This window comes from Microbacterium sp. KSW4-4 (assembly GCF_023091185.1).
GTDB lineage: Bacteria > Actinomycetota > Actinomycetes > Actinomycetales > Microbacteriaceae > Microbacterium > Microbacterium paraoxydans.
In genome coordinates this window covers 1,842,761-1,897,670 of record NZ_JAHWXJ010000001.1, presented here as the reverse complement: position 1 = coordinate 1,897,670, position 54,910 = coordinate 1,842,761, and the positions used below count along the sequence as shown (strand labels likewise).

61 protein-coding genes (2 of these 61 cut by a window edge) are annotated in these 54,910 nt (G+C 70.6%); 41 read left to right on the top strand and 20 right to left on the bottom strand.

The features are described from left to right. On the bottom strand, positions 1–163 hold the beginning of the coding sequence (locus KZC57_RS09465) for a YigZ family protein (RefSeq protein ID WP_247641581.1). 491 nt of this gene lie to the left of the window's left edge; the window shows 163 of its 654 coding nt (coding positions 1–163); it begins with the start codon at positions 161–163; its stop codon lies beyond the left edge, outside the window. Between the two features lie 133 nt (positions 164–296). Between KZC57_RS09465 and KZC57_RS09460 the strand changes: the two genes are divergently transcribed. The 3 genes from KZC57_RS09460 (at position 297) to KZC57_RS09450 (ending at position 2,689) form a co-directional block, all read left to right on the top strand. Continuing rightward, positions 297–1,538: a sensor histidine kinase gene (locus tag KZC57_RS09460; protein ID WP_247641580.1), complete on the top strand. Its 1,242-nt coding sequence runs from the start codon at positions 297–299 to the stop codon at positions 1,536–1,538. After that, complete coding sequence (locus KZC57_RS09455) at positions 1,535–2,158, top strand: response regulator transcription factor (protein WP_247641579.1); 624 nt, start codon at positions 1,535–1,537, stop codon at positions 2,156–2,158. The genes KZC57_RS09460 and KZC57_RS09455 overlap by 4 nt, the downstream gene beginning before the upstream one ends. Before the next feature lie 78 nt (positions 2,159–2,236). Continuing rightward, a complete protein-coding gene (locus KZC57_RS09450; protein ID WP_247641578.1) occupies positions 2,237–2,689 on the top strand; it encodes a DUF2871 domain-containing protein in 453 nt (150 codons plus the stop codon). Between the two features lie 4 nt (positions 2,690–2,693). Here KZC57_RS09450 and cycA read toward each other — a convergent pair whose 3' ends face one another. Then, the gene (gene cycA / locus KZC57_RS09445; RefSeq protein WP_281732334.1) at positions 2,694–4,163 is read right to left on the bottom strand and encodes a D-serine/D-alanine/glycine transporter; all 1,470 of its coding nucleotides are present in this window, start codon (positions 4,161–4,163) and stop codon (positions 2,694–2,696) included. Between the two features lie 170 nt (positions 4,164–4,333). Between cycA and KZC57_RS09440 the strand changes: the two genes are divergently transcribed. Continuing rightward, positions 4,334–5,806, top strand: coding sequence for an MATE family efflux transporter (locus KZC57_RS09440; protein ID WP_025102772.1), 1,473 nt, complete (start codon positions 4,334–4,336; stop codon positions 5,804–5,806). A 113-nt stretch (positions 5,807–5,919) separates the two neighbouring features. Continuing rightward, on the top strand, positions 5,920–6,321 hold the full coding sequence (locus tag KZC57_RS09435) for a hypothetical protein (RefSeq protein ID WP_144881698.1): 402 nt from the start codon (positions 5,920–5,922) through the stop codon (positions 6,319–6,321). Positions 6,322–6,324: 3 nt separating this feature from the next. Here the strand turns inward: KZC57_RS09435 and KZC57_RS09430 are convergent, their stop codons facing one another. Together KZC57_RS09430 and KZC57_RS09425 are read right to left on the bottom strand one after the other, a co-directional pair. Beyond that, positions 6,325–8,034 carry an AMP-binding protein gene (locus KZC57_RS09430; RefSeq protein WP_247641576.1) on the bottom strand — a complete coding sequence of 570 codons (1,710 nt, stop codon included), beginning with the start codon at positions 8,032–8,034 and terminating at the stop codon, positions 6,325–6,327. A 42-nt stretch (positions 8,035–8,076) separates the two neighbouring features. Continuing rightward, the gene (locus tag KZC57_RS09425) at positions 8,077–8,544 is read right to left on the bottom strand and encodes an Lrp/AsnC family transcriptional regulator (protein WP_144881702.1); all 468 of its coding nucleotides are present in this window, start codon (positions 8,542–8,544) and stop codon (positions 8,077–8,079) included. 112 nt (positions 8,545–8,656) lie between these two features. Between KZC57_RS09425 and KZC57_RS09420 the strand changes: the two genes are divergently transcribed. Then, entirely contained in the window at positions 8,657–9,895 is a 1,239-nt protein-coding gene (locus tag KZC57_RS09420) for a PLP-dependent aspartate aminotransferase family protein (RefSeq protein ID WP_247641575.1), read from the top strand. Positions 9,896–10,045: 150 nt separating this feature from the next. Next, positions 10,046–11,452, top strand: a complete 1,407-nt coding sequence (locus tag KZC57_RS09415) for a hypothetical protein (protein WP_247641574.1) — start codon at positions 10,046–10,048, stop codon at positions 11,450–11,452. A 94-nt stretch (positions 11,453–11,546) separates the two neighbouring features. Here KZC57_RS09415 and KZC57_RS09410 read toward each other — a convergent pair whose 3' ends face one another. Further along, entirely contained in the window at positions 11,547–12,017 is a 471-nt protein-coding gene (locus KZC57_RS09410) for an acyl-CoA thioesterase (protein ID WP_247641573.1), read from the bottom strand. 136 nt (positions 12,018–12,153) lie between these two features. Between KZC57_RS09410 and KZC57_RS09405 the strand changes: the two genes are divergently transcribed. Continuing rightward, on the top strand, positions 12,154–12,768 hold the full coding sequence (locus KZC57_RS09405; RefSeq protein WP_247641572.1) for a ClpP family protease: 615 nt from the start codon (positions 12,154–12,156) through the stop codon (positions 12,766–12,768). Then, on the top strand, positions 12,765–13,367 hold the full coding sequence (locus KZC57_RS09400; RefSeq protein ID WP_247641571.1) for a ClpP family protease: 603 nt from the start codon (positions 12,765–12,767) through the stop codon (positions 13,365–13,367). Before KZC57_RS09405 ends, KZC57_RS09400 begins: the two co-directional genes overlap by 4 nt. A 70-nt stretch (positions 13,368–13,437) precedes the next feature. Here the strand turns inward: KZC57_RS09400 and KZC57_RS09395 are convergent, their stop codons facing one another. The 3 genes from KZC57_RS09395 to ribA form a co-directional block, all read right to left on the bottom strand. Beyond that, the gene (locus tag KZC57_RS09395; protein ID WP_060922569.1) at positions 13,438–13,788 is read right to left on the bottom strand and encodes a helix-turn-helix domain-containing protein; all 351 of its coding nucleotides are present in this window, start codon (positions 13,786–13,788) and stop codon (positions 13,438–13,440) included. A gap of 62 nt (positions 13,789–13,850) precedes the next feature. Beyond that, positions 13,851–14,321: a MarR family winged helix-turn-helix transcriptional regulator gene (locus KZC57_RS09390; protein WP_060922585.1), complete on the bottom strand. Its 471-nt coding sequence runs from the start codon at positions 14,319–14,321 to the stop codon at positions 13,851–13,853. A gap of 17 nt (positions 14,322–14,338) precedes the next feature. After that, on the bottom strand, positions 14,339–14,989 hold the full coding sequence (gene ribA / locus KZC57_RS09385; protein ID WP_247641570.1) for a GTP cyclohydrolase II: 651 nt from the start codon (positions 14,987–14,989) through the stop codon (positions 14,339–14,341). 106 nt (positions 14,990–15,095) lie between these two features. Here ribA and KZC57_RS09380 point away from each other — a divergent pair, with 106 nt between their 5' ends. Then, on the top strand, positions 15,096–15,935 hold the full coding sequence (locus tag KZC57_RS09380) for a sulfurtransferase (RefSeq protein ID WP_105950643.1): 840 nt from the start codon (positions 15,096–15,098) through the stop codon (positions 15,933–15,935). On the opposite strand, the gene KZC57_RS09375 is transcribed toward KZC57_RS09380, so the two are convergent. Beyond that, positions 15,923–16,849 carry a hypothetical protein gene (locus KZC57_RS09375; RefSeq protein ID WP_105950642.1) on the bottom strand — a complete coding sequence of 309 codons (927 nt, stop codon included), beginning with the start codon at positions 16,847–16,849 and terminating at the stop codon, positions 15,923–15,925. The genes KZC57_RS09380 and KZC57_RS09375 overlap by 13 nt on opposite strands. 290 nt (positions 16,850–17,139) lie before the next feature. On the opposite strand from KZC57_RS09375, the gene KZC57_RS09370 reads away from it, so the two are divergent. The 3 genes from KZC57_RS09370 to KZC57_RS09360 are packed head-to-tail and all read left to right on the top strand — an operon-like array spanning position 17,140 to position 19,629. Next, complete coding sequence (locus KZC57_RS09370) at positions 17,140–17,790, top strand: acyl-CoA synthetase (protein ID WP_247641569.1); 651 nt, start codon at positions 17,140–17,142, stop codon at positions 17,788–17,790. Further along, positions 17,787–18,146: a hypothetical protein gene (locus KZC57_RS09365; RefSeq protein WP_060922574.1), complete on the top strand. Its 360-nt coding sequence runs from the start codon at positions 17,787–17,789 to the stop codon at positions 18,144–18,146. The genes KZC57_RS09370 and KZC57_RS09365 overlap by 4 nt, the downstream gene beginning before the upstream one ends. A gap of 49 nt (positions 18,147–18,195) precedes the next feature. Then, the gene (locus tag KZC57_RS09360) at positions 18,196–19,629 is read left to right on the top strand and encodes an MFS transporter (protein ID WP_217583656.1); all 1,434 of its coding nucleotides are present in this window, start codon (positions 18,196–18,198) and stop codon (positions 19,627–19,629) included. Positions 19,630–19,633: 4 nt separating this feature from the next. Here the strand turns inward: KZC57_RS09360 and purB are convergent, their stop codons facing one another. Both purB and KZC57_RS09350 read right to left on the bottom strand, forming a co-directional pair. Beyond that, positions 19,634–21,016 (bottom strand): adenylosuccinate lyase, encoded by a 1,383-nt coding sequence (purB, locus tag KZC57_RS09355; RefSeq protein WP_060922576.1) that lies wholly within the window; start codon positions 21,014–21,016, stop codon positions 19,634–19,636. Positions 21,017–21,030: 14 nt separating this feature from the next. After that, the gene (locus KZC57_RS09350; protein ID WP_174521439.1) at positions 21,031–21,552 is read right to left on the bottom strand and encodes a low molecular weight protein-tyrosine-phosphatase; all 522 of its coding nucleotides are present in this window, start codon (positions 21,550–21,552) and stop codon (positions 21,031–21,033) included. Positions 21,553–21,717: 165 nt separating this feature from the next. Here KZC57_RS09350 and KZC57_RS09345 point away from each other — a divergent pair, with 165 nt between their 5' ends. Further along, positions 21,718–21,972 (top strand): hypothetical protein, encoded by a 255-nt coding sequence (locus KZC57_RS09345; RefSeq protein ID WP_247641568.1) that lies wholly within the window; start codon positions 21,718–21,720, stop codon positions 21,970–21,972. After that, a complete protein-coding gene (locus tag KZC57_RS09340) occupies positions 21,969–23,264 on the top strand; it encodes a hypothetical protein (RefSeq protein ID WP_247641567.1) in 1,296 nt (431 codons plus the stop codon). The genes KZC57_RS09345 and KZC57_RS09340 overlap by 4 nt, the downstream gene beginning before the upstream one ends. A 25-nt stretch (positions 23,265–23,289) precedes the next feature. Here KZC57_RS09340 and KZC57_RS09335 read toward each other — a convergent pair whose 3' ends face one another. Genes KZC57_RS09335 through KZC57_RS09325 form a run of 3 tightly spaced genes read right to left on the bottom strand, consistent with a single transcriptional unit; the run spans position 23,290 to position 24,322 of the window. Next, positions 23,290–23,694, bottom strand: coding sequence for a phage holin family protein (locus KZC57_RS09335; RefSeq protein ID WP_060922580.1), 405 nt, complete (start codon positions 23,692–23,694; stop codon positions 23,290–23,292). Between the two features lie 34 nt (positions 23,695–23,728). After that, positions 23,729–24,112, bottom strand: a complete 384-nt coding sequence (locus KZC57_RS09330) for a type II toxin-antitoxin system death-on-curing family toxin (RefSeq protein ID WP_247641566.1) — start codon at positions 24,110–24,112, stop codon at positions 23,729–23,731. Between the two features lie 3 nt (positions 24,113–24,115). Then, positions 24,116–24,322, bottom strand: a complete 207-nt coding sequence (locus tag KZC57_RS09325; RefSeq protein WP_060922581.1) for a ribbon-helix-helix protein, CopG family — start codon at positions 24,320–24,322, stop codon at positions 24,116–24,118. A gap of 67 nt (positions 24,323–24,389) precedes the next feature. Here KZC57_RS09325 and KZC57_RS09320 point away from each other — a divergent pair, with 67 nt between their 5' ends. From KZC57_RS09320 to KZC57_RS09295, 6 genes are all read left to right on the top strand, one after another. Further along, complete coding sequence (locus tag KZC57_RS09320; protein WP_247641565.1) at positions 24,390–25,457, top strand: histidinol-phosphate transaminase; 1,068 nt, start codon at positions 24,390–24,392, stop codon at positions 25,455–25,457. Between the two features lie 105 nt (positions 25,458–25,562). Next, positions 25,563–26,690 carry a thiamine pyrophosphate-dependent dehydrogenase E1 component subunit alpha gene (locus KZC57_RS09315; protein ID WP_247641564.1) on the top strand — a complete coding sequence of 376 codons (1,128 nt, stop codon included), beginning with the start codon at positions 25,563–25,565 and terminating at the stop codon, positions 26,688–26,690. 11 nt (positions 26,691–26,701) lie between these two features. Then, entirely contained in the window at positions 26,702–27,667 is a 966-nt protein-coding gene (locus tag KZC57_RS09310) for an alpha-ketoacid dehydrogenase subunit beta (protein WP_105950862.1), read from the top strand. Between the two features lie 122 nt (positions 27,668–27,789). Beyond that, positions 27,790–29,154, top strand: a complete 1,365-nt coding sequence (locus tag KZC57_RS09305) for a dihydrolipoamide acetyltransferase family protein (protein WP_025102745.1) — start codon at positions 27,790–27,792, stop codon at positions 29,152–29,154. Between the two features lie 52 nt (positions 29,155–29,206). Next, positions 29,207–29,830 (top strand): flavin reductase family protein, encoded by a 624-nt coding sequence (locus tag KZC57_RS09300; RefSeq protein WP_144881732.1) that lies wholly within the window; start codon positions 29,207–29,209, stop codon positions 29,828–29,830. Between the two features lie 17 nt (positions 29,831–29,847). Further along, entirely contained in the window at positions 29,848–30,519 is a 672-nt protein-coding gene (locus tag KZC57_RS09295; protein WP_247641563.1) for a winged helix-turn-helix domain-containing protein, read from the top strand. A gap of 334 nt (positions 30,520–30,853) precedes the next feature. On the opposite strand, the gene KZC57_RS09290 is transcribed toward KZC57_RS09295, so the two are convergent. After that, complete coding sequence (locus KZC57_RS09290; protein ID WP_217583766.1) at positions 30,854–32,068, bottom strand: ROK family protein; 1,215 nt, start codon at positions 32,066–32,068, stop codon at positions 30,854–30,856. Positions 32,069–32,161: 93 nt separating this feature from the next. Between KZC57_RS09290 and KZC57_RS09285 the strand changes: the two genes are divergently transcribed. From KZC57_RS09285 to KZC57_RS09205, 17 genes are all read left to right on the top strand, one after another. Beyond that, complete coding sequence (locus tag KZC57_RS09285) at positions 32,162–33,490, top strand: ABC transporter substrate-binding protein (protein ID WP_281732333.1); 1,329 nt, start codon at positions 32,162–32,164, stop codon at positions 33,488–33,490. Next, positions 33,487–34,431, top strand: a complete 945-nt coding sequence (locus KZC57_RS09280) for a carbohydrate ABC transporter permease (protein ID WP_172400071.1) — start codon at positions 33,487–33,489, stop codon at positions 34,429–34,431. Before KZC57_RS09285 ends, KZC57_RS09280 begins: the two co-directional genes overlap by 4 nt. Continuing rightward, positions 34,431–35,309 carry a carbohydrate ABC transporter permease gene (locus KZC57_RS09275; RefSeq protein ID WP_060923493.1) on the top strand — a complete coding sequence of 293 codons (879 nt, stop codon included), beginning with the start codon at positions 34,431–34,433 and terminating at the stop codon, positions 35,307–35,309. The genes KZC57_RS09280 and KZC57_RS09275 overlap by 1 nt, the downstream gene beginning before the upstream one ends. 37 nt (positions 35,310–35,346) lie before the next feature. Beyond that, positions 35,347–37,038, top strand: a complete 1,692-nt coding sequence (locus KZC57_RS09270) for a glycoside hydrolase family 13 protein (protein WP_083370948.1) — start codon at positions 35,347–35,349, stop codon at positions 37,036–37,038. Between the two features lie 64 nt (positions 37,039–37,102). Then, on the top strand, positions 37,103–38,110 hold the full coding sequence (locus KZC57_RS09265) for a metal ABC transporter solute-binding protein, Zn/Mn family (RefSeq protein ID WP_247641562.1): 1,008 nt from the start codon (positions 37,103–37,105) through the stop codon (positions 38,108–38,110). After that, on the top strand, positions 38,107–38,958 hold the full coding sequence (locus KZC57_RS09260; protein ID WP_374206604.1) for a metal ABC transporter ATP-binding protein: 852 nt from the start codon (positions 38,107–38,109) through the stop codon (positions 38,956–38,958). The genes KZC57_RS09265 and KZC57_RS09260 overlap by 4 nt, the downstream gene beginning before the upstream one ends. After that, on the top strand, positions 38,955–39,827 hold the full coding sequence (locus KZC57_RS09255) for a metal ABC transporter permease (RefSeq protein ID WP_370670668.1): 873 nt from the start codon (positions 38,955–38,957) through the stop codon (positions 39,825–39,827). Before KZC57_RS09260 ends, KZC57_RS09255 begins: the two co-directional genes overlap by 4 nt. A 119-nt stretch (positions 39,828–39,946) precedes the next feature. After that, on the top strand, positions 39,947–40,363 hold the full coding sequence (locus tag KZC57_RS09250) for a Fur family transcriptional regulator (protein WP_025102734.1): 417 nt from the start codon (positions 39,947–39,949) through the stop codon (positions 40,361–40,363). After that, positions 40,360–41,400 carry a permease gene (locus tag KZC57_RS09245; protein ID WP_060923446.1) on the top strand — a complete coding sequence of 347 codons (1,041 nt, stop codon included), beginning with the start codon at positions 40,360–40,362 and terminating at the stop codon, positions 41,398–41,400. The genes KZC57_RS09250 and KZC57_RS09245 overlap by 4 nt, the downstream gene beginning before the upstream one ends. Continuing rightward, entirely contained in the window at positions 41,393–42,205 is an 813-nt protein-coding gene (locus KZC57_RS09240) for a TIGR03943 family protein (protein WP_217583776.1), read from the top strand. The genes KZC57_RS09245 and KZC57_RS09240 overlap by 8 nt, the downstream gene beginning before the upstream one ends. After that, on the top strand, positions 42,195–44,042 hold the full coding sequence (locus KZC57_RS09235) for a hypothetical protein (RefSeq protein ID WP_247641561.1): 1,848 nt from the start codon (positions 42,195–42,197) through the stop codon (positions 44,040–44,042). Before KZC57_RS09240 ends, KZC57_RS09235 begins: the two co-directional genes overlap by 11 nt. 1 nt (position 44,043) lies before the next feature. After that, positions 44,044–44,766 (top strand): DNA-3-methyladenine glycosylase, encoded by a 723-nt coding sequence (locus KZC57_RS09230; protein ID WP_308194415.1) that lies wholly within the window; start codon positions 44,044–44,046, stop codon positions 44,764–44,766. Between the two features lie 191 nt (positions 44,767–44,957). Next, positions 44,958–45,194 (top strand): 50S ribosomal protein L28, encoded by a 237-nt coding sequence (gene rpmB / locus KZC57_RS09225; protein WP_025102729.1) that lies wholly within the window; start codon positions 44,958–44,960, stop codon positions 45,192–45,194. After that, on the top strand, positions 45,194–45,364 hold the full coding sequence (gene rpmG, locus KZC57_RS09220; protein WP_017203558.1) for a 50S ribosomal protein L33: 171 nt from the start codon (positions 45,194–45,196) through the stop codon (positions 45,362–45,364). The genes rpmB and rpmG overlap by 1 nt, the downstream gene beginning before the upstream one ends. Positions 45,365–45,367: 3 nt before the next feature. Then, positions 45,368–45,673 carry a 30S ribosomal protein S14 gene (rpsN, locus tag KZC57_RS09215; RefSeq protein WP_017829734.1) on the top strand — a complete coding sequence of 102 codons (306 nt, stop codon included), beginning with the start codon at positions 45,368–45,370 and terminating at the stop codon, positions 45,671–45,673. 326 nt (positions 45,674–45,999) lie between these two features. After that, the gene (locus KZC57_RS09210) at positions 46,000–46,287 is read left to right on the top strand and encodes an HU family DNA-binding protein (protein WP_017203554.1); all 288 of its coding nucleotides are present in this window, start codon (positions 46,000–46,002) and stop codon (positions 46,285–46,287) included. An 82-nt stretch (positions 46,288–46,369) separates the two neighbouring features. After that, entirely contained in the window at positions 46,370–48,382 is a 2,013-nt protein-coding gene (locus tag KZC57_RS09205) for a cytochrome c oxidase assembly protein (protein WP_247641560.1), read from the top strand. A 13-nt stretch (positions 48,383–48,395) separates the two neighbouring features. Here the strand turns inward: KZC57_RS09205 and KZC57_RS09200 are convergent, their stop codons facing one another. Continuing rightward, positions 48,396–49,466, bottom strand: a complete 1,071-nt coding sequence (locus KZC57_RS09200) for a hypothetical protein (RefSeq protein WP_060922938.1) — start codon at positions 49,464–49,466, stop codon at positions 48,396–48,398. A gap of 117 nt (positions 49,467–49,583) precedes the next feature. Here KZC57_RS09200 and KZC57_RS09195 point away from each other — a divergent pair, with 117 nt between their 5' ends. Further along, positions 49,584–50,981, top strand: a complete 1,398-nt coding sequence (locus KZC57_RS09195) for an ATP-dependent RecD-like DNA helicase (protein WP_060922937.1) — start codon at positions 49,584–49,586, stop codon at positions 50,979–50,981. Between the two features lie 12 nt (positions 50,982–50,993). Here the strand turns inward: KZC57_RS09195 and KZC57_RS09190 are convergent, their stop codons facing one another. Beyond that, positions 50,994–51,641: a heme oxygenase (biliverdin-producing) gene (locus KZC57_RS09190; protein WP_060922936.1), complete on the bottom strand. Its 648-nt coding sequence runs from the start codon at positions 51,639–51,641 to the stop codon at positions 50,994–50,996. A gap of 57 nt (positions 51,642–51,698) precedes the next feature. After that, the gene (locus KZC57_RS09185; protein WP_217583782.1) at positions 51,699–52,013 is read right to left on the bottom strand and encodes a DUF2470 domain-containing protein; all 315 of its coding nucleotides are present in this window, start codon (positions 52,011–52,013) and stop codon (positions 51,699–51,701) included. 85 nt (positions 52,014–52,098) lie between these two features. Between KZC57_RS09185 and KZC57_RS09180 the strand changes: the two genes are divergently transcribed. Then, entirely contained in the window at positions 52,099–53,382 is a 1,284-nt protein-coding gene (locus KZC57_RS09180; protein ID WP_247641559.1) for a serine hydrolase, read from the top strand. 28 nt (positions 53,383–53,410) lie between these two features. Beyond that, a complete protein-coding gene (gene corA, locus KZC57_RS09175; RefSeq protein WP_144881756.1) occupies positions 53,411–54,427 on the top strand; it encodes a magnesium/cobalt transporter CorA in 1,017 nt (338 codons plus the stop codon). 16 nt (positions 54,428–54,443) lie between these two features. Here corA and KZC57_RS09170 read toward each other — a convergent pair whose 3' ends face one another. Together KZC57_RS09170 and KZC57_RS09165 are read right to left on the bottom strand one after the other, a co-directional pair. Next, positions 54,444–54,653 carry a multidrug transporter gene (locus KZC57_RS09170; protein ID WP_247641558.1) on the bottom strand — a complete coding sequence of 70 codons (210 nt, stop codon included), beginning with the start codon at positions 54,651–54,653 and terminating at the stop codon, positions 54,444–54,446. Then, on the bottom strand, positions 54,640–54,910 hold the 3' end of the coding sequence (locus tag KZC57_RS09165; RefSeq protein WP_060922932.1) for an APC family permease. Its footprint extends 1,085 nt past the window's final position; 271 of the gene's 1,356 nt are visible here — the last part of the coding sequence; its start codon lies beyond the right edge, outside the window; the stop codon is at positions 54,640–54,642. The genes KZC57_RS09170 and KZC57_RS09165 overlap by 14 nt, the downstream gene beginning before the upstream one ends.

The following is a 54,910-nucleotide window of genomic DNA, read 5'->3' as shown; positions in this document are numbered from 1 at the left end:
GGTTCGCGTCCCAGGCGCGCTTCCGGACCGTCGCGATGACGGCTTCGGCCTCGGCCACCGACGACACCGGTGCGACATGGGTGAGGAAGCGCGACTTCCGGATCACGAGCTCGTGGTCGACGGCCGCCGCGATCGTCGCCGGGAACGGGTGCGGTGTCGACATCGGCCCCACGATACCTCCGTTCGAATCGCCTGATTGGTCCCAAATCCGGGCCGGATGCCGCCAATCGGGCGATTCGAACCGGGTCGACCGAACGATGGAGGCGCACACCGGCCCGGCGGACGAGAATGTCAGCATGCCGACCGGAGACACCGCCGAGACCGACCACCCGGGAGGGCGGACGGGACGCACGCGCTCCTGGGGGCGCCTGGTCACGTCGCTCCGTATCGGCCAGGCCGTCATCACGGTCGTGCTCACCGTCGTCGGCGTCGTCCGCTCCCTCGCCGACGGGGTCCCGGTGCCGTGGCTGCTCGCGACCGCCCTCGCCTTCCTCGGCTGGTACGGCGGCGGACTCCTGCTCTCCTCCCGCACGGACGACCGGGCGCTCGCCGCGGGCTGGCTGCTGGGGCTCACGGCCATCTGGCTGGGGGCGGTGGCGCTGTCGCCGGAGTTCGTCTGGCTGGCGTTCTCGCTGTGGCTGCTCGCCGGCTTCCTGCTGCGACTGCGGTGGGCTGTGCTGCTCAGCATCCTCATCCTCGCCGTCGTCATCGTGGCGCCGCTGCTGCACACCGGGACGACCACCTACGCGAACGTGATCGGGCCGCTGGTGGGCGGCATCTTCGCCCTCGGGATCTCCCGCGGCTACCTGGAGCTCGTCCGCGACGGGCGGGAGCGGCGGCGACTCATCGCGTCCCTCGTCGCGACGCAGCAGGAGATGGCGGCCCTCCAGGACGAGCTCGCACGGACCCAGCGGGAGTCCGGCGCCGCCGCCGAGCGCACGAGGGTGTCGCGCGACATCCACGACACGGTCGCCCAGAGCCTGTCGTCCATCGTCCTGCTGGCGCGGTCGGCCGCCGAGCACGAGGACGGCCGGGAGCGGGCGCTCGGGCAGATCGGGGCCCTCGCCGCGGAAGGGCTCGCCGACGCCCGACGCATCGTCGACGACCTCATGCCCGCCGAGCTGGACGGCTCCGCGCTGAGCGACGCCCTCGCCCGGATGCTCGAGCGCCTGACCGCCGAGACCGGGATCGCGGCCACCCTCCATGCCGACGAGGATCTGCCCGCACTCGGCCTCGACGCGGAGGTCGCCCTGCTGCGGACGGCGCAGTCCGCGCTCGCCAACGTGCGCAGCCATGCCGCCGCGACCCGGGTGGTGGTGACCCTCGCGGACGCCGGCGACGCCGTGCGGCTGGACGTGGTCGACGACGGTCGCGGGTTCGACCCGTCGCGGCTGGACGCGGCGGGGCCCGGCGGCGGCTACGGCCTGCGGGCGATGCGCGCCCGACTGCGCGAGCTCGGCGGCGGTCTCGACGTGGAGAGCGCCCCCGGCGACGGCACCGCGCTGTCCGCCCACCTGCCCCTGGGAGGCCGGTCGTGACCCCCGTGCGGATCCTGCTCGTCGACGACCACCCCATCGTGCGCGCGGGCGTGCGCTCGCTGTTCGACCGCCGCGACGACGCCGAGGTCGTGGGCGAGGCCGCGTCGGGGGAGGAGGCGGTCGTGCTCGCCCGGCACCTGCGTCCCGACGTCGTCCTCTGCGATCTGCGGCTGGGGGCGGGCATGGACGGTGTGCAGACGACGGCGGCGCTCCGGGCGCTCGACCCGGCGCCGGCGGTGCTCATCCTCACGACGTTCGACCGCGACGCCCAGATCCTCGGCGCGATCGAGGCCGGGGCGGCGGGGTATCTGCTCAAGGACATCGCCCCGGAGGACATCGTCCGGGCCGTGCGACAGGCCGCATCGGGTGGGCAGGCGCTGACGCCGGAGCTCACGGCGCGCGTCGGCCGCGCCCTCCGCGCCCCGCGGGTGCAGCTCACGGGGCGCGAGCTCGACGTGCTGCGGCTGCTCGACACCGGGGCCTCGAACCGGGAGATCGCGAAGGCGCTGTTCGTCACGGAGGCGACGGTGAAGACCCACCTCGTGCACGTCTTCGAGAAGCTCGGGGCCGACAGTCGCGCGAAGGCGGTCGCGATCGCCAGGGAGTCCGGACTGCTCTGACGCCCGCGGTCTCAACCGTTCGATGGATCCGCAGCGACGGCCCCACGGCGAGGCTGGAGGCAGACAGAAAGGACTCCCATGCGCAGGCTCTTCACCGCCGCGTTCGCCTCCATGCTGGTGGGCGTCGCCTCCGGACTCTTCTACCGCGAGTTCACCAAGATCAACGGCTTCCCCGAGGGGGCGCCGACGCAGCTCGGACTCGTGCACACGCATCTGCTCGTGCTGGGCTTCGTCGTATTCCTCGTGGTGATGCTCCTGGAGAAGGCGTTCGCGCTCTCCGAGAGCCGCCTGTTCGGCTGGTTCTTCTGGACCTACACCGCCGGGCTCGTGCTGACCTCGGCGATGCTCGTCTGGCACGGCTGCCTCACGGTGCTCGGCCAGGAGTCGACGAAGATGATCGCCGGCATCGCGGGCGTGGGGCACATGCTGCTCGCCGCCGGCATGGTGCTGCTGTTCCTCGCGCTCCGCCCCCGTGTGTTCGCCCCGAAGGTCGCGGCCACACAGCCCGCGACCCTCGAGTCGGTGGCCTGACGCCTCAGTCGGCCGGGATCGTGTCGTCGCGCAGGTAGGCGATGTGGGCGGCGTGGCGCTCCAGGTGGTGCGGCGACCTCCGCACGAACAGCCAGGCGACGATGAGGATCGCGAACCAGATCGGTGTCACGAGCAGGGCGATCAGGGTGTCCGGCTGGGTGGTCAGCGCCCAGAGGATGAACAGGAAGAACGCGAGCACCACGAACACCATGAACACGCCGCCCGGCATCTTGAACGCCGAGGTCGCCGCCTTCTCCGGACGACGGCGCCGGTACACGAGGTAGCTGCAGAGGAAGATCGTCCACACGAACATGAAGCACACGGCCGACACCGTGGTGACCATCTCGAACGCCGTGCCGATGTCCTTGCCCGCGTAGAGCAGCACGACGCCGGACAGCAGCAGGATGCAGGACAGAAACAGCGCGTTCTGCGGCACGCGGCGCTTCGAGAGCCGGCCGAAGAACCGGGGGGCGTCGCCGTCCTGTGCCAGCCCGAAGACCATGCGCGAGGTGGAGTAGATGCCGGAGTTCGCGCTGGACATCGCCGAGGTCAGCACCACGAGGTTGACGACGGTGGCGGCGATGCCGAGCCCGGCGAGGGCGAACATCGCGATGAAGGGGCTCTCGCCGGCGACGTACTCGGTCCACGGCGTGACGGACATGAGGATGATGAGCGCGCCCACGTAGAACAGGAGGACCCGGATCGGGATGGCGTTGATGGCCTTCGGGAGGTTGCGCTTCGGGTCCTTGGTCTCCGCGGCGGCCGTGCCGACGAGCTCGATGCCGACGAACGCGAATACCGCGATCTGGAAGCCGGCGACGAATCCGAGGAAGCCGTGCGGGAACATGCCGCCGTGCTCCCACAGGTTCGAGAAGCTCGCGGTGCCGGCGTCGTGGGAGAACCCGGTGAAGATCATCACCAGGCCGGTCACGATGAGGGCGACGATCGCGACGATCTTGATGAGCGCGAACCAGAACTCCATCTCGCCGAACGCCGCGACGGTGGGCAGGTTGAGCGCCAGGAGGATCACGACCACGAGGAGGCCGGGGATCCACAGCGGGATGCCGGGAATGAGCGCATCGGTGTACCCGGCGATCGCGATCACGTCGGCCACGCCCGTGACCACCCAGCAGAACCAGTACGTCCAGCCGGTGAAGAAGCCCGCCCACGGGCCGAGCAGGTCGCTCGCGAAGTCGCTGAACGACTTGTACTTGAGGTTCGACAGCAGCAGCTCGCCCATCGCCCGCATGACGAAGAACAGCATGAACCCGATGATCATGTAGACGAAGATCACGGAGGGGCCGGCGACCGAGATCGTCTTGCCGCTGCCCATGAACAGGCCCGTGCCGATCGCCCCGCCGATCGCGAGGAGCTGGATGTGCCGGTTGCTGAGCGCGCGCCGCAGGTGCTCCTCGCCTCCGGCTCCGGTCTGCCCCTGGCGGATGGCCCCCGTGTCTTGCTTCGTCACGCTCATCTCCTCCGGTCGTCCTCGACTGATGCAGAGTAACCACCGGGGCCCACTCGTCCGAAATCGACGCCCCGGCGGCGGCGATCCGGTCCGGGGTGTTCCGTTCGCCCGAAACGATTCGATAAACTGGGCGCACCCCCGATCCATCCCCTCTTTCCCTGCGAGCCCCTTCCTTCATGGCCACCACCCTCACCACGGGCCGTCCGTGGCGCGTCATCCTCGCCTTCTCGATCCCGCTCCTGCTCGGCAACGTCGTGCAGCAGCTCTACCAGTTCGCCGACGCGATCGTCGTCGGACGCCACCTCGGCGTCCAGTCCCTCGCCGCCGTCGGCGCGACGGGCAGCCTGCTCTTCCTGCTCCTCGGCTTCGCCTGGGGTCTGACGAGCGGCTTCGCCATCCCCATCGCCCAGGCCTTCGGTGCGCGCGACGACGCCGCCGTGCGCCGCTCGGTCGCCACGGGTGTGCTCCTCAGCGGCATCACGAGCGTGGTCCTCACGGTGGTCGCGCCGCTCATCGCCGGGCCGATCCTCGCGCTGCTGCAGACGCCGCCCGAGCTCATGGCCGAGGCGACGGTGTTCACGCAGATCAGCTTCCTCGGCGCGGGCGCGACGATGTTCTTCAACTACCTCTCCGCCATCATCCGCGCCATCGGCGACTCGAAGACCCCGCTGGTGTTCCTCACGGTCTCCTGCGCGCTCAACGTCGGCCTCGTGGTGCTCATGGTCGGTCCGCTGGAGTGGGGCGTCGCGGGTGCCGCGCTCGCCACCGTGGTCGCACAGGCCGTCTCGGTGATCCTCTGCCTGGAATTCGTGCGCCGGCGGCTGCCCATGCTGCACCTGCGTCGCTCGGACTGGCGCATCTCCCGGACCGACATCGCCGACCACCTGCGCCTCGGTCTCCCCATGGGCTTCCAGGCCTCGATCATCGCGATCGGGACCCTCACGGTGCAGGTCGCCCTCAACACTCTCGGCGCCGACGCGGTCGCGGCCTACACGACGGCGTCCCGCGTGGACAGCCTGGCGGTCGCCCTGCTCTCCTCGCTCGGGCTCGCCGTGTCGATGTACGCGGCGCAGAACCACGGTGGTCGTCGCCCCGACCGTATCCGGCGCGGTGTGGTCGAGGCCACCTGGATGGCGGTCGCGGCGGCGATCGTCCTCGGCGGGCTGCTCATCGCGTTCGGCGCGCCGATGGTCCGGCTGTTCGTCGGGGACGGCTCGGACGACGTCGTCGACATGGCGCACCGCATGCTCATCATCAACGGCTGCGGCTACTGGGCGCTCGGCATGCTCTTCGTGCTCCGCGGCGCGCTGCAGGGACTCGGCCACACGCTGGTCCCGACGGTCACCGGCGTGATCGAGCTCGTGATGCGCGTCGTCGCCGCCGTCGTCCTCGGGGCGATGATCGGTTTCGACGGCGTGGCCCTCAGCAACCCGCTCGCCTGGGTGGGCGCGATCGTGCTCCTCGTGCCGGCCTACGTCAAGGCGCATCGCGCGCTGGCGACGCAGCCCGTGGCGCCGGCCGAGGCCACCGAGACCTCCGCGATCGCGATCGTCGGCCCCACCGACGGCTCGATGGTGGTGGACGCGGTCGTCACCCGCCCGGTCCGCGTCGTGCGGCCCCGCCGGCTGCGGTGGCCGGTCCGGCGCTGATCCGCGATATCCACCGGAAGGATGACCCGGATCGGACTTGAGACGGATGGCCTTCCGGAGAGACACTTCTAATGTCGAAGGTGCGGAGGGGTTCCGCCGGACGGGGGGTCGTCATGACGACATTGGGAGTGGCCAGAGACCTGGCCGCCATTCTGGTACCGATCGGATACGTGGGTGCGGCGCTCGCCGCGGTCTGCGCGATCGTGGCCGCGATCGCGATCATCCGCGGAGCCGGGGGGCTCGCGGGCGGCGCGGTCGGGCTGTGGATCGTGTGCGCGCTGATGAGCTTCACCGCGAGCTTCGCGAATCAGTGGCTTCCGCTGATCGCGGCGGGCGCGTCGCTCGTGGGCATGCTCGTGATCGGCGGGATCGTGCGCGCGATGCTCACGGCCGGCGGGTTCGAGTCGCGACGCCGGGCCGCACGCGTGAAGCCGGCGCCGGCGACCACGACGACGGCCACGCTCAAGACCGGCTCGACCGCGACGCCCACGGCGCCGGTCGCCGTCGTCTCCTAGCATTCAGCGGTAGTCGCGGTCGCGGTGCTGCCGCGCCTCGTCGCCCGCTGCCACGCGGGCGCTCTCGCGTGCCCGCAGCTCGACGCGGCGGATCTTCCCGGAGATCGTCTTCGGCAGCTCCGGCACGAACTCGATGATCCGCACCCACAGATGTGAGGACAGCCGTTCGTGCGCGTAGCCGAACACGGCGCGCGCGGCGGCCGCCTCGTCCGCGCCCGCGTCCGGCGTCAGGCACACGTAGGCCTTCGGCACCGCGAGGCGCGTGGGGTCGGGGCTGGGGATGACGGCCGCTTCGACCACGAGGTCGTGCTCCAGCAGCACGGACTCGAGCTCGAACGGTGAGATCTTGTAGTCGGAGGCCTTGAACACGTCGTCGGAGCGCCCGATGTAGGTCAGGTAGCCGTCGGCGTCGCGCACGGCGATGTCCCCGGTGTGGTGGAAGCCCCCGGCCCGCGACTCCGCGGTCTTCTCCGGATCGTCGTAGTACCCCGCCATGAGGCCGAGCGGCGGCTGTGCGAGGTCGAGCGCGATCTCGCCCTCGTCCTCCACGACCTCGCCCGTCGACGGATCGAGCAGCACGACCGGGTAGCCGGGCAGCGGACGGCCCATCGACCCCACCTTGACGGTCTGCCCGGGGGAGTTGCCGATGCAGGCGGTCATCTCGGTCTGCCCGAAGCCGTCGCGGATGGTGCCGCCCCACGCCTCGCGCACCCGGTCGATGACCTCGGGGTTCAGCGGCTCGCCGGCGCCGACGAGCTCCCGCGGAGGGTGCGCGAGCCGGGAGAGGTCGGCCTGGAGGAGCATGCGCCAGACCGTGGGCGGGGCGCAGAACGTCGAGACGTGGTGGGTGTCCATGACCTCCATGAGCGTGTTCGCATCGAAGCGGTCGTAGTTGTAGACGAACACCGTCGCCTCGGCCAGGAAGGGGGAGTAGAAGCTCGACCAGGCGTGCTTGGCCCATCCGGGGGAGGAGATGTTGAGGTGCACGTCGTCCGGGCGCACGCCGAGCCACCACATGGTGGAGAGGTGGCCGACCGGGTAGGAGACGTGGGTGTGCTGGACGAGCTTCGGGCGATTCGTCGTGCCGGAGGTGAAGTACAGCAGGGCCGTGTCGCCGGCGGGCGTCGGGCCGTCCGGAACGAAGGGCTCCGTGGTCGCGTCGGCATCCGCGAACCGCTTCCAGTCGGCAGGCAGCGACGCGCCGACCCCGATGCGCAGGACGTCGGGGTCGATCCCCTCGAGGCGGTCGGCCAGGGCGCCGAGGGTGACGACGGCGCCGGCGCGGCCGTGCTCGATGCGGTACGCGAGGTCGGAGGCCGACAGCAGCGTCGAGGTCGGGATCGACACCGCGCCCAGCTTCGTGATCGCGAGCATCACCTCCCACAGCTCGATCGTGTTGTTGAGCATGACGATCACGTGGTCGCCGCGGCGGATACCGAGGCTGCGCAACCAGGCGGCGACCTGGTCGGAGCGGGCGGAGAGCTCCCCGTACGTCCAGGACCGGAGGCTGAGGTCGGCCTCGACGATCTGCACGGCCGGACGGTCGGGGTTCTCTCCGGCGATGACGTCGAACCACTCGAGCGCGAAGTTGAAGGCCGTCAGGTCGGGCCAGGCGAACTCGCGGCGTGCGGCGTCGTAGTCCGTGGCGTGCGTGAAGAGGAGGTCCCTCATCCCGCGGATCGCTTCGGTGGCGGGGGTGGCACGACGGCTCATGGTGCTCCTTTGCAACGGCGTCCCTCCATCCTGCCCCCTCGTTCAGCGGGGGAGGAAGCCCGTGCCGTCGCGGAGCTCGAACACGAGCTGGGTCTCGGTGCCGCGGACGACGGGGTGGACGGTGATGTGCTCGAGCACGATGTCGCGGAGAGCGGTCGCGTCCTGTACGGCCACGTGCACGAGGAAGTCGTCGACGCCGGCGACGTGGAACACCTGGAGAACCCGGGGGATCGCGACGAGCGCGTCGAAGAGCGCCGTGACCTTGGGGCCGGTGTGGTGCGCGAGGCGGACCTTGATGATCGCCTGCAGGGGGTAGCCGAGAGCGGAGCCGTCGAGGCGGACGCGCGTGTCGCGGATGACACCCCGCTCCCGGAGTGCGCGGATCCGGTGCGCGCAGGTGGACTCCGCGAGTCCGAGGCGGTGGGCCAGAGCCTTGTTGGTGACGGCCGCATCGCGGCTCAGGGCGGCGAGCAGCTCCAGGTCGATCTCGTCGAGTTGCGCTTTCGCCAACGTGTCCTCCTCGGTACGGCCGGATGTTGCACAGAATAGCGAGGATCCCGGATTCAGTGAGGTGTTCTGTCGAAGACCAGCGAGAATCTCGCGATTCGACCAGCGTGGAGGGATGACCGCACCGCTGCATCCCGACACCGTGGCCGTCCACAGCGGCCGTGCCGACCTCGAGGCGCTCGGGGTCCACGCCCTGCCGATCGACCTCTCCACGACGAATCCGCTGCCCGACGTCGAGCGCGGCGGTGACTCGTACGAGGCGATGGCGACCGGGGGCCGCCCGCCGCAGGACGGCAGCATGGTCTACGCCCGCCTCTGGAATCCGACGGTCGCGCGCTTCGAGGATGCGCTCGCCGAGCTGGAGCACGCCGAGGCCGCCGTCGCCTTCGGCTCCGGGATGGCGGCCATGACCGCCGTGATCCTCGCGCACACGGGTGCCACGGGAGCGCGGCACGTCGTCGCGGTGCGTCCGCTCTACGGAGGGACCGACCACCTGCTCGGGTCCGGTCTGCTCGGCGTGGAGACGACGTACTGCCGTCCCGACGAGGTCTCCGCCGCGCTGCGCGCCGACACCGGACTCGTCGTCGTGGAGACGCCGGCGAACCCGACCCTCGAGGTCGCGGACATCGCCGAGGTCGTGCGGCAGGCGGGGAGCGTGCCGGTCGTGGTCGACAACACGTTCGCGACCCCCGTGCTGCAGAACCCGATCGATCACGGCGCGGCGATGTCGCTGCACAGCGCCACCAAATACCTCGGCGGCCACGGTGATGTCATCGCCGGCGTCGTCGCCTGTGACGAGACGACCGCGGAGGCGCTGCGTCGCGTGCGTGCGGTGACCGGGGGGCTCCTGCACCCGCTCGGCGCGTACCTGCTGCACCGCGGTCTCACGACCCTGCCGGTCCGCGTGCGGCACCAGCAGGAGAGCGCTCGTCGCATCGTGCAGTGGCTGGTCGATCGGCCCGAGGTCGCCGAGGTCTTCTATCCCGGGCTCGACGGGGATCCGCGCGGCATCCTGGAACGGCAGCTCCGCGGGCCGGGGGCGATGATCGCGTTGCGGCTGCGCGGCGGCTATGCAGCGGCCGCAGCGGTGGCCGGGGCGACCCGCCTTTTCACGCACGCCGTGTCGCTCGGAGGCGTGGACTCCCTCATCCAGCACCCCGCCGCGCTCACGCACCGTCCGGTCCCCGCGGAGGCGCGTCCCGCCGCCGACGTCCTGCGTCTGTCCATCGGCCTCGAGAACGTCGACGATCTCCTCGCCGACCTCGCGAACGCCTTCGCCACTCTCGCCGACCCACCCCTTTCCGTGCCTCCCAGCCCGGAAAGTGCGTCACATATGGGGGTGGCTCGTACATAAGGGGCCGGATCGGCGATTGTGCGAGGACGACAAGAAACTGAGTCCCGGCAGAGGTGGGACTTGGTACCTGACGGCAAAACCGGGGGGTCGGGGAGAGGGCGGGCCTACAGTCGCGGGTGGCAACGACGCCACTGACCTCGGGAGTCCTCAATGACGAGTGAAAAGACCCACGCGCACGGCCTCGGCATGCGCATCGCCGTGACCGTCCTCAGCCTTCTGCTGGCGGCGATGGTGCTGCTGTTCTTCGCCACGATGAGCAAGGTGTCCGCGGGCGCCTCAGAGCTCGCGGACGGCACGACCACCGCGCAGGGGGGATCCTCGGAACTCGCCGCGGGTGCCGCCGACCTCGCCGCGGGAGCCGATGAGCTGGCCGCGGGTACGCAGGATCTCGCGGCAGGCACCGCGACGGCGCAGCAGGGATCGGTGAAGCTCAGTGACGGGGCGACCACCGCCGCCGCGGGCGCCACCACGCTCGCCGAGGGCGCGGGCACCCTGGCCGCGGGAGCCGCCACCGCTGTCGACGGTGCGGGACGGGTGAGCGGCGGAGCGCAGACGGCGCTCGCCGGATCGCAGGAGCTCGCGTCGAAGATGGCGGCGGCGGACGCCGGAGCCCGGCAGCTCGTCGACGGCGTGACCACTCTCGCCGCCGGTGTCGACGGCGCGCACCGGTACGCGAACGGCGTGCTCGAGGGCGCGACGACCCTCAGCACCACCCTGCGCGCCGGAGTGAGTGCCGACGTGCAGAAACTCGCTCACCCGGACACGCAGACGCTGCTGACGGGCGTCGCCACGAGCGCTCCCGGCAACGCGCGGACTCTCGCCGCCGGTCTGCAGGGTCTCCTCGCTGCGAACCCCGCCGATGTGCAGCTCCAGCAGCTCGCGGCGCTCGCCGCCGGCGTCGAGAAGCAGGTCGGCGCGCTGGCCGCTCCCGCCGCGGCTGCTCCGGGCCTCGCACAGGGACTCATCGGCGCCGCCGACGGCTCCGCTCGTGTCACGGCCGGCGTCGGTGCGCTCATCAACGGGGACCCCTCGAAGGGGTGGCCGGGGACCGTGGTGCTGGTCTCCCCGAAGGGCGCTCCCGCCCTCGTGGCCGGAGCGCAGACGCTGCAGGACGGCACCTCCCGTCTCGCGGCAGGCGCGGCAGATCTCTCGTCCGGGCTGCAGACCCTCTCGACCGGAGCATCGTCGCTGTACTCCGGAACCGCGGAGCTGAGCGCCGGCGCGGCGCGGCTCGACGAGGGCGCCGGGTCTCTGGCCACGGGCGTCGGCGCGCTGCAGTCGGGTGCCGGCGACCTCCGGTCCGGGATGACCGAACTCCGCACCGGCGCCGACGCGGTCGCCGAGGGCTCCGGCACCCTCGCGGCCGGAAGCGCGAAGCTCGACGCGGGCGCCGCGGACCTCGCGGCCGGCAACGGGCGCATCGCCGACGGCTCCGGCACGCTCGCGACGGCCACCGCGGGCGCCGCGCCTTCCCTGCTCCCGTGGATCCTCGGGATCGGTCTCGTCGGCCTGATCGCGATCGGCTTCTGGATCGGCCACCGCGTCACCCACCGCTGACCGTCGACCCACCCCTTTCCGCGCGACCCACCCCCGTAAGTGACGCACTTTCGGGGGTGGGTCGACCGCAAGGGGGTGGGTCAGCGGATGAGGGTCAGTGCTTCGGGAGCGGGATCGTGCCGGTGGCGATGCGCTCGGTGGGCATGCGGTCGCGATCGTAGGTGATCTCGTCGTAGCCGTGCGGCGTGGGCAGGCCGTCCTCGCCGATGCTGACGAACACGATCTCGTCGATGGTGAGGATGCGCTTGCGCGTGATCATGTTGCGCGCGACGGCCCGCATGGTGAGCGAGGTGGTGCCGAATCGGGTGGCCTGCAGCCCGATCTCGATGAGGTCGCCCTGCACAGCCGACGCCTCGAACGTGATGGCGGAGATGTGCCGGGTGACGACGCGGTAGTTGCCGAGCTGCACGATCGCGTAGATCGCGGCCTCCTCGTCGATCCACTTCAGCAGGCTTCCGCCGAACAGCGTGCCGTTCGCGTTGAGGTCTTCCGGGCGCACCCACTTGCGGGTGCGGAAGTTCAGGCCGTCCTCGGACTGCCATGCGGGTGCTTTCTGTTTCGCCATGCCCCGAGGCTAGGCGGGTCGTGCGTCGGCGGTGTTACGTCGCGTTTTCCGGCGGGTGCACACGCCGCCGCCCAGAGCGGATCTGCTCCGGGCGGATTCGCTCCCCCCAGCGTCGGAGGAGCCGGATGCTGGGGACATGAGCGAAGACAAGCCCCTCCCGCAATTCGGCCCCGAAGCCCGGCGCGCCCTGTTCCACGAGCGGGTGCTCGTCCTCGACGGCGCCCTCGACGACGACAACGGCACCCTCTTGATGACGCAGCTCCTCGGCCTCTCCGCCGAGGATCCGGCGGCCGACATCGCCCTCTGGATCCACTCGCCGGGCGGGTCCGTGCCATCGATGCTGGCGATCCGCGACCTCATGCACCTCATCCCGAACGACGTCTCCACCCTCGCCCTCGGCCTCGCCTGCAGCGCCGGGCAGTTCCTGCTCTCCGCGGGGACGAAGGGCAAGCGGCGCGCTCTCCCGCACGCGCGGATCCTCATGCACCAGGGCTCGGCGGGGATCGGCGGATCGGCGGTCGAGATCGAGGCGCAGGCCGACGACCTCCGGCACATGCGCGACACCGTCCTCGGCCTCATCGCCCACGACACCGGTCAGCCCCTTGCCCGGATCTTCGAGGACTCCCTCCACGACCGCTGGTACACCGCGGCCGAGGCGCAGGACTACGGGTTCGTCGACGAGATCGTGCAGTCGACGGCGGAGATCATGCCGCGTCGTCGTGCGCGCGTGGGATTGGGGGCGGACGCATGAGCGGCTACACGATCCCGAACGTCATCGCCCAGCATCCGCGGGGCGAGAGGGTCATGGACGTGTACTCGCATCTGCTCGCCGAACGCGTCATCTACCTCGGCACCGGCATCGACGCGGGGGTGGCCAACGCCCTCATCGCGCAGCTCCTGCACCTCGACGCGGACAGCCCGGAGACCGCTGTGCAGTTCTACATCAACAGCGAGGGCGGCGACCCCGGTGCCGCGCTGGCGATCTACGACACCATGCAGCACATCCGTCCGCGGATCGCGACGACCTGCGTCGGGCAGGCCATCGGTCCGGCGGCCCTGCTCGTCGCGGCGGGAGCGCCGGGGGAGCGGGCGGCCCTCGCCCACGCGCGCATCGTGCTGCATCAGCCGGCCGGTCAGTCGCGCGGAGCCATCCCGGACCTCATCCTCGCGGCCGACGAGGTCGTGCGGGTGCGCGCGGACATGGAGACGATCCTGGGTCGGCACACCGGCCGCTCCCTCGCGGAGCTCCGCGCCGACACCGACCGGGACCGGGTCTTCACCGCCGCCGCCGCCCTCGACTACGGCCTCATCGACACCGTGCTCGGTCCCCGTGATCCGGAGGCACGATGAGGTGACGGGTGCACGACGGATTCCCGGGGTCCGTCGTGCACCCGGACTCCGGTCGTGCAGGTGGAACGGGTCAGGCGGCGAGGGCGAAGGCGCCGCGGGAGGCCGTCACCACCGCCGCAGCGGGCGCGGCCTGACGAAGCTCCTCGGCGACCGCGCTCGTGAGCTCCACGAGGGTGGCGTCCAGGGCCCCGGCGATCGCGGCGATCATCTCGCTGGACGGCTCTTTCCGACCGCGCTCGACCTCGGAGAGGTACTGGGGCGAGACCCCGGCCTTCTCCGCGGTCTCGCTGAGGGTCTCCCCGCGGTCATGACGACGCCGCCGGAGCTGATCCCCGAGCAGGTCGCGCCACAGCGGCTCGGGGCCGCTCGACGGCGGACGGACGGGATGCGGGGCGCGGGGGAACGGGACGATGTCGGCCATGCCTCACGATATGCCGCCGTCTGTGCGGCGATCGAGACGTTCTGCTCAGAGCAGAACGCAGCTCACAGCGCCGCCGTGACGCCGGGAAGCAGCGCGCCCAGGATGTCCTGCAGCCGCTGCCGATCCTCCGCGGACAGCGGGTCGAGGATGAGCTCGCGGATCTGGGCGACGTGGACGGGCGCGGCCGCCCGGAGCATCTCCCGGCCCGCCGGGGTCAGCGTCGCGGAGAGCGTGCGCTTGTCCGTGGAGCACGACGTCCGCTCCACCCACCCGCGCTCCTCCAGGGAGTCCAGGGCGTGGCTCAGCCGCGATCGGCTGAGTCCGGCGATGCGCGCGAGCTCGGTCATGGTGACGGCGTCCTCGCCCTGCCCGGCGAGGGTCACGAGGATCGCGTAGCGGGCGTGGTTCAGGCCCACCTCATCCTTCAGTGCCCGGTCGAGGACCTGGGGCAGCAGCTGGACGAACCGGATGATCGGCAGCCACGTCGCGAGCTCGTCGTCGTCGAGCCGCCGCGGGTGCCGCGTCTCGGTCATGTCGTGCTCCTCGGAGGTCACGCCGCGGTCAGGTCGATCGTGTGCGCCGTGTGGTCGCGCTTCGCCTGGAGGTAGCGCGAGTTCGCCTCCGACAGGTGCACTTCGGTGCGCACCCGTTCGGTGACATGGATTCCGAGCCTGTCGAGCTGCGCGGCCTTGTCGGGGTTGTTGCTGAGCAGGCGGATGCCGTCCACGCCCAGCGCTCGCAGCATCTGCGCCGCGACGGTGTAGTCCCGCTCGTCCTCGCCGCGGCCGAGGGCCACGTTCGCCTCGTAGGTGTCGAGACCGGCGTCCTGCAGGGCGTAGGCGTCGAGCTTGGCGTACAGCCCGATGCCGCGACCCTCCTGCCGCAGGTAGAGGAGGAAGCCGCCCTCCGCGGCGATCCGCTCCACGGCCTCCCGCAGCTGCGGTCCGCAGTCGCAGCGCTCCGAGCCGAACACGTCTCCCGTGAGGCACTCGCTGTGCGGGCGGACGAGAGGGGCGTCCCCGCCTTCGGCGGAGCGGGCGAGAGCCGCCTGCCAGTCGCCGAGGCCGAGCAGCAGGTGCTCGCGTCCGTCCACGAGGCCGTCGAAGGTCACCACGTCGGCCGTCGTGGTGAAGCCGTCCGCGAAGCGCAGGGGCACCCGCACGCGGGTACGCTCCGCGGCGACCGTTGAAGTTTCAATCATGTGAGGGGAAACGCCGGGGAGGCGTGGCTATTCCCGGGCCGCGAGGACCATGTCCGTCCGTGACGGCGACGGAAGCGCGGCGACGCGCACTCGGTAGCCTCGCACCATGAGTCACTTCGTCTCCGCGACCGAACTCCACGACCTCCTCGACGACGGCGCCCCGATCCGGGTCGTCGACGTGCGCTGGCGCCTCGATCGTCCCGAGGCGGGCCCGGGCGACTACCGCTCGGGTCACATCCCCGGCGCGGTGTTCGCGTCGTTGGATCAGGAGCTCTCCACGCCCGGAGCGCCCACCGAGGGTCGGCATCCGCTCCCGTCGACGGAGACCCTGCAGGCGGCGGCCCGGCGTTGGGGCGTGCGGCAGGGCGACACCGTCGTGGCCTACGACGACACCAAGGGACTCGCGGCGGCCCGGGCGTGGTGGCTGCTGCGGCAGGCCGGGGTCGACGTCCGGGTGCTCGACGGCGGGCTGCGCGCCTGGACCGCGGCCGGATACGACCTGGCGACCGACGACGTCGTGCCGGAGACCGGTGACGTCGTCCTCGCGGATCCCGGCCAGGACGCCCTCTCGATCGACGAGGCGGCGGCGTTCCCGGAGACCGGGGTCCTGCTCGATGTGCGCGCCCCGGAGCGCTACCGCGGCGAGACCGAGCCGCTCGACCCGATCGCCGGACACATCCCCGGTGCCCGGAACCTCCCCACCACGCGGCACCTCGACGAGACCGGGCGCATCCGAGACCGTGACACGGTGCGGGCGACGCTCGCCGAGATCGGGATCACCGCGGAGACGCCGGTCGCGGCCTACTGCGGATCGGGCATCACGGCGGCGCACACGGCTCTGGTCCTGCACGAGGTGGGCATCCCGGCGAAGGTCTTCCCCGGCTCCTGGAGCCAGTGGTCGAACACGCCGGGCCGGCCGGTCGCGACGGGCGATCAGCCGGGCTGATCACCCTCGCGAGGACCGTACCCCCAGCGCAGGCCGAGGGCGCCGGGACCGAACGCCCGGCGCACCTGATGCACCGACGTGCCGCGAGGCCGGGGGAGCGCGGTGACGACGGTGCCCCCGGCGGTCTCGACGAGTTCGTCGCACCAGTCGGGGACGGCATCGGGGTGGAAGCGCGTCCACACGAGCAGCTCCCGAGCCTGCCGGGAGAGGGCGTGCCCGGTTTCCCGATCCGAGGGGTGGCCGGGCTCGTACTGCACCGACCACTCGACCACCGCGGTGTCCGGGGCCGCGAGGGGCACGTCGAGCTCGATCAGCGCACCGTGCGCCTCGCCGTTCGGATGGGAGTAGCGGGCCGTGACCCGTCCGCCCGCCACGGCCGTCAGGAGCGGCGGAGGTCCGGGGACCCCGGGGGTGAGGTCGAGGACGGGGATGGCCGTGATGACCCCGGTGGTGGACTGCACGATGCTGCGGGTGAGGCACGAGGACACCTCGCCGTCGGCGTCCACGTCCGTGACCGAATGGACGGTGAGCTCCCGCGACGTGTCCGGATAGGTGGCGCCGAGGGCGGCGTAGACCTCACGGACCGCCCGCTCCATGTCGACCTGCTCCAGCGGGAACCCCTGCGGGCCCAGCGGCCCCGTGCGGTGCGGGCGCAGGAGCCGGCTCAACGCCCCGCTGTCGAGGCACAGCAGGTCCTCGATGTCGGCGAGAGCGGCGAGCGACTGCGGTCCTTCCGGGCGGCGGGCCCCGGACCGCCAGTAGCTCAGCGTGGCCATGGAGACGCGGTTGCCCCGGTCGCGGAGCTGCCGCTGCAACCACGACAGCGTCACCGGTCTCGCGTTGATCGCATCTCGCAGTGCCGCGGCGAACGCGTCCGGCGTCGCCCCTCTTCTCTCGCCGTCCCCAAAACCCATCACAGCCCCCACCCGGTATGTGAAGAACACATCTCTAGAGTGAGCATACGACCGCACGCGCACACCTCAGGGGACCAGGTGAGCAAGTGGGTCACGGGGCTGCGATGTCGCGGGGAGGGTGCCCGACCCTGCGGCAGTGGCCCGACGCAGTGATGCCCCCCTTGCTGCGTATGTCGTGAAGCCCGGCAATCGATCTGGGGAGATCCGCCGGGCTTCACGAGCATCCCCGGGCGCTTCCGGCTCCTGGCCCCGCGTAGACTGGTGGGGAAACCCCGGAGGATCTGGCCGTCATGTCTGTCCCTGCTCGCGCGTTCACCATGCGCCACGTGCAATTGCTGCGTGCGCTGTTCGCCGCCGTCGCGGCCCTGATGATCACCTTCTCCTCGGATCACTCCGCGGCGGTCGGTCTCGCCGTCTTCAGCGGTTTCGCGCTGGTGACCGCCCTCGTGCACATCCTCGCGGCCTGGCTCGTCCTGCCGGCGGGGTCGCGCTGGTCGGCGATCCTCCTCGCGGTCGTGAGTGCGATCGCCGGCATGGCCGGCGGCGTGCCGGCCTGGCGCACGGACGACATGTTCTTCATCGTGCTCATCACCTGGGGCGTGCTCAGCGGCGGCCTCGAGCTGCTCGCCGGCATCCGCGCCCGCCGCGTCGGGGGAGCGCTCGCCACCGACGCGATCATGGTCGGCGCGCTGGGCGTGCTCCTCGCGGTCGTCCTGCTGCTGATCCCGTCGGGCTTCGTCCAGGAGTACACGATCGAGAAGGCGGGCACGTTCGAGCTGTCCGGCATCATCCTCGGCGTGGGGATGTTCGGCGGGTATGCGGCCATCGTCGCCGTCTTCCTCGGCATCGCCGGCCTCACCCCGAAGCGCGCGGACGCCGATGACGTCGCTGCCGCCCCCGAGAACGATGCGGCTCCTGTGGAGCACGGAGGAGAGCGATGAGCGACGACAAGCCCACCCGACGGGACATCCTGCGGCCCCTCCACCTGCTCGGCATCGCGCTCGGCTGCGGCGTGTTCGCCATGGTGGTCACCCTCGTCTCCACCGGCGCCTTCACCCTCCGCGTGAACACCGCCATCGCGAACGGCACCTACGAGGGCCTCACCCCCGTGGCGCTGAGCCTCGTCGTCGGCGGCGGCGCCTTCATCGCGACCCTTCTGATCCTCGCGATGCTCATGCTCGCGGTCGATCCCGCCGACGTCACGAAGACCGTCGACCGCCCCGTGCTGTACGACGCGGAAGACGAGGGCGCGAGCGACGGCACCACCGACGAGCCGGGACGCCCCGCCTCGTCGTGACGCGGAGATCGGGCGGAATATCGGTGAGGTCGTTCCGCTTGTCTCTGGAGTGACTGCCTCCGTCGACCGCGCCTCCATCGGACTCCGGTCGGAGCGGGGACCCATCCTCGGCGCGCTCATGCTCGCCACCGGCCTCATCGCGATCGACGCCACGATCCTGGCGACCGCGGTGCCGAGCATCGTGCGCGACCTCGGCAGCTACCAGCAGTTCCCGTGGCTGTTCTCCGTGTATCTGCTGGCGCAGGCCGTGAGCGTGCCGATCTACTCGCGGTTCGCCGACACCGTGGGCCGCAAGCCGATCATCCTGCTCGGCATCGCCCTCTTCCTGCTCGGATCCGTCCTCTGCGGCTTCGCCTGGAGCATGCCGGCGCTGATCGTGTTCCGCATCATCCAGGGCATCGGTGCCGGTGCCGTCGCGCCGATGTCGATGACCATCGTCGGTGACATCTACACGGTGGCCGAGCGCGCCAAGGTGCAGGGATACGTCGCCAGCGTCTGGGCCGTCTCCTCGGTGGTGGGCCCCGCACTCGGCGGCATCTTCGCCCAGCTCGACGCCTGGCGCTGGATCTTCTGGATCAACGTGCCCCTGTGCCTGATCGCCGGATGGATGTTGCTGCGCACGTACAGGGAGCAGAAGCAGACCCAGCGCCACAGCATCGACTACGGCGGAGCGGTGCTGCTCACCATCGGACTCACGGCGCTCATCCTCGGCATGCTGGAGGGTGGGAACGCCTGGGCATGGCTGTCCGTGCCGAGCGCCCTCTGCTTCGGGATCGGGGCGGTCGCGCTGGTCGCCTTCGGGTTCGTCGAGCGCCGGGTGGCGGAGCCGATCGTCGATCTGCGCCTCGTGACCCGTCGGCTCATCCTCACGACCACGTTGGTCTCGCTCGGCATCGGGGCCCTGATGCTCGGCGTGACGAGCTTCGCCCCGGCCTACCTCGAGGGGTCCCTGGGGATCGCCCCGCTGCTGTCGGGTCTGGCGGTCGCCGCTCTGACCCTCGGCTGGCCGCTCGCCGCCGCGAACGCCGGACGGCTGTACCTGCGCATCGGCTTCCGTCGTACCACTCTCATCGGCATGAGCATCACGACCGTCGCGGCCGTCGCGCTCGCCGCCGTCGCCTCCTGGCCGAACCCGTTCGTCGTCGCCGGCATCGCGTTCCTCCTCGGCTTCGGGCTCGGGTGGAGTGCGGCCCCGACCCTCATCGCCGCACAGGCCTCGGTCGGCTGGGGAGAGCGCGGAGCGGTGACCGGGATGAACGCCTTCGCGCGGTCAGCGGGAAGCGCCGTGGGTGTGGCGGTGTTCGGGGCGATCTCGAACGCGGTCATCGCGCAGGGTGCGGGACCCGACGACCCCGCGACGATCGTCCACGCGTCGGTGTGGGTTTTCGTCGCGGTCGCCGTGACCGCGGTTCTCACCCTCCTGGCGGCGTCGTTCATGCCGAAGGACAGGGTCGAGGAGCACTCCGGGGAGTCGGGCTCCTAGCTCCTCAGCGGGCGAGGCGCTCCGCGATGCCGGTGTAGGTCGCGGGGGTCAGCGCGAGGAGGCGCTGCTTGGCCGCGTCGCCGATCTCCAGGCCCTCCACGAACTCGGCGAGGTCGGCGGCACCGACACGGTGACCGCGCGTGAGCTCCTTGAGGAGCGCGTACGGGTCCTGGATGCTCGACCGGCCGGCGACGACCTCGGCGCGGATCACCGTCTGGATCGCCTCGGCCAGCACCTCCCAGTTCACATCGAGGTCGGCGAGCAGCACGTCCCGCGAGAGCGAGATCGCGTTCAGGCCGCGGCGCAGGTTGTCGAGAGCGAGCAGCGAGTGCCCGAACGCGACGCCGATGTTGCGCTGTGTGGTGGAGTCCGTGAGGTCGCGCTGCAGGCGGCTGGTGACGAGTGTCTGGCCGAGCGACGCCAGCAGGGCGCCCGAGATCTCGAGGTTGGCCTCGGCGTTCTCGAAGCGGATCGGGTTGATCTTGTGCGGCATCGTCGAGGAGCCGGTGGCCCCGGCGACCGGGATCTGCGCGAAGTAGCCGAGCGAGATGTAGGTCCAGATGTCGGTGGCCAGGTTGTGCAGGATGCCGCCGGCGTGACGCACGCGGTCGTAGAGCTCGACCTGCCAGTCGTGCGACTCGATCTGCGTCGTCAGCGGGTTGAACCCGAGACCCAGACCCTCGATGTACTCGCGGGCGATGGTCGGCCAGTCCGCATCGGGGTCGGCTGCGAGGTGGGCGGACCAGGTGCCGGTCGCCCCGGAGAACTTCGCGAGGTACTCGGAGCCGGCGATCTGGCTGCGCACGCGCTCCAGGCGCCAGGCGAAGACCGCGAGCTCCTTGCCCATGGTCGAGGGTGTCGCGGGCTGGCCGTGCGTGCGGGACAGCATGGCGGCGTCGGCGTGCTCGACCGCGAGTTCGCGCAGCTTCGCGATCACGGTGTCGAGGGCCGGGAGCCAGACCTCCTCGACCGCGCGCTTGACCGTGAGGGCGTAGGACGCGGAGTTGATGTCCTCGCTCGTGCAGGCGAAGTGCGTCAGCTCGGCGATGTGGTCGAGGCCGAGCGTCGAGAGCCGGTCGCGCACGAGGTACTCGATGGCCTTCACGTCGTGCTGCGTGACGGCCTCCTTCTCGGCGAGCCAGTCGATCTCGGCCTGCCCGAAGTCGCGGTACAGCGCGCGCAGGCGCTCCTTGTCGTCGTCCGACAGCGGGGTCGTCTCGAACAGCGAACGGTCGGTGAGGGCGATCAGCCACTCCACCTCCACCTCGACCCTGGCGCGGTTGAGTCCGGCCTCGGAGAGGAAGTCCGCGAGCCCGGTGACGGCGGCTCGGTAGCGGCCGTCGAGGGGGCTGAGGGGCTGGGGCGGGAGCGAAGGCTGGAAAGTCAGGGGAATCCTCCTGATCAGGCCCCGAAGGCTCGGGGCGTGCGGGGCAGGCGCAGGGCGGGTTCGAGCTGGCGGAACAAGCCGCGAGTCGCCGTCTCGATCATACCGAGCACCGAATCGAACATCTCCGGGCCCGCGTAGTACGGGTCGGGGACGTCATGCGTCGAGGCGTCGGGGTCGAAAGCGAGGAGGAGGGTCACCTTGCCGTCCTCATCCTCGTCCCCGGCCCATTCGCGGAGGATGCGCTCATGCGTGCGGTCCAGGGCCACGACGAGGTCGTTCTCAGCGAAGGAGGCGGCGGTGAACTGGCGGGCGCGGTGCAGCGAGCCGTCGTATCCGCGGCGGGCGAGGGCGTCGATGGTGCGGTGGTCGGCGCGCTCTCCGAGGTGCCAGTCCCCGGTGCCCGCGCTGCGCGAGACGATCTGGGCGCCGAGACCCTGCCGCTCCGCGAGGTCCCGGAACACGACCTCCGCCATGGGGGAGCGGCAGATGTTGCCGGTGCAGACGAAGATCACGCGGAAGGGATCTCGGGCTGTCACGGATCCATTCTGCCGGTCGATGCCGTTCCTGCACAGCGGGCATCGGATCGTGGTGCGGCTCGACCCTCCTGCACGGCCCTGGGGGAGAACCGGCTCTCCACTGGTCGCGGCCGTCCGAGGGGGCCCTGGCCGCAACGGACACGGCCTGGGCGGGAGGCTGGGTCCATGTCGTCCTTCGCCCTCACCGCCCTCTCTCCCGGTGTCGATCCTGCGCTGCGGGCTCGGGTGCTGTCCGAGTTGGACGCCGCCCTCGCGGGGCTCGACGATCTGGCTTCCACGCTGATGGCTCTGCGTGACGCGTGCGCCTGGGAGTCCGATGGCGTCGAGGCGCTGCGCTGGGCCCTCTGGCGGCTGTCGGACGACACGGCGACGGTGCGCCGGATGCTGCAGGCGTGCCGCGGGGAGGTCGCGGGTGCATGAGCGGGCTCAACATCGACCACGGCGGCTCGATCGCGGTGGACACGGCGCAGGTCCGGGAGCTCGCGGCGCGGGTGCGGGGTGTCGTGCCGGTGTGTGCGGAGGTGCAGGACGCGGTGGGGTGTGTCGAGGTGCTGCTCGGCTCCGCAGCATGGACAGCGCTGGCGTCGGCGGCGTGGTCCCTGCGGTCCGCAGTGACGGCGCTGGAGGCGCTCGCGGCGCGTGTCCAGGAGACGGCCGCCGATCTCGACCTCATGGCCGAGGTGTACGAGGTCGTCGAGCTGCGGGCGCAGGCGGAGGCGCTGGCGCGGACGGATACGGCTGCGGCCGCTGCGGTGGAGGGGCGCCTGCGGCTGCTCCTCGCCGCCGACGAGCGTCTGGCCGCGCTGGCCGACGCGCAGGAACGGATAGCGGACGACCGACGCTTCCGCGGCTTGGGCGATCAGTTCGACGCCGGAGGGCTGCTCCCGCCGATGTTCCTGGGCGGCGCCGTCGTCGGCGTGACGTCGGAGCTGGGGCGCGTGCGGCCCGGGATGGTGCTCGGTGCGACGGCGGATCCGGTGCGGGTATCGGTCACCTCGCGCTCCCGTCCGGCCGGGGCGCCGAGCGGGTTGGCGAGCGCCTTCCGCCGTATGCCGTCTGCCGGCGGCGCGCAGCTGGCGATCGAGAAGTACACGGTTCCGGGCGAATCTCCGCGCTACGTCGTCTACGTCTCGGGCAGCCGTTCGATGTCGCTGCGCGAGGGCGGGGGTCCCGAGGCCTGGGACATGAAGTCGAACATCGAGCTCTACACCGGGGGCCGGTCCGCGTCGTATCAGGCGACCCTCGACGCGCTGGCCGCGACGGGTGCGAGACCCGGGGATCGGGTGGACGTCGTCGCGCACTCGCAGGGCGGCATGATCGCAGCGCACCTGTCGATGGAGAGCGCGTTCACGGTGACGACCCAGATCACCGCCGGGAGCCCGGTCGAGCCGATGCTCCCCGCCGACCAGACGCTCGTGCAGCTCCGGCACACCGACGACGCGGTGTCCGCGCTCGCCGCAGGAGGGGCGAGGGAGGGCACGGGGTCCGCCGACAGCTTCACCGCCAGTCGGGTGGGAGATCCGGATGCCGGTCGCCAGGACCTCGCGCTCGAGACGCATTCGCTGGAGAACTACATCGAGACCGCGGCGATGGTGGACGCCTCCGCCGACCCGCGAGCGGTGGCTCTCGACGCCTACTGGGCCGACCTCGACCGCGCCGTCACCGTCGAACGCACCGAGTACCGCGCGGAGCGTGTGCTCCCCGATCCGTGAGCCGCACGCGCCGTCCGCAGACGGGTCAGTCGCGGCGGGAGCGCTTGTTCTGCGGGCGCAGGATGAAGCCGAAGATGCCGTTGATGATCGAGATGATCAGGGCGGCGAGAACGCCCCACCAGAACGACTCGACCGTCAGACCCCACCCGAAGCTGCTGGTGATCCAGGCGGTCAGCCAGAGCAGGAAGCCGTTGATGAGGAAGCCGATGAGGCCGAACGTGAGGATGTACAGCGGGAAGGCGACGATCTTCACGACCGTGCCGATGATGGTGTTCACCAGCGCGAAGAGGGCTCCGACCGCGAGCAGCGTCAGGACGAGCTGGAGCGTCTCGCCCGGCGGGAAGGCGCGCACCGTGACCTGGAGCACGGGGATGAGCGTGACGACCCAGATGGCGAACGCGTTGACGACGACCCGGATGATGAAGCGCATGATGCGTTCAGTCTCCCACGAGGGGCCCGCGGTGTCAGCCGCGGTCGTCCACCGGACGGATGTGGGCGGCGAGAACCTGGGCGATCTCCCCGAGATCCATCCGGCTCTGCGCGACATCGATGACGAACTCGAAGGCTTCGTCGTTCGTGAAGGTGATGTCGTAGCCGTTCAGCCGGATGAAGATGAAGGTGAGATAGAGCGCTGTGCGCTTGTTCCCGTCGAACAGTGCGTGATTCTGGGCGACGGAGCTCATCAGGGCCGCCGCCTTCTCCGCGAACGTCGGATACGCATCGACGCCGAACATGCCGGCGGCGGGTCGCGCCAGAGCGGAGAAGAGCAGCCCCTCGTCGCGCACATGCAGGCCGAGCTTCGCGATCAGCGCGAGGGCCTGCTCGGGCTCGAGGTACTCGGTGGCCATCGATCAGGCGTCTTCGAGGCGCGTGATGGCGTCGCCGTAGCGTTCGGTCACCTCGTCCGCGAGCGCCAGAACTCGATCGGTCTTGGACTCGCTGTCCGCGAACCGGGTGGCCGCCTCGATGATCACGGCGTGCTTGGAGACGTGCCGGGCTCGTGCGATGTCTTCGAGCCGTGCATCGAGTTCCTCAGGGAGTCGCACCGTCATAGCCATACCAGAATGGTATCACCGGGCCCTCGGCCTCGAAAGGGTGGCGGGCCGCACGTCCTAGACTCGACGCGTGACCGAGCCGACCCTGCCCCGCATCCGTCCCGCCATCGCCTCCCTCGCGCCGTATCGCCAGGGCAAGCAGGCCGGTCCCGAGGCCTTCAAGCTCTCCAGCAACGAGAACCCCTTCGACCCGCTGCCCTCGGTCCTCGACGCGCTGCAGCACACGACGCCGATGAACCGGTATCCCGATGCCACCGCCGGCCGCCTGCGTGCGCGACTCGGGGCCCGCTACGGGGTCGAGCCCGAGCAGGTCCATGTCGCCTCCGGCAGTGTCGCGATCCTGCATCAGCTCGTCCTCGCCACTGCCTCGGTCGGCGACGAGGTCGTCTACGCCTGGCGGTCGTTCGAGGCATACCCGAGCCTGCCGCTGGTCGCGGGCGCGACCGGGGTGCAGGTGCCGCTGACGGCCGACTCCCGCCACGACCTCGACGCGATGGCCGACGCCGTGACCGACCGCACGCGCGCGATCATCGTCTGCACCCCGAACAACCCGACCGGACCCGTCGTCACCTCTGCCGAGTTCGCGGCGTTCGTGGACCGTGTGCCGTCCGACGTGCTCATCATCCTCGACGAGGCCTACGCCGAGTTCGTCATCGCCCCCGATGCCGTCGACGGCCTGGCCGAGCGCGTGTTCGAGACGCACCCGAACGTGGTCGTCCTCCGCACGTTCTCCAAGGCCTATGGTCTGGCGGGCCTCCGGGTCGGCTACGCGATCGGCCACGAGAAGGTGCTCGACGCGGCACGGACGACCGGCATCCCGCTGTCGGTCACGTCCGCGGCCGAGAACGCCGCCATCGCGAGCCTCGACGCCGAAGCCGAACTCCTGGAGCGCGTCGCCGTGATCGTCGAACGTCGCGCCCGTCTCGTCGAGGGGCTCCGAGCGCAGGGCTGGGAGGTGCCGGACGCCCAGGGCAACTTCGTCTGGCTGCCGACCGGCGCGCGCACCGACGAGGTCGCGGCGGCGTTCGTCGACGCCGACCTGATCGTGCGTCCGTTCTCCGGCGACGGCATCCGGATCTCCGTCGGCGAGGAGGCGGCCGTCGCCCGCGTGCTCGAGATCGCGGCGAACCTCCGCTGAGCGCGGCACCGCCCTGCGAACCGCGGAATCTCGGGGTTCCGGGGAGATACGAGGGCGTCCTAGGTATGCGTGACCCGGCATGCCGACGCGGGTAGCGTGGGGACCGTGAGCACCTCTGAGACCCCCCTCGTGCGCGTTCTGGACGAGACCGGAAAGGTCGCCCCGACGCCCGCCGCGGAGCAGTACCTGCCGCTCATCGAGGCCATCCCCGACGCCGAGCTCGCGCAGTTCTACCGCGACATGGTGGGCATCCGCGCGATCGACACCCAGGCCACCAACCTGCAGCGCCAGGGCCAGCTCGCCTTGTGGCCGCCGAGCCGCGGACAGGAGGCGGCGCAGGTCGGCTCCGGTCGGGCCGCCCGCGCGCAGGACACGATCTTCCCCTCGTACCGCGAGCACGCGGTCACCCGGATCCGCGGCGTGGACCCGGTGGACATCATCAAGCTCATGCGCGGCGTCTCCCACGGCGGCTGGGACCCGACCGACCCGAAGAACGGCAACACCCGGCTCTACACGCTCGTCCTCGGCTCGCAGGTGCTGCACGCCGCCGGCTATGCGATGGGCCTCACGTTCGACGGGCGCACCGGCACCGGCGACCCTGAGCGCGACGAGGCGGTCGTCGTCTACTACGGCGACGGCGCCTCCAGCCAGGGCGACGTGCACGAGGCCATGGTGTTCGCGGCCAGCTACCAGGCCCCGACGCTGTTCTTCCTGCAGAACAACCACTGGGCGATCTCGGTCCCCGTCACCACGCAGTCGCGCGTGCCGCTCGTGCAGCGCAGCGCCGGGTACGGCATCCCGAGCGTCCGCGTGGACGGCAACGACGTGCTCGCCAGCTACGCGGTGTCCCGGGTGGCCCTCGACGAGGCGCGCGCCGGCGGCGGACCCCGCGCCATCGAGGCCGTGACCTACCGGCTCGGTGCGCACACGACCAGCGACGACCCCACGAAGTACCGCGGCGACGACGAGGAGCTCGCGTGGGCCGGGCGCGACCCGATCGTCCGGATGCGCGCATTCCTGGAGAACCGCGGCGCCGAGGAGAGCTTCTTCGCCGAGGTCGACGCCGAGGCCGCCGATGCCGCGGAAGACCTCCGCGCCCGCACCGTGCAGCTCGGCCCGCCCCGCGCCGACCTCATGTTCGACCACGTGTACAGCGAGCCGCATCCGCTGATCGAGGAGCAGAAAGCGTGGCGCGCCCGCTACGAAGCGTCGTTCGAAGGAGAGGGCCAGTGACCCGGGAGACCATGCCGCTGGGCAAGGCGCTGAACGCCGGTATGCGCAAGGCGATGGAGGACGACCCGAAGGTCATCCTCATGGGCGAGGACATCGGCAAGCTCGGCGGTGTGTTCCGCATCACCGAGCACCTGCAGCGCGACTTCGGGGAGCAGCGCGTGCTGGACACCCCGCTCGCGGAGTCGGCCCTGGTCGGCACCGCGATCGGCCTCGCGATGGCCGGATTCCGTCCCGTCGTCGAGATCCAGTTCGACGGCTTCGTCTTCCCCGCGTTCGACCAGATCACCACCCAGCTCGCCAAGCTCACCAACCGGCACGAGGGGTCGCTGCGGCTGCCCGTCGTGATCCGCATTCCGTACGGCGGGCACATCGGGGCGGTCGAGCACCACCAGGAGAGCCCGGAGGCCTACTTCACGCACACCCCCGGTCTGCGCGTGGTGTCGCCGTCCACCGCGAACGACGCCTACTGGATGATCCAGGAGGCCATCGCCTCGGACGACCCGGTGATCTTCCTGGAGCCGAAGAGCCGGTACTGGCCGAAGGGCGAGGTCGAGCTCGACGCCTCCGCCGTCCCGCTGCACTCCTCGCGGGTGGTGCGGACCGGAACCGACGTCACGCTCGTCGGACACGGCGCCATGGTGACGACGCTGCTCCAGGCCGCCGCGCTCGCCGAGGCCGAGGGCACGAGCTGCGAGGTCGTCGACGTGCGCTCGCTGTCGCCGGTGGACTACGAGCCGATCCTCGGGTCGGTGCGCAAGACCGGACGCATGGTCTACGCACAGGAGGCTCCGGGATTCACGAGCCTCGGCAGCGAGATCGCCGCGACCGTCATGGAGCGCGCGTTCTACGCCCTCGAGGCTCCGGTGCTGCGCGTCTCCGGGTACGACACCCCGTTCCCGCCCGCGAAGCTCGAAGGCGCGTACCTGCCGGATGCCGACCGCATCCTCGAAGCCGTCGACCGCTCCCTGGCCTACTGACACCGACGTTCCATGTTCACAACTCAGGACAACCGCCCCCTTCACCCGTCCAGCGCGGGCGCAGGGGCGCGCACCGGTTCAAGTCTCCTGAGTTGTGAACGCGGCCCACGAAAGGACCCGTCATGAGCACGCAGAACTTCCCCCTTCCGGACGTCGGCGAAGGGCTGACCGAGGCCGAGATCGTCGCGTGGAAGGTGGCCCCGGGCGACCGGGTGGCCATCAACGACGTCATCTGCGAGATCGAGACCGCCAAGTCCCTGGTCGAGCTGCCCTCCCCGCACGCGGGCGTGGTCGGCGAGCTGCTCGTCGACGAGGGGGCGACGGTCGAGGTCGGCACCCCGATCATCACCTTCGTGACCGACCCTGCGGCCGGCTCGGGGACCGGTTCGGTCGCCCCCGGCACCGTCGCGACGGCGGAGGCGCCCGCGCCCGAGGAGGGCGGCGGGTCGGTGCTCGTCGGCTACGGCTCCGGAAGCGGCGCGACCTCGCGGCGCAAGCGCCCGGCCGAGCGCCCCGTGCGGTCGTCGGTCGGCGTGATCGCGAAGCCGCCGATCCGCAAGCTCGCCCGCGACCTCGGCGTCGACCTCACGAGCGTGACGCCCACGGGTGCCGACGGCGAGGTCACCCGGGACGACGTCATGAAGCACGCCTCCCAGGCCAGCGTCTTCCGCAACATCGAGACCCCGGAGTGGGGGAGCGTGCGCGAGGAGACCGTCCCCGCCCCGCAGGCCCCGTCCGGCCTGGCGCGTGGCCTCGCGCCGGTGCGCCCGTCGGCGGCCGGGGACGACCGCACCGAGTCCATCCCCGTGAAGGGCGTGCGCAAGGCGACGTCGTCGGCGATGGTGCAGAGCGCGTACTCCGCCCCGCACGTGACGGTGTGGAAGGAGATCGACGCCACCCGCACGATGGAGCTCGTCAAGCGCCTCAAGGCCTCGCCCGACTACGCCGACATCAAGGTCTCGCCACTGCTCATCATGGCCCGCGCGGTGATCTGGGCGGTCCGCCGGACGCCGATGGTCAACGCGGCCTGGATCGACACCGAAGCCGGGGCCGAGATCGCCGTGCGCCACTACGTGAACCTCGGCATCGCCGCCGCCACGCCCCGCGGTCTGCTCGTGCCGAACATCAAGGACGCGCAGGACCTCAGCATGAAGGACCTCGCCCGCGCCCTGAACCGGCTCACGCTCACGGCACGCGAGGGCAAGACCCCGCCGGCCGACCAGCAGAACGGCACCATCACCATCACGAACATCGGCGTGTTCGGGATGGACGCGGGCACGCCGATCATCAACCCGGGAGAGGCGGGCATCGTCGCCATGGGCACGATCAGCCAGAAGCCCTGGGTCGTCGACGGCGAGGTGCGCCCGCGCTGGGTGACCACGGTCGCCGGCTCGTTCGACCACCGCGTGATCGACGGCGACGGCATGAGCCGCTTCATCGCCGACGTCGCCTCCATCCTCGAGGAGCCCGCGCTCCTGGTGGACTGAGGGAGTCCACACTTCGGCGCGGCCCGAACGATCGGGTGGCGAGAATGGACGGATGAGAACCACGCGGAGCGTCGACCTGCCGGTGTTGTACTTCGGGACTCCCGTCGCGCTGATCACCACGGTCAACCCCGACGGGTCGTCGAACATCAGCCCGATCTCGTCCGCATGGGCGCTGGGGACGCGGTACATGCTCGGGCTCGGTGCCGAAGGACAGGCGGCCGCGAACATCGAACGGGTCAGGGACCTCGTCATCAACCTCCCCTCCGCCGACCTCGTGCACGCCGTGGAGGCGATCGCGCCGACCACCGGCCGCTCGCCGGTTCCCGCCGAGAAGGTTCCCGCGTACCGGCATGAGCCGGACAAGTGGAGTCTCGGGGGCTTCACCCCTGTCCCGTCGGACGCGGTGATCCCGTTCCGGATTTCAGAATGTCCGGTGCAGATCGAAGCGCGCGTGGCCCAGATCATCCCGATCGACGGCGGCGACGCACTGGCGGTCGAAGCGGAGGTCCTGCAGGTCCACGTGCACGAGGACATCCTGAAGGCGCACGGACCGGACCGCATCGACACGGACAAGTGGGACCCTCTCTCCTACGCCTTCCGCCACTACTTCGCCCAGGGGCCTCGGGTCGGCTCCAACTTCCGCGCGCCGCTCCTCGACGACCCCGTCGTGGCGTGATCGTCGATCCCTCGTCCGTGTCCCAGCTGGGACACGCGCTCAGCAGCCCGACGCGGGTGCAGATGTGTCTGGCGCTCCTCGACGGCCGGGCATGGACGTCCGGCGAGCTCGCGCGTGCCGCCGGGGTGTCGAGGTCGACGGCGTCGGAGCACCTGACGACGCTCCTCGACGTCCGGCTCGTCGCACTCCGCCGACAGGGGCGGCACTCCTACGTCACCCTCGCGTCTTCTGACGCCGCGCACATCATCGAGGCCGCGACGGCATACGCCGGGAAGGCGGCTCCCGTCTCGAGCCTTCGTTCGGCGACGGAGCGAGACGGCATGGCCCTGGCCCGCACCTGCTACGACCACCTCGCCGGTCGCCTGGGGGTCGCCCTCTTCGACGCGCTCGTCGAGCGGGGGCACCTCACGCCGGACCTCGCGGTGACCGCGACGGGGCGCGACCTGTTCGAGAGCATCGCGGGGCCGGACGCGTTGGTGCCGTCGTCTCGTCGTCCTCTTGTGCGGAGCTGCCTCGACTGGACCGAACGGCGCTCGCATCTCTCGGGTCACCTCGGAGCCGTCCTCCTCCGCGCCGCGCGTGACAGGGGCTGGATCCACGCTCAGCAGACCTCGCGCGCCGTGACGATCTCTCCCGCCGGCACGGCCGCCTTCCACAGCCTCTTCGGTATTCCGCCGACACTGTCCTGACCGCGAGCCCGTCCGTGCGACGCGTGACACAGGCGTTCGCGCGGGAACAGGCTGCTAGGGGTGGGAGAGCCTGAACTCCCGCGTTCGCCTGAGTGCGCGCGGGGGCCTGTTCTCGCGACAGCGGACCGCGACACGGGGGTTCGCGCGGGAACAGGCTGCTAGGGGTGGGAGAGCCTGAACTCCCGCGTTCGCCTGAGTGCGCGCGGGGGCCTGTTCTCGCGACAACTGACCCCGACACAGGGGTTCGCGCGGGAACAGGCTGTCAGGGGTGGAGGGGCCTGAACTCGCGTGCTTGCCTGTTCTGGCGGGGGGAGGGAGAGGGAGAGGGAGGGGGTCAGGCGGTGAGACGCTGTTCCGCGAGGCGGGGAACGGCCCGTTCCCGGGCGGCCTTCCGGGCGGTCGCGACGGCCCCGGCTGACACGACCTCCGCGCCGAGCGTCGAGGCGAGGATCTCGGGTGCGGGCAGGTGCAGCTCGTCCGGGAGGATCCGGCGGGCGGCGGCCAGCACGGGTTCGATGCTCTCCGCCACGGCGCCGCAGATGATCACGCGCGCGGGGTCGTACATGCTGCCGAGCACCCCGACGACGCGGGCGAGGGTGGCGCCCACGCGCTCGGCGACGCGGAGGGCGTCGGCGTCTCCGGAGGCGGCGAGCGTCAGCACCAACCGGGGATCGACCGGCCCATCCGCCACAAGCCGGCCGATGGGTCCGTCGGCGGCAGCCTCGCCGTCCGCGACGGCGGCCCGGGCGTGCTCCTCCAGCGCGTGCCGCAGCCCCACCGCCGAGCCGACGCCGACGATGTGGTCGAACACCACGCCCTCGCCGACGCCGCCGTGGGCGCCGTGCAGTACATGCCCGTCGACGACGACGCCGCCGCCGAAGCGCTCGCTGGCGAGCAGGGCCACGTAGTCGCGGCAGTCGACGGCGACCCCGAGCGTCCCCTCGGCGATCGCGGCCAGCTGGGCGTCGTTCTTGACCTCGACCACCGGTGCCCAGTCGCGCAGAGCGTCCGCGAGGCCGGGGTTCGTGCGTTCCCAGAAGCCGTCGGGGTGCGGGGGTGAGATGCCGTCGCGGTTCACGGGGGCGGCGACACCGGCGCACACGGCGAGCACGCGATCCGGGGGCACCCCGGCCTCGTCGCGCGCGGTGGCGAGGTGCCGCAGGATCGTCGCCCGGCGGTCGTCGGCGCTCTGCGCGGGATCGACCTCCACGCGATGATGCACGAGCGTGCGGTCGAGCAGATCCGCGACGGTGACCGCGAGGTGCGTGTCGCCGGCGTCGATGCCCATCACCACGCCGAGGTCCGCCGCGAGGGCGAAGCGGCGCGCGGGGCGTCCGGAGCGGTAGTCGCCGATGGCGCGCGCGTTCGGCAGCTCGCGCAGCACCTCGGCGGTGACGAGCGTGTCGATGGCGTCGATGGCCGTGGAGCGGGTGAGCGAGGTGCCGGCCATCGCCTCGGTGGCGGTGAACTCGCCGGCCGTCCAGGCGAAGTCGAGCACCGCGCTCACACTCGCGCGGCCGGTGCCGAGTCCTGTCGAGACCTCTGCCACTCCCCTTGACCTTTCTGTCGCCCAGATGAGACAGTACCTCTAGACGGACTAAATTCGCTCACTAGATTTACTCCGCGGATCTACGAAAGGACGATGGTGTCTGCCACACGATCACGGGCGGTGCGCTGGGCCGCCGGAGCGCTCGGCCTCGTGCTGACCGGCACGGCGCTCACGAGCTGCGCCGCCGGAGGTGGAGCGGAGACCATCCGCTTCACGTTCAGCAAGCGCGAGGCCATCCCGTTCATGACGGAGCTCGTCGCCGAGTACAACGCGTCGCAGGACGACGTGCGGGTGGAGATCGACACGTCCGGCGTCGACGTCGTCTCCGCGAGCTTCGTCCGGGGCAATCCGCCGGACATCATGCTCGCCAACTACAACTACGAGGTCGCCCGGTTCGTGCAGCGCTGCGCGCTCACCGACCTCTCCGACACCGAGGCCGCCGACGGGATCCGCGACGACCTGCAGCCGCTCATGGACCAGTACGGCTCCTGCGCGGGCCGCACCAGCGCCCTGCCGTACTCGGTCATGGCCGCCTCGGTCATCTACAACAAGCAGATCTTCGCCGAGCAGGGCCTGGAGGTGCCGCAGACGTGGGACGAGCTCCTCGCCGTCAGCGACAGCCTCCGTGAGGCCGGGATCGACCCGTTCTACGCCACCTTCAAGGACGACTGGACGGTCGGGCAGGGGTGGTACGACTACGCCGTCGGCGGCTCGCTCGACGTGCTGGCGTTCTTCGATGCGCTCGCCGCCGAGGGCACCGATGTCGGCCCGGACTCGGAGGTCTCCTTCGAGAAGGACTTCGCGGAGCCGATGGACAAGATGATGGTGCTCGCGGACGAGTACACGAACGAGGACGCCGCGAGCCGGGCGTACGGAGACGGGAACCTCGCCTTCGCGAAAGGCGAGGCCGCGATGTACCTGCAGGGGCCGTGGGCGTTCAGCGAGATCGCCAAGACCGACCCCGACCTCGACCTCGGCACCTTCCCGCTGCCCATGACGGACGACCCCGCCGACCTCGCGGTCCGCGTGAACATGGACCTCGCGGTCATGATCCCGGAGGAGTCGAAGCACCAGGAGGCCGCACGCGACTTCCTGGAGTACCTCTACCTTCCCGAGAACATCGAGGAGTACAACGCGTCGCAGCTCGGGTTCACCCCGACGACCGACGCGGCGCCGCCGGACGACCCGCGCATCGAGGGCATGATCCCGTACTACGACGAGGGCCGGATCTACCAGGGTCCCTCGGTGCTCGTCCCGAAGACCCTCCCGATCTTCAACTACGCGCAGGCCATGGTCCTCGGCGCCGCCCCGTCGTCCATCCTCCGCACCATGGACGCCGACTGGGCTCGCATCGCCTTCCGCGCCCCCATCCCGAGTTCCGAGGATTCCGCATCGGGCGAGACAGAGGAGTCCGCGCCATGAGCACGACCACGACCACCGGCGCCGACGCCGGGACGAGCACCACCGCGATCCTCACCGGCGGGCCGCGGAAGATCCGCCGCCACACGCGCCGCGTCGAGCCGATCTACTACCTGTTCCTCCTGCCGACCCTCGTGATCTTCACGCTCGCGATCACCGTCCCCGGCGTGATCGGCATCTTCTTCAGCTTCACCGACTCCATCGGCATCGGAGAGTGGAGCTTCAACGGGCTGACGAACTACATCGCGCTGTTCAGCGACCCGGCCATCCTGCAGAGCTATCTCTTCACCTTCGGGTTCTCGATCGCGACAGTGATCGTCGTCAACGTCATCGCGTTCCTGCTGGCGGTCGGCCTCACGTCCCGCATCCGGTTCAAGACGGGCCTGCGGACGATCTTCGTGATCCCGATGGTGATCTCGGGCATCATCATCGCCTACGTCTTCAACTTCCTGTTCTCGAACTCGATCCCCGCGGCGGGCGCGGCCACCGGCATCCCCTGGCTGGAGACGAGCCTGCTCGCCAATCCCGACCTCGCCTGGGTCGCGATCGTCATCGTCACCGCCTGGCAGGCGGTCCCCGGCACGCTCCTCATCTACATCGCCGGGCTCCTATCGGTACCGGGTGAGGTGTACGAGGCGGCGAGCATCGACGGCGCCAGCCGCACGCAGCAGCTCACCCGCATCACCATCCCCCTCGTCGCCGGATACGTCGTCATCAACGTGATCCTCGGCTTCAAGGGGTTCCTCAACGCCTACGACATCATCGTCGGCCTCACCAACGGCGGCCCGGGCACCGCCACCCGCAGCGTCGCGATGACGATCATCGCGGGCTTCAACGGCGGCGACTACGCCTACCAGATGGCCAACGCCACGATCTTCTTCATCGTGGCCGTGCTCATCTCCGTCCTCCAGCTCTCGCTGACCCGCGGAAGGAACACGTTCTGATGTCGACGGAGACCCTCACCACCATCCCCGCGGACGGACGCCGGAAGCGGCAGAAGATGGAGCGCGTCAACTGGTCGGGCACCATCATCCTGATCCTGTGCACGGCGACCATCCTCATCCCGCTGTACGTGACGATCTCGATGGCGTTCAAGACCACCGGCCAGGCGGTCGACGGCAACGCGTTCTCGCTGCCGGCGCCGTTCAGCATCGACGGCTTCGTGCAGGCGTGGACGTTGACGAAGTTCCCGGTCGGCGCCGCGATCTCGCTGCTCGTCACGGCAGGGACGGTCATCGCGACGATCGTCCTCGCGGCCTTCGCGTCGTACGCGATCGTGCGCAACTGGGACCGCCGGCTGTTCCGGTACTCCTTCTTCTATCTGCTCGCGGCGATGTTCATCCCGTTCCCCGTCGTGGCGCTTCCGCAGATCCAGCTCACCGGGCGCGTCGGTCTCGACAACCCGTTCGGCGTGATCGTCCTCGCCACCATGTTCCAGCTCAGCTTCAGCGTGCTGCTGTTCACGGCGTTCCTGCGCTCGATCCCGATCGAGCTGGAGGAGAGCGCGCGGATCGACGGTGCCACGACCTGGCAGACGTTCTGGCGGCTCATCTTCCCGTTGCTCGCGCCGATGAGCGCCACGGTCGGCATCTTCGCCTTCCTCTACGCCTGGAACGACTTCATGATGCCGTCGCTGATCATCTCCGACCCGGCGCTGCAGACGCTGCCGGTGCGGCAGAACCTCTTCCAGAACCAGTTCAGCAACAACTACAACGTCGCCTTCGCCTCGTACCTGATGGCCATGGCGCCCGCGATCGTCGCCTACCTCTTCACTCAGCGCTGGGTGATGGAGGGCGTCACGCAGGGTGCCGTCAAGGGCTGACCCGACCCCCGCAAGAAACAAGGAGAGCCTCTTCCTCATGACCGATTCGCTGCTCACCGCGACCCGCGAAGACGACAAGACCGCGACCTGGTGGCGCCAGGCCGCCGTGTACCAGATCTATCCGCGGAGCTTCGCGGACGCCGACGGCGATGGCCTGGGCGACATCCCCGGCATCGTGTCTCGCGCCGACTACCTCGCCGAGCTCGGCATCGACGCGGTGTGGCTGAGCCCGTTCTACCCGTCGGAGCTCGCCGACGGCGGGTACGACGTGGCGGACTACCGGAACGTGGATCCCCGTCTCGGCACGCTCGACGACTTCGACGCCATGGTCGAGGCACTGCACGCGCGGGGCATCCGCGTCGTCGTCGACATCGTCCCCAACCACACCTCCGACCAGCACGCCTGGTTCCAGGAGGCGCTCGCCGCCGGCCGCGGTTCCGCCGCACGGGAGCGTTACATCTTCCGTGAGGGCACCGGCCGCGACGGCGCGGAGCCGCCCACCGACTGGGTGTCGGTCTTCGGCGGCAGCGCCTGGGAGCGCGTCGAGGACGGCCAGTGGTACCTGCACAACTTCGCCGTCGAGCAGCCCGACCTGAACTGGGACCACCCGGAGGTGCGCGAGGACTTCCTCACGACGCTCCGCTTCTGGTCGGACCGCGGCGTGGACGGCTTCCGCATCGACGTGGCCCACATGCTGACGAAGGACCTCACCGAGCCGCTGCCGTCGCGCGCCGAGCTCGACGCGATGGACCGCACCTCCGGTACGCATCCGATGATCGACCGCGACGACGTGCACGAGATCTACGCCCAGTGGCGGGCGGTCTTCAACGAGTACGACCCGCCGCGCACCGCGGTCGCCGAGGCGTGGGTGGAGACCCCGGAGCGCCGCGCGAAGTACGCCTCCGCGGAGGGACTCGGGCAGGCGTTCAACTTCGACCTGCTCGTCGCCGACTTCGATGCGGCGGACTTCCAGCGCATCATCGCCGACAACCTCGCGCAGGCGCAGGCCGCCGGCTCGTCGACCACCTGGGTGCTCTCGAACCACGACGTGACGCGGCACGCCACACGTTACGGCCTGCCGCCGCTGCGCGGCCGCGCGGTCAAGCAGGGCACCGAGTGGGTGCGCGCCGGGGGCCCGGAGGAGGGCCTCGACCGCGAGGGCGGCCTGCGCCGGGCGCACGCCGCGACGCTGCTGCTGCTCGGCCTGCCCGGCAGCGCCTACCTCTATCAGGGCGAGGAGCTGGGCCTGCACGAGGTCGCGGACATCGCGCCCGACCAGCGTCAGGACCCCGGGTTCTTCCGCGGCGCGGACTTCGACGGCCTCGGCCGCGACGGCTGCCGCGTGCCTCTGCCATGGACGGCGTCCGGCAGCTCGTACGGCTTCGGAGCCGCCGGCGCGCACCTGCCGCAGCCCGGCTGGTTCGCGGAGCATGCCGTCGAGGTGGAGGACGCCGACCCCGGCTCGACCCTCAACCTGTACCGCGAGGCGCTGCGGCTGCGGCGACTGCTGCAGACCGGGGAGACGCTCGAGTGGATCGACACGGGTCGGGAGGACGTGCTGCGGTTCCGCCGCCCGAACGGGTGGGAGGTCGTGACGAACTTCGGTACCGCGCCGTTCGATCTGGGCGCTGCGGCCGACGACGCCGTGCTGTCGACCGTCGCGTTGGACGGATCCGAGCTGCCGGGCGAGGCCACGGTGTGGGTCGCCCCGGTGGCGCTCGCGAGCTGAGGCAGGATCGATGGGGCGAGGGCCGGTTTGATAATGGTTCTCATTAGCGTTTAGAGTGGGACCCATGAAGAAGCCCGCCCTCGCCCTCACGCTCGCCTCGGTCGCCGCCCTCTCCCTGGCCGGATGCTCGTCGACCTCGGGCGCGGCGGAGGACGACGGCGCGGTGACGGTCGTCGCCAGCACCAACGTCTACGGCGACATCGCCGCGCAGGTCGGCGGAGACCGGGTCGACGTCACCTCGATCATCGACTCGGCCACCCAGGACCCGCACTCCTACGAGGCGAGCGCTCGCGACCGCCTGACGCTGCAGAAGGCCGACCTCGTGGTGGAGAACGGCGGCGGCTACGACGCGTTCATCGACAGCCTCCTGCAGGATGCGCAGGACCCGCACGTCGTCACCGCGGTGGAGTTCTCGCACGACTACCCGGGCAACGAGGGTCACGACGAGGGCGAGGACCACGATCACGCCGATGACGAGTCCGCGACGGACGAGGCGCACGATCACGAGGCCGAGGGGGAGGACCACGCCGGCCACGATCACATCGAGGGCTTCAACGAGCACGTGTGGTTCAACCCGCACACGATGATCCACGTCGTCGAGGCGATCGCCGACGAGCTCACCGATATCGACCCCGACGGCGCCGACACGTTCCGCACGAACGCGGACGAGCTCGTCGCGGAGCTGGAGGGCTTCGAGGGCGACCTCGAGGCGATCAAGGCGGACGCCGCCGGTGCGACGGTGTTCATGACCGAGCCGTTGCCCGGATACCTGGCCACGGCCGCCGGGCTCACCGACGTCACCCCCGAGGGCTTCGCGGAGTCGGTGGAGGAGGGCAGTGATGTCGCGCCCGCCGTGCTGCTCGAGGCGCTGCAGGTCGTCGGGTCCGGCGATGTGACCGCCGTGCTCACCAACGCCCAGACCGGCGGCGCGGAGACGGAGCGCGTGGAGAAGGCCGCGGAGGACGCCGGGGTGCCCGTGGTCGCGTTCACGGAGCTGCTCGAGGACGGATCGTCGTACTCTGAGTGGATGAGTGACGCGATCCAGAGCCTCGCCGCCGCCGTCCAGTCGTGAGCGGAGCCCGTTCACAGGCTCAGGGACCCGCGAGGGAGACCGGTCCGGTCCTCGAGATCGCCGACGGCGCCCTGCAGCGGGGAGACCGCGAGCTCTGGTCGGGACTCGACCTCACGGTGCAGCCCGGCGAGTTCATCGCGGTCCTCGGTCCGTCCGGCTCCGGGAAGACGACGCTCCTGCGCAGCATCCTGGGACTCCAGCCCCTGTCCCGCGGCAGCATCCGCGTGGCCGGCGAGCCCGTGCACCGCGGCAACGCCCGCATCGGGTACATCCCGCAGCAGCGCGCGCTCGCGCCCGACACGAGCATGCGGGCCCGCGACCTCGTCGCCCTCGGCGTGCAGGGCAGCCGCTTCGGCTTCCCGGTCCCGCACCGCGGCGACCGGGCGAAGGTCGACGCGCTGCTGGCCGCGGTCGGGGCGACATCGTATGCGGATCGCCGGGTGGGCCTGCTCTCCGGCGGGGAGCAGCAGCGCCTCCGGGTCGGACAGGCGCTGGCCGACGAGCCCGCGCTGCTCCTCTGCGACGAGCCGCTGTCGAACCTCGACCTCGCCAACCAGGTCGCCGTCACCGACATCATCGACAGGCAGCGTCGGGAGCGCGGGGCCGCCGTGCTCTTCGTCACGCACGACGTCAACCCGATCCTGAACCGCGTCGACCGCATCCTCTACATCGCCGGGGGCCGGTTCCTCCTCGGGACCCCGGAGGAGGTGCTGCAGACCCGCGTGCTGACGGATCTCTACGGCACCCCGGTGTTCGTGCTCCGGGCCGGCGACCGCCTCGTCGTGGTCGGCGTCCCCGATGCGGAGCCGCACCATGACCACGACCACGAGCACGGGGGCGCCGCATGACCGCCGCGTCCGCCCTCGTCCCGATGGTCGGCTGGGACGACATCTTCTCCTTCCAGGACTACGGCGAGCTCGTCGCCCTGCTCTCGAACTCGATCATCGCGGGTGCCGTGCTCGGCCTCGTCGGCGGCCTCATCGGGGTCTTCGTCATGCAGCGCGATCTCGCCTTCGCGGTGCACGGGGTGAGCGAGCTCTCCTTCGCGGGAGCGGCGGCGGCGCTGCTGTTCGGCGGCAGCGTCGTGCTCGGCTCCCTCGGCGGAGCCCTCGTGGCGGCGATCCTCATCGGGGTCCTCGGCGCCAAGGCCAGGGACCGCAACTCGATCGTGGGCGTGCTCATGCCGTTCGGGCTCGGTCTCGGCATCCTGTTCCTGTCGCTGTACGACGGCCGCAGCGCCAACCGGTTCAGCCTCCTGACGGGGCAGATCGTGTCGGTCTCGAGCCCCGACCTCGGCTGGCTCATCGGCATCAGCCTCGTGGTGCTGCTCGGTCTGCTCGTGATGTGGAACCCGCTGCGCTTCGACTCGCTCGACCCGGAGTCGGCTGCCGCCCGCGGGGTGCCCACCCGCACCGTGAGCCTGCTGTTCATGGTGCTGCTGGGGCTCATCGTCGCGGTGAGCGTGCACATCATCGGCGCGCTGCTGGTGATGGCGCTGCTGGTGACGCCGGCGGCCGCGGCCATGCGGATCACGGCCGGCCCTGTCGCGGTGCCGGTGCTGGCGGCTGTGTTCGGGTTCGTGTCGGCCGTCGGCGGGATCCTCCTCGCGCTCGCCGGAACCCTCCCGGTGAGCCCCTACATCACGACCCTGTCCTTCACGATCTACGTCGTGTGCTGGATCGTGCAGCGCGTCCGTTCCCGCGTCACCCGGGTCTGACCCTGCTTCAAATCGCGCACTTTGCTCCATCTCGGCCGGGGATGCCGCCAATCGGGCGATTCGAAGCGGGGAGGGCCGCTCCCAGCCCTCGCCAACCGTCCCGGCCTAGAATCGAAGGCATGGCTCAACGGAACACCTGGCAGCGCGAACGCGTGCGCGAAGCGCTCGCCGACGCGCGCGGTTTCGTGAGCGCACAGAGCCTCCACGCGACGCTCCGCGACGACAACACCGGGATCGGCCTGGCCACGGTCTACCGCGCTCTCGCCGGGCTCGCGGCCGCGGGCGACGCCGACTCGCTGCAGAGTCCTGAGGGGGAGGCGCTCTACCGGGCGTGCACCACTCAGGGCCACCACCACCACCTCATCTGCCGATCCTGCGGCCTCACGGTCGAGATCGAGGCGAAGGACGTGGAGCAGTGGGCGCATCGCACGGCCGCCCTGCACGGGTTCACCGAAGCCGCCCACGTGGTCGACATCTTCGGGCTCTGCACCCCCTGCGCGAACAAGCGCGACGCGGAGAGGGCTGCGACAGCGTGACCGCCCCGGCACGAACGGCCACCCGTCCGGGCCACACGCACCGTCGAGCGCCCTCACCGCGCTCGACGTGGATCGCCGTCGGCATCGGCGCCGTGATCGTCGCGGCGCTGTTCCTCATCGACGCCTTCCTCCCCACCCTCTTCCCCGCCTCGCTGCCGACCCGGGCACAGGACGGTCTGACGCTCGCCCTCAGCGTGCTCATCGAGGCGCTGCCGTTCGTCGTGCTCGGCGTGCTGCTGTCGATCGTCGTGCAGGTCTGGCTCCCGGCGGACGTCATCCACCGCTGGCTCCCGCGACGGGCGTGGGCTCGCCGGGCCGTGCTCTCCCTGCTCGGCATGCTCATCCCGGTCTGCGAGTGCGGAAACGTCCCGTTCGCCCGCGGGCTCATGATGCGCGGACTCGCCCCCGCGGAGGCGCTGACCTTCCTCATCGCGGCGCCGATCGTCAACCCGATCGTGATCCTCACGACGCACGCCGCGTTCGGCTGGGACGGCGGCATCCTCGTCGCGCGTCTCGTCGGCGGCTACCTCATCGCGAACCTCATCGGGTGGATCTACAGCCGCCACCCCTCGCCGGAGTCGCTGCTCACACAGCGCTTCGTCGACACGTGCGAGCGCGTCACGCACGAACCGGGGACCCCCGTGCGCCGCAGTCTCACGCAGTTCCTCGTGGAGCTGCGGGCCGTGATGCCGGCGCTCGTGATCGGCTCCGCGCTCGCCGGGGCCGTACAGGTGCTCATCCCGCGCGACGTCCTGCTCACGATCGGCGCCAACCCCGTGCTGTCCATCGTCGCGATGATGCTGCTCGCGATCGTCGTGGCGATCTGCTCCAACGTCGACGCCTTCTTCGCGCTGTCGTTCGCGTCCACCTTCTCCTCGGGGGCGCTGGTCGCGTTCCTCCTCGTGGGGCCTCTCGTCGACATCAAGATGCTCGCGCTGATGCGCACGACCTTCACCACCAGGACGCTCGTCGGCATCACCGCCGTCGTGCTCGCGTCGGCCTTCGCGATCGGGATCGGGGTGAACGTCCTTGCCTGAGCTCTCCGCCCGCTCCCGCGCCCTCGCCACCCGGTGGCTGGGGATCGGTCTCGCCTCGGTCGTCGCCGTCGTCACCCTCGGCCTCGCGGTGACCGACCGCCTCAGCCTCTACATCAGCCCGGAGTCGGTGTGGTTCGCATCCGCCGCCGCCGTCGTGACGCTCGCCGGGGCCATCTGGTCGTGCACACTGCCGCTGGGTGCCGAGGAGGACCACGGGCACGACCATGGCCCCGCGGCCTCGCGCTCCGCCGAGCCGGAGGCGTCCTCGTCCGACGAGACCGCGCACTCCTCCGGGCCGTCTCGCCGGCGTCTCGCGGGAGCCGGTGCGCTGGCCGGCGGTGTGGTCGCGACCGGCGTCGTCGTCTCCGCGCTCGTCCTGCCTCCCGCCTCGCTCTCGGTGGAACTCGCGATGTCCCGAGCCGGGGAGGAGAGCGCGCTGTTCGCCGGCGCCGACACCGTCGCCCTCGGGGTCGCGGACACGTCGACGTTCGGTGTGGGCGACTGGGCGAGCGTCTTCGCCGCCGCTACCAACACCACGGCGTACGACGGAGCCGCCGTCACGCTGCAGGGCTTCGTCACGCCCGGCGAGGGGGACGACGTCAACCTCACACGCCTCGTGATCACCCATTGCGTCATCGACGCCCAGACGGCGGCGCTGCCGGTGAGTGTGGATGCCGACGCGTACAAGACGGGTCAGTGGGTCGAGGTCACCGGGACGGTGCGGGCGGACGAAGACGGCTCCCTGCACATCGAGCCGACCGACGTCGTGGCGATCGACGAGCCGAAGGACCCGTATGAGTACTGACGACGAGCGGCCGGAGTCGCCCGACGTCCCACGCACCCGCGCCGAGCTGCGTGCTGCCAGGGAGGCCGCGGAGCGCGCTGCGGAGGAGCAGACCGCGGCGGAGCGCGCGGCAGCCGAACAGGCCGACGCGGAGCTGGTCGCAGAGGAGCGAGCGGCCGTGGAGCGCATGGCGGCGGAGGTCGCCGCCGAGCAGGCAGCCGTCGACCGGGAAGCCGCAGCGGAGCGCGAAGAGGCCGAGCGCGAAGAGGCCGAGCGTGCGGCAGCGGAGCGCGAAGCCGCCGCACGTGCTCCGGAGGAGCCGGCCGCCGGCATCCCCGCGATCCCGCAGGCGCCCGAACCGGTGTTCACCTCCGCGGGCCCGACGTCCGCTTCCCGAGCAGACGGCGTCGTCGAAGACGCGGCGGAGCCGGGCTGGACGCCCACGACCGACCTCCCCGCCGACGACGGAGCGCCGCGGAGCGCCCCGTGGTCCCGCCGCCGGTTCCTCGTCACGATCGGCGCCGTCGTCGGAGTGCTCGTGCTCGTCGGCACCGGCCTCGGAATCGTGAGCCTCCTCCAGGGCCCCCGGGTCACCGACGTGCAGGTCGACGCCGCACAGGCCATCGAGTCGTCAGGGAGCCGCGTCATCCTCACGGCGAATCAGCCGCTCTCCGCGATCGATCCCGAACAGGTCACGGTCGAACCGTCGGTGCCGTTCACGGTCGATGCCGCCGGTCGCGGCGTGGGCGTGCGGTTCACGGTGCCGCTGGACGACGACACGACCTATACGGTGACCGTCGCCGGGGTGACGGGCGCCGGAGGAGGCCCGACCGCAGACCTGACGACGTCCTTCGAGACGCCGGCGTCGTCGATCTTCCTCCTGCGCCGCGACCCGGATGGCGACGACATCATCTTCCGCACCGACCTGAGCGGCGAGAACGCGCAGCCGGTGTTCTCCCACCCCCGCATCGACGACTTCCGGGCCACGTCCACGCAGCTCGTGGCCGCTGTCGAGGACGACGACCAGTCGCGGCTCCTCGTGATGGACAGGGACGGCTCCGACCAGCGCGAGCTCGCGTTGCCCGGCGAGGGCTACGTCGGCGCGATCCAGGTGTCCGAGCGCGGCAACCTCGTCGGCTACAGCTACTCCGATCGCGAGCTCAGCGACACCGAGGGGCGTGCGAGCGTGCTCGTCACCCAGTCGCTGAGCGGCGACGACGAACCCCGCATCGTCGAGGTCGGCGACAAGGAGGTGAGCGTCTTCGTGTGGCAGTTCGTGCCCGACAGTGCGGCCGTCCTCTTCATCGACTTCGACGGCGCACTGTCCCTCGTCGACCAGTCGACCGATTCCGGTGTGCAGTCCCTCGGCCTCGCGACGACCATCCAGGGCATCTCCCGCGGCACCTACACCGCCATCGTGGAGCGGCTGGACGGGTCGGTCGTCGAGCTCGACCTCGCGGACGGATCCGAGGAGCCGCTCGCCGCGTCCGAGCCGGATTACGGCACCGCCACCTCCATCACCCCGTTCCCCGGCGGGACGCTGCGCCACGTCGTCGCCCGGGATGAGGGTGGCCTCCCGGTGGGGCAGGCCGTGATCCGCGTCGACGACTCCGGAGCCGCCACGCCGCTCGTCGAAGTGAGTGCGGCCGACTCGATCCTCCAGGCCTGCGCGTCACCGAGCGGGCAGTACGCCGCCGTGGTGATCGCGCCGGACATGGCGGACAACCCGTACGACGGCATGCTGTTGCCGCTGCCGGAGAAGCTCGAGACGCACCTCATCGACATGAAGACCGGGGACGAGATCGTCGCGCTGACCGGCTTCGATGCGTCCTGGTGCCAGACGGCGCCGCGGTTCTGACGTGACGGAGCCCGTGACGCTGCGGCGCGCGACCCGCGACGACGTGATGAGCTCCGCCGTCGAGGTGGCGCCGACCCTCCTCGGCGCGGAGCTGCGGACCGTGGTCATCGAGGACGGCCTCCCGGTCGAGGTGCGCGTGCGCATCACCGAGGTCGAGGCGTATCACGGGCAGGGCACGGGGGCGGTCGCCGACCCCGGGTCGCACGCCCGCATGGGGCGCACCGCCCGGAACGCGACCATGTGGGGCGAGCCCGGGCATCTGTACGTGTACCTGAGCCACGGCATCCATTCCTGCGTCAACGTGGCCTGCGGCCCCGAGGGGCAGGGCGACGGGGTGCTGCTGCGTGCCGGGGAGATCGTGTCCGGCGTGGAGGCGGCGGCCCGGCGACGACGTGCGGTCCCGCCGCTCGGCCGCACCGCTCTTCGGGACCTCGCGCGCGGACCAGGGCGGCTCGGACAGGCCGCGGGGCTACGGCACTCCCTGCACGATGGCCTGGACGCCATCACGGGCGAGGAGCAGAACGGCGCCAGGGCGGAGTTGTGGCTCGGCTCTCCCATGGCGGACGTCGTCCAGGGTCCGCGGGTGGGGGTGGCGGGCATCGCCGGGACGGACGCTTTCCCCTGGCGCTTCTGGATCCCCGGCGACCCCACGGTCTCGGCCTTCCGGTGGGGGCGGGGCGCCGCCGACGCTTCGAATCGCGCGAATGGCGGCTTTTCGGCCTGAGATGGGGCCATTCAGGCGATTCGAACAGCCGGCCGAGGCCGTGCTAGACTGACTCTTCGTCTGCGCACGCTCCTGTGCGCAGTTCGTGTGCTCCCCCTTCTTCCGCCGAGAGATCGGCATGCGGGGCGGCGTGCAGACAAGGGATCTTGGGTGAGGCCGTCCGGTCTCACGGTAATGAAGGAGTCATCATCATGGCAGCAGTGTGCCAGGTGACCGGAGCTGTTCCCGGCTTCGGTCACAACGTCTCGCACTCGCACCGCCGGACGAAGCGTCGCTTCGACCCGAACGTGCAGAAGAAGACCTATTTCGTGCCCTCGCTCGGTCGTAAGATCACGCTCAACGTGTCCGCCAAGGGCATCAAGGTGATCGACGCGCGCGGCATCGAGAACGTCGTCAAGGACCTCCAGGCGAAGGGTGTGAAGCTCTAATGGCCAAGAAGGCTCAGGACGTCCGTCCGATCATCAAGCTGCGTTCGACGGCGGGTACGGGTTACACGTACGTGACCAAGAAGAACCGCCGCAACACCCCCGACCGCCTCGTGCTCAAGAAGTACGACCCGGTCATCCGTCAGCACGTCGAATTCCGAGAGGAGCGTTGATCCATGGCTAAGAAGAGCAAGATCGCGCGCAACGAGCAGCGCAAGGTCATCGTCGAGCGCTACGCCGAGCGTCGTGCCGAGCTGAAGAAGACCCTGGTCGACCCGAACGCCACCGACGAGGCCCGCGAGGCCGCCCGCGTCGGCCTGCAGAAGCTGCCGCGCAACGCGTCGCCGGCTCGCGTGCGTTCGCGCGACGTCATCGACGGCCGCCCCCGTGGTGTCCTCACGAAGTTCGGCATCTCGCGTGTCCGCTTCCGTGACATGGCGCACCGTGGCGAGCTGCCCGGCGTGACCAAGTCGAGCTGGTAAGCACCCAGCGAGAAGGGGCGGGGATCTTCGGATCCTCGCCCCTTTTGCATGCCCGGGAACGCAGGCGATCACGCCGGATCAGGCGCATATGTCAGGGAGTGCCTGAAGCCACGCGGGGGCCTGAACCAGCGAGCGTGCGGCCGAAAACCTGTGGCACGAGTGGCCAATGTGACGCGACACGCCGGGAAATAGGTCGAAACCCGCGAAATGACGCGGAAATCCGGGTGGCCGTTGGTACATTCGAGGCGGTCACACGACCAACGGGGAGCACCCGCTCCTCGTACCCACACACACGATGCGACGGTCCTTCGTCGCTGGAGGATGACATGGCTGACAAGTCCATCACCAAGACCGAGCTCGTCGCGAGCATCGCTTCCGCCACCGGCCAGAGCCAGGCCACCGTCTCCGGTGTCCTCGACTCGCTGTTCGCCACGGTCTCCGACGCCGTCGCCAAGGGCAGCAAGGTCTCCATCCCGGGCTGGATCTCGTTCGAGCAGGTCGACACGGCCGCCCGCACGGGCCGCAACCCGCAGACCGGCGCCGAGATCAAGATCCCGGCCGGCAAGCGCGTCAAGGTGACCGCCGGTTCCAAGCTCAAGGCTGCCGTCAAGTAAGACCGCACCCTTTCGAAGGCCGCCCCCGCTCCGGGGGCGGCCTTCGTGCATCCTCCCTGCTGGGCGCGCCTAGGCTGGAGGGGTGAGTTCCCGCACCGAGACGCCGCGCTCGACGTCGGCGTACCGTCTCGCCGGCATCGTCATCCTCCTCGCCGCCGCCGGCGTCGCCCTCGTCTGGGCGCTGCTCGTCGGAGGAGGGGCGAACCCGCCGCTGCTGCAGGACCCCGGACCCGTGGTGCTGTGGGGCACACCGCTCGCGAAGCTCGTCATGAACCTCGCCGGCGCACTCATGCTCGGATCGCTGGTGCTCGCCCTGTTCGGACTGCGAGCGGGAGAGCGCACGTTCGACACGGCCCTGAACATCGCCTCGGTCGGCGCCGCCGTCTTCACGGTTGCCGCGGGACTCGCCGGGTTCTTCTCCTTCATGGCCGCCTTCAACCCGCAGCTCAGCATCGAGCGCGAGTTCGGCTCGCAGCTCGGGCGCTTCCTGCTCGAGCTCCCGCTGGGGCAGTCCTGGCTGGTCACGACGATCCTGGGCGCGGTCATCACGGTGCTCGCGTTCGCCTGGCGCACCTGGACGCCCACGCTGCTCACCGCCCTGCTGGCCGCGGTGTCGTTCCTGCCGCTCGCGACGCAGGGGCACGCAGGCGACCTCGACGGGCACAACATGGCCGTCAACTCGATCCTCCTGCACACGATCGGCGCGGCGGTGTGGCTGGGCGGGCTGCTCCTCCTCGTGCTCCTCCGCGGGCAGCAGGGCCTCGATCTGCCCACGCTCGTCCGCCGGTACTCCTCCCTCGCGATCGCGGCCTTCGCGGTCGTCGCGGTCTCCGGCTTCACCCGGTCGATCGTTGCTGTCGGGAGCTGGGAGGCCGTGTGGACGACCCCCTACGGGCTCATCGTCGTCGTCAAGGCCATCCTGCTCGTCGGAATGGGGCTGCTCGGCGCCTGGTACCGCGCACGTCTCATTCCGAAGCTGAGCGGAGTGCGCGCGTCCCGCTGGTTCTGGGCCCTGGTCCTCGGCGAGGTGACGCTGATGGGACTCGCCTCCGGTGCCGCGGCCGCGCTCGCGCGCACGCCCCCGCCCACCGGCGAGGTCGCGGCGTTCGCGCAGACCCCGGCGCAGATCCTCACGGGATCGCTGCTGCCGCCCGAGCTCACGCTGGAGCGCTGGTTCACGGCCTGGGACATCGACGTGCTGTGGCTCGTCGCGGCGGGCTTCGGACTCTTCTTCTATCTCGCGGGTGTGCGCCGACTCCGGCTGCGCGGCGACCGCTGGCCGATCCACCGCACCGTTTTTTGGGTGCTCGGCCTGCTGCTGCTGGTGTGGGTGACCGGCGGTCCCATCAACGCGTACCAGGAGTACCTCTTCAGCGTGCACATGCTCGGGCACATGATGCTCTCGATGGCGATCCCGCTGCTGCTCGTCTCCGGGGCGCCGATCACCCTCGCCCTACGCGCCATCCACAAACGCGACGACGGCACGCGCGGCGGTCGCGAATGGATCATGTGGGCCGTCCACTCGCCGTTCGCGCGGGTGGTCACGCACCCGATCGTGGCGGCGGCGATCTTCATCCTCTCGCTCTGGGCGTTCTACTTCACCGACCTCGTGCGCTGGTCGATGTTCGAGCACCTCGGGCACGAGTGGATGGTCGCCCACTTCCTGATCTCGGGCTACCTGTTCGTGATGAGTCTGATCGGCGCCGACCCGGTGCCCTACCGTCTGCCGTATCCCGGCCGGCTCATCACCCTCATCGCCGTGATGGCCATGCACGCGTTCTTCGGGATGGCGATCATGATGCAGGAGGGGCTCATGGTCGCCGACTGGTTCGGCGCGATGGGTCGCGACTGGGGTGCCGACCCGATGACCGACCAGTACGTGGGCGGTGGCATCGCGTGGTCGATCGGAGAGATCCCGACCCTCATCCTGGCCATCACCGTCGCGATCCAGTGGAGCCGGAGCGACACCAAGCTCCAGCGACGCCGAGACCGGCACGCCGATCGCACCGGCGATGCCGAGCTGGAGGAGTACAACGCGCGGCTCGCCGACCTCGCCGCCCGGGATCAGCGCGCGGCGGAGCGCCAGCGCCGCTGACCCGCCCCCGGGCTCACTGCACCGGGTCGTCCGGGGAGCCGACCCGGATCGAGGCCGAGCCGTCCGGGAGGATGGCGATGGAGCCGTTGACCCGGAAGGGCACGTCTTCGGAGACCGGCTCCACGGACCCGTCGAAGAGAGACTGGATCTCGACCTCGACGTGCGCCATGGCTGCGGTGGTCGGGATCTGCCAGTGGCCGTCGTCGGACGGCGCGACCATGATCTCCGGCTGCTGGGCGATGGACCATCTCGGTGGCGCAGCGATCCTGTTCTCGACACGCAGGCCGAACGGACACGCGGTGGGCTGCAGGACCTCCTGCGTGGTGCACGCGGTGAGGAACTCCTCGACCCGCTCCTGGACGACGTCGACGAACTCCTCCGTCGGCTCGGCCTGCACATCGAGAGGGGTCACGGCGAGCGGCTCGTCGGCGAGCACGCCGTGCCCGGAGGATTCCGCGATCGCGGTGTCGACCGTGACGGAGTAGAGCCCGGGGGTGAAGACCAGCAGGGGCAGAGGTTCGAGGGGTTGCGCCGCGGCCCCGGCGGCGGAGATCTGGCGGCGGTCGACCTCGAACCCGTTCACGGCGAACCGGTCGGCCCCGCGCACCGTGAGCTCGACGACCGCGAGCGGGCTGGTCGTGAACCGCCAGTTCGGTGTGATGCCGGCCCAGCCGTCCTGCGCGACGTGGAAGGTGCTCGTGCCGGAGTGGCCGCCGGCGCGGTAGCTGACGGTCACCGCTGTGCCGTCGCCGGAGGGCTCCTCCGATTCGACCTCGACGTCGCTGAGCGGACCGAGGGCCGAGCGTCGCAGCATCGCCTCCGACGCGGCGGGGTCGATGCCCGCCTCATCGAGGGTCTCCCGGTCGATCGCGACGCCGGGCACGCGGAGGGCATCGGCGGCCCGCCCCTCAGCGAGCAGATCGAGATAACGGACCACGAACGCCGACGGGCCGTAGAACTGCCGGTAGAGGGTCGCACCTCCCGCGCCGATCGCGGCCAGGAGGAGGACGCCGATGAGCCCGAGGATCGCCAGATCGGCGCCCAGGCGCGACCGCCGGGGCGCGCGCGTCCCGGCCCGCTCCATGCCGGTCAGTCTAGGAGGGCGTCCTGGGGGGACGCCGAGCGTCGGCGGACCCGTGCCCGACGGGGCACGTAGCATGGGGGAGCATCCCGTGTCCGCCCCGCCAGCCCTGTGAGAACCGTGTCCCTTCCCGCCCTGTCCGAGGAGCAGCAGGAGCTGTTCCGGCTCATCGAGGACACCGCGGAGCACGTCTTCATCACCGGACGCGCGGGCACCGGCAAATCCACGCTGCTGCAGCATTTCGCCTGGAACACGAAGAAGCAGATCGCGATCTGCGCCCCTACCGGCGTGGCCGCGCTGAACGTGGAGGGGCAGACGATCCACTCCCTGTTCCGCCTCCCGATCGGGCTCATCGGGGACGGCGACATCGATCAGAACGACGCGACCCGCCGCATCCTCAACGCCATCGAGACTCTCGTCATCGATGAGATCTCGATGGTCAACGCCGACCTCATGGACGCCATCGACCGGTCGCTGCGCCAAGCGCGCGGGCGGCGGGGCGAGCCGTTCGGCGGCGTGCAGATCGTCATGTTCGGCGACCCGTACCAGCTGGCTCCGGTCCCTCCGCGCGGGGATGAGGCACGGTACGTGAAGGACCACTACCGGTCGTTCTGGTTCTTCGATGCGAAGGTGTGGGCAGGCCCTTCGACAGGCTCAGGGGCCCAAGGGGGCGAAGGGGCGCTGTTCGAGGTCGACACCCGGGCCGAGCTGCACGTGCGGGAGCTCGTGCAGATCCACCGCCAGTCGGACGACGGCTTCAAGTCCATGCTCAACGCCGTCCGCTATGGACGCGTCACGGCGGAGATCGCCGGGATCCTCAACGCTCAGGGCGCGCGCACCCCTCCGGACCCCGAGCCGGGCGAGGTGCCGATGATCACCCTCGCCACCCGCAACGACATCGTCAACAGCATCAACAGCCGGCATCTCGCCGCGCTTCCGGGCAAGGAGCAGACGGCACGCGCGGAGGTCAACGGCGACTTCGGCCGCGGCGAGGCCTCCCTTCCGGCCGAGTCCGAGCTGAAGCTCAAGGTGGGTGCGCAGGTGATGTTCCTGCGCAACGACACGGCGATGACCGGAGAGCCGCCGCGCTGGGTGAACGGCACCATCGGCACGGTGACCCGCATCCTCGGGGGGACAGTGCGCGTGGAGATCGACGGCGAGGAGGTCGACGTCGAGCCGGCCGTCTGGGAGCGGTTCCGGTACGCCTACGACCCGAACACGAAGAAGCTCTCCCGTGATGTCGTCGCCGAGTTCACCCAGTTCCCGCTGCGGCTGGCCTGGGCCGTGACGATCCACAAGTCGCAGGGCAAGACCTACGATCGAGCGGTGATCGACCTGGGCTCCGGGGCGTTCGCGCCGGGGCAGACCTACGTCGCGCTGAGCCGCCTCACGTCGCTGGACGGCTTGTACCTCTCGCGTCCGCTGCGGCCGAGCGACATCCGCGTGGACGAGGACGTGCGGCGGTTCATGCGCGATGCGTGGCTCGCCGCCTCGACGCCTGAGCTGCCGAGGGCCTGAGGTGCTACCGCGTCAGGCGGCGGCGCGGGCGCGGTCGAGGTCTTCGAACAGCTCGGTGTTGAAGCGGTACGCGAGGAGCACCTCGTCGATGACGCGCTCGCGTTCGGCCTCGTCCCACGGGGCGGCGTCGAGCTGCTCGCGATAGACGTCCTTGAAGGCGGAGGGGTCGGCGATGTCGTCGAACAGGTAGAAGCCGATGCCGTTCGTCTCGAAGCCGAAGCGCCGCGCCATCACCCGACCGATGAAGATGCCGCCGGAGAGGTCGCCGAGGTAGCGCGTGTAGTGGTGCGCCACGAAGCCACCCGCCCAGGTCGCGCCGACCTGACGGATGCGGTCGACATAGCGCTGTGTGGTGGGCAGCGGGGCGATCCGCTCGCGCCACTCGGGCCCGAGGAGGAAGGCGAGGTCGGCCTCGAGCGCGGGGAGGCGCGTGAGCTTGTCGCTGAGGAACACGGAAGCCACCGGGTCCTGGCGCATGCGCTCGCCGGCGCCCTCGAGCGCGTCGTAGATGAAATAGTGCTGCGCGACCAGCGCGATGTAGTCCTCGCGCGACCCCTCGCCCTTGAGGAGATCGGACATGAAGCCCGCCGTCTCGCTGCGGGAATGCGAACCGGAGGAGCGCTCGCGGAGGGCGGCGGAGAAGGACAGGATCTCGGGCATGGCTTCAGTGTAAGGGCAGCCTAACCTTCGATGGAAGTCCGAGCTCCGCAGGGCGACTCAGTCGTGCGGCCGCGGTTCGACGCCCAGACGCTCGCAGGCCGCGTCGTACAGCGCCACGACCTCGCGGCGCACTTCGCGGCGCTCGGTGATCGAGCCGCCGGGCCACGGGACACGGAGCTCTGACGTCATCCCGCCACGGGAGATCTCCCAGACCCCGACCTCTCCGTCGAAGCCGGTCATCACGGACGCGTCGATCGCCTCCGCGGACGGTTCGGCGAAGGCGCGCGCGATGAGGAGGTTGTCGTCGGTGTGGTCGCCGTTCATGTGGTGGAGGACGGCGGTGATCACATCGGCATCGAAATCATGGGGCACAGGGACACCCTACGATGCCGCGCGGGGCCGACTTTCAGCATCCGCGTTCTAGACTCAGGAGACACGTCTTCGGGGGTTCCCACACATGCAGCTTCTCTCGTCGCGCCGGTGGCGCGCCGCAGCGGCCACGGCGGCCGTTCTCGGTCTCGTCCTCACCGGATGCTCCTCCGAGGGCTCCTTCAGCTATACGCCGCCCGCGCAGGTCGACGCCACGCTTCCCGACGACACGGTCACGGCGCTGCAGGGCGCGGTCGACAACGCGCTCGCGGCCTCCGGGGCCAGCGGGGCGATCGTCGGGGTCTGGGTGCCGTGGAGCGGCACCTGGGTCGCCGCCACGGGCACGCAGGACAAGGCGGAGGGTGGCGAGCTCTCGACCGACATGTCCTTCCGCATCGCGGACATCACGCGACTGATGACCTGCGACGTCCTCTACGCGCTCGCGGATGAGGGCACCGTCGAGCTCGACGCGACGGTGCCGGAGTACGTCTCGGGTGTCGCCGACATGTCCGACGTCACCCTGGTCGACCTGTGCAACGGCACCAGTGGCGCCGGCTCCTCCGAGGCGACGGTCAAGAGCGCGTGGCTGAACACCCCGGAGCGGGTCTGGGCGCCCCTCGAACTCGCGGGTTACGGTCTCGGCCGCTCGCGCATCGCTCCGCAGACCACGTTCCGCGACTCCGACGCCGGTTACCTTCTCCTCGGCCTCGCGTTGGAACGCGCCTCGGGGATGAGTGCGCGCGAGCTGATCGCCGAGTACGTCACCGAGCCGCTGGAGCTCGCCGACACCTCGCTGCCGTCGCCCGCCGCGGCGCCGCCGTCGTCGGAGGGGTCGTCGCTCAGCGGGCACTACATGGGAGCGGTCGAGGGCGGCTTCAACTGCGCAGCGCCTGTCGACATCACGACGATGTCCTCCAGCACCGGGTTCACCGACTCGGGAGCGGTGTCGACGATCACCGACCTCGGCCGGTACATGCAGGCCGAGGCCAAGCAGGTGCTGCGCACCAAGGACGAGCCGGATCGATTCGGGGCGCCGCTGCCCGCCTACGACAAGGCGCCGTCGTGGTACCAGGCGACCGGTGGTGCCTACATCGTCGGTTCGATGATCGGTCAGCATGGCTGGACGCCCGGCTACGCGACGGCGGCATACTCGGACCCGACGACCGGTTTCACCGTGGCCGTCGTGCTGAACGACTCCACCGGTGGGTCGCGCTTCGCCCAGCATCTCGCCTGGGAGCTGGCGGCGATCGCGTCCAAGGCTCCCGCGGCATCCGGCGAGACGGCCCCGGAGTTCGGTCTGCCCTACACGGCCGAGCAGTATCACAAGGCCACCACGGACGCCGCGCTCGTGTGCGTCCCTCCGGCCGGCTGAGCGGAGCCCTGACGAGCAGGAGGGCCGTATGGCGATCGTGGACAACGCCGTCTACGTCGGCGGCGTGCGCGCCGAAGATCCCGACAGCCTGAACGACACGTTCGAGCGGATCCGGGAGCGACAGGGCATGGGGTGGATCGGCCTCTACCGGCCGAGTGCCGAGGAGGTCAGAGCCGTGGCCGACGAGTTCGGCATCCACGAGCTTGTCGTCGAGGATGCACTCTCCGGGCATCAGCGCGCCAAGCTGGAACGGTACGGCGACATCCTGTTCATGGTCCTCCGGCCCGCCCGCTACCTCGACGAGCGCGAGGAGGTCGAGTTCGGCGAAGTGCACGTCCTGGTCGGTCCGGATTTCGTCGTGACGATCCGTCATGCGGAGTCACCCGACCTCGGCCGCGTGCGTCGCCGGCTCGAGGCCGATCCCGCTCTGCTCGCCCATGGCCCCGAGGCGGTGCTCTACGCGATCCTCGACGAGGTGGTCGACGAGTACTCCCCGGTCCTGGCCGGCCTCGAGAACGACATCGACGAGATCGAGGGTCAGCTCTTCGAGGAGGACGCCGACGCGACCCAGCGGATCTACGACCTCGGCCGCGAGGTGATCGACTTCCAACGGGCGACCCAGCCGCTGGCCGGCATGCTGGAGGCATTGCTGCGCGGATCCGAGAAGTACCGCGTGAGCGAGGAGCTCCAGCGGTACCTGCGGGATGTCCTCGACCACACGCTGCGCGTGAGCGACAAGGCGGCCACCTTCCGGTCCGTGCTCGACAACGCCCTCACGGTCGAGTCGACCATCGTCGCGCGGCGGCAGAACGACGAGATGCGCCGGATGACGGAGTTGAGCATCCGCCAGAACGACGAGGTGAAGAAGATCTCCGGCTGGGCGGCGATCCTGTTCGCCCCGACACTGGTCGGCACGGTCTACGGCATGAACTTCGACCACATGCCCGAGCTCCACTGGGCGTTCGGGTACCCGATGGCGGTACTGCTCATGGTCGCGATGGGGGTCGGGCTGTACGCGGCCTTCAAGCGCAAGGGCTGGCTGTAGCGCCCGACGGCGACGGTCAGCCCTCGCCGTCGGCCTCGGGCATGCCGGGCCCGGGCCCCGGACGCACCTCGGCGTCGTCCCGGATGTCGATGCGCGTGTTGCCGTCGTGCTCCGAGACGTCCACGCGCGGCGCGGCGTCGGCCTCCGTGGCATCGGGTGCCGAGGTCAGCTGGTCGTGACGGTTCTCCTCGAACGTCTCGTCGGCGGTGTCGTCAGGCGTGCTCATGGCTCTCCTTCGTGTCGGCGGTCTTCGAGCGGTTGCGGGTCCACCGGGCGACAGCGTAGAGCACGCCGCCGACGGCGAGCAGGATGGCGCCGAACAGCCACACCTGCGGGCGCTGCTGGGTGAGCAGCAGGATGCACGACGCGATGCCGAGCACCGGGACGAACGTCCACACACGGAAGTGGTCGTGCTCGACCTTGTCGCGGCGCAGGACCAGCACCGAGATGTTGACGCTGAGGAACACGACGAGCAGCAGCAGC

Coding starts and splice junctions, on each gene's coding strand:
- KZC57_RS09235 (WP_247641561.1), top strand. CDS start 42,195: ATGAGTACTGACGACGAGCGGCCGGAGTCGCCCGACGTCCCACGCACC.
- KZC57_RS09275 (WP_060923493.1), top strand. CDS start 34,431: ATGTCGACGGAGACCCTCACCACCATCCCCGCGGACGGACGCCGGAAG.
- KZC57_RS09265 (WP_247641562.1), top strand. CDS start 37,103: ATGAAGAAGCCCGCCCTCGCCCTCACGCTCGCCTCGGTCGCCGCCCTC.
- KZC57_RS09375 (WP_105950642.1), bottom strand. CDS start 16,849: ATGGGTTTTGGGGACGGCGAGAGAAGAGGGGCGACGCCGGACGCGTTC.
- KZC57_RS09285 (WP_281732333.1), top strand. CDS start 32,162: ATGGTGTCTGCCACACGATCACGGGCGGTGCGCTGGGCCGCCGGAGCG.
- KZC57_RS09420 (WP_247641575.1), top strand. CDS start 8,657: ATGACCGCACCGCTGCATCCCGACACCGTGGCCGTCCACAGCGGCCGT.
- KZC57_RS09390 (WP_060922585.1), bottom strand. CDS start 14,321: ATGACCGAGACGCGGCACCCGCGGCGGCTCGACGACGACGAGCTCGCG.
- KZC57_RS09170 (WP_247641558.1), bottom strand. CDS start 54,653: ATGAGCACGCCTGACGACACCGCCGACGAGACGTTCGAGGAGAACCGT.
- rpmG (WP_017203558.1), top strand. CDS start 45,194: ATGGCCAAGAAGGCTCAGGACGTCCGTCCGATCATCAAGCTGCGTTCG.
- KZC57_RS09180 (WP_247641559.1), top strand. CDS start 52,099: ATGCAGCTTCTCTCGTCGCGCCGGTGGCGCGCCGCAGCGGCCACGGCG.
- KZC57_RS09450 (WP_247641578.1), top strand. CDS start 2,237: ATGCGCAGGCTCTTCACCGCCGCGTTCGCCTCCATGCTGGTGGGCGTC.
- KZC57_RS09330 (WP_247641566.1), bottom strand. CDS start 24,112: ATGGCCACCGAGTACCTCGAGCCCGAGCAGGCCCTCGCGCTGATCGCG.
- corA (WP_144881756.1), top strand. CDS start 53,411: ATGGCGATCGTGGACAACGCCGTCTACGTCGGCGGCGTGCGCGCCGAA.
- KZC57_RS09305 (WP_025102745.1), top strand. CDS start 27,790: ATGAGCACGCAGAACTTCCCCCTTCCGGACGTCGGCGAAGGGCTGACC.
- KZC57_RS09200 (WP_060922938.1), bottom strand. CDS start 49,466: ATGGAGCGGGCCGGGACGCGCGCGCCCCGGCGGTCGCGCCTGGGCGCC.
- KZC57_RS09410 (WP_247641573.1), bottom strand. CDS start 12,017: ATGGCGAAACAGAAAGCACCCGCATGGCAGTCCGAGGACGGCCTGAAC.
- KZC57_RS09335 (WP_060922580.1), bottom strand. CDS start 23,694: ATGCGCTTCATCATCCGGGTCGTCGTCAACGCGTTCGCCATCTGGGTC.
- KZC57_RS09415 (WP_247641574.1), top strand. CDS start 10,046: ATGACGAGTGAAAAGACCCACGCGCACGGCCTCGGCATGCGCATCGCC.
- ribA (WP_247641570.1), bottom strand. CDS start 14,989: ATGATTGAAACTTCAACGGTCGCCGCGGAGCGTACCCGCGTGCGGGTG.
- KZC57_RS09300 (WP_144881732.1), top strand. CDS start 29,207: ATGAGAACCACGCGGAGCGTCGACCTGCCGGTGTTGTACTTCGGGACT.
- KZC57_RS09250 (WP_025102734.1), top strand. CDS start 39,947: ATGGCTCAACGGAACACCTGGCAGCGCGAACGCGTGCGCGAAGCGCTC.
- KZC57_RS09400 (WP_247641571.1), top strand. CDS start 12,765: ATGAGCGGCTACACGATCCCGAACGTCATCGCCCAGCATCCGCGGGGC.
- KZC57_RS09435 (WP_144881698.1), top strand. CDS start 5,920: ATGACGACATTGGGAGTGGCCAGAGACCTGGCCGCCATTCTGGTACCG.
- KZC57_RS09280 (WP_172400071.1), top strand. CDS start 33,487: ATGAGCACGACCACGACCACCGGCGCCGACGCCGGGACGAGCACCACC.
- KZC57_RS09405 (WP_247641572.1), top strand. CDS start 12,154: ATGAGCGAAGACAAGCCCCTCCCGCAATTCGGCCCCGAAGCCCGGCGC.
- KZC57_RS09210 (WP_017203554.1), top strand. CDS start 46,000: ATGGCTGACAAGTCCATCACCAAGACCGAGCTCGTCGCGAGCATCGCT.
- KZC57_RS09340 (WP_247641567.1), top strand. CDS start 21,969: ATGAGCGGGCTCAACATCGACCACGGCGGCTCGATCGCGGTGGACACG.
- KZC57_RS09395 (WP_060922569.1), bottom strand. CDS start 13,788: ATGGCCGACATCGTCCCGTTCCCCCGCGCCCCGCATCCCGTCCGTCCG.
- KZC57_RS09380 (WP_105950643.1), top strand. CDS start 15,096: ATGAGTCACTTCGTCTCCGCGACCGAACTCCACGACCTCCTCGACGAC.
- KZC57_RS09370 (WP_247641569.1), top strand. CDS start 17,140: ATGTCTGTCCCTGCTCGCGCGTTCACCATGCGCCACGTGCAATTGCTG.
- KZC57_RS09310 (WP_105950862.1), top strand. CDS start 26,702: ATGCCGCTGGGCAAGGCGCTGAACGCCGGTATGCGCAAGGCGATGGAG.
- KZC57_RS09190 (WP_060922936.1), bottom strand. CDS start 51,641: ATGCCCGAGATCCTGTCCTTCTCCGCCGCCCTCCGCGAGCGCTCCTCC.
- rpsN (WP_017829734.1), top strand. CDS start 45,368: ATGGCTAAGAAGAGCAAGATCGCGCGCAACGAGCAGCGCAAGGTCATC.
- cycA (WP_281732334.1), bottom strand. CDS start 4,163: ATGAGCGTGACGAAGCAAGACACGGGGGCCATCCGCCAGGGGCAGACC.
- KZC57_RS09255 (WP_370670668.1), top strand. CDS start 38,955: ATGACCGCCGCGTCCGCCCTCGTCCCGATGGTCGGCTGGGACGACATC.
- KZC57_RS09325 (WP_060922581.1), bottom strand. CDS start 24,322: ATGGCTATGACGGTGCGACTCCCTGAGGAACTCGATGCACGGCTCGAA.
- KZC57_RS09460 (WP_247641580.1), top strand. CDS start 297: ATGCCGACCGGAGACACCGCCGAGACCGACCACCCGGGAGGGCGGACG.
- KZC57_RS09345 (WP_247641568.1), top strand. CDS start 21,718: ATGTCGTCCTTCGCCCTCACCGCCCTCTCTCCCGGTGTCGATCCTGCG.
- KZC57_RS09440 (WP_025102772.1), top strand. CDS start 4,334: ATGGCCACCACCCTCACCACGGGCCGTCCGTGGCGCGTCATCCTCGCC.
- KZC57_RS09430 (WP_247641576.1), bottom strand. CDS start 8,034: ATGAGCCGTCGTGCCACCCCCGCCACCGAAGCGATCCGCGGGATGAGG.
- KZC57_RS09365 (WP_060922574.1), top strand. CDS start 17,787: ATGAGCGACGACAAGCCCACCCGACGGGACATCCTGCGGCCCCTCCAC.
- KZC57_RS09270 (WP_083370948.1), top strand. CDS start 35,347: ATGACCGATTCGCTGCTCACCGCGACCCGCGAAGACGACAAGACCGCG.
- rpmB (WP_025102729.1), top strand. CDS start 44,958: ATGGCAGCAGTGTGCCAGGTGACCGGAGCTGTTCCCGGCTTCGGTCAC.